This window comes from Nocardia colli (genome assembly GCF_008704205.1).
Classification (GTDB): Bacteria; Actinomycetota; Actinomycetes; order Mycobacteriales; family Mycobacteriaceae; genus Nocardia; species Nocardia colli.
On the sequence record NZ_VXLC01000025.1, the window covers coordinates 1 to 57,671 of the forward strand.

Here is a 57,671-nt window from a genome sequence, read left to right on the forward strand (position 1 = left end):
GATGCCGGCTACCGCTAGCCAGGCCAGTACGCCGGCTCCGGAGCGGAAGCCCATGAGCAGGGCGACGAGTACGACGACCACGATCGAGATCAAGTTGGCGATGAGCGAGGTCAGGACGTGCGCCCACAGCACCGATGATCTGGCGATCGGCATGGATTGGAAGCGTTCGAAGATGCCGCCCTTCATGTCCAGGAAGAGCCGAAACGCGGTGTAGGAGATGCCCGATGCGATAGTGATGAGCAGGATGCCGGGCAGCAGGTAGTTCACGTAGGAATCCGAGCCGGTGTTGATCGCACCGCCGAAGACGTAGACGAACAGCAGCATGAAGGCGATCGGCATGATCGTGGTCGTGATGATGGTGTCCACGCTGCGCGTGATGTGACGCAGGGATCGGCCGAGCAACGTGGCGGTGTCGCCGAAGAAATGCGTGGTCATGTTTGTTCCTTGGTCAGGGCTTCGTCGCCGACGAGGGACAGGAAGACGTCTTCGAGAGTTGGCTGCTTCTCGACGTATTCGACCTTGGCGGGTGGAAGGAGTTGTTTGAGCTCGGCGAGGGTGCCGTTGACGATGATCCGGCCCTTGTGCAGGATGGCGATCCGGTCGGCGAGTTGTTCGGCCTCGTCCAGGTATTGGGTGGTGAGCAGAACCGTTGTGCCGTGCCCGGCGAGGTCCTTGACCGCCTGCCACACTTCGAGGCGCGCCTGCGGGTCGAGACCTGTTGTCGGCTCGTCCAGGAAGATGATCGGCGGGTCGCCGATGAGGCTCATGGCGATGTCGAGGCGGCGGCGCATGCCGCCGGAATACGTCGAGACCTTACGGGTCGCCGCGTCGGCCAAAGAGAAACGTGCGAGCAGGTTGTCGGCGATCGCGCGCGGGTTGTCGAGGTGGCGCAGCTTGGCGACCAGCACGAGATTCTCTCGGCCGCTGAGGATTTCGTCTACGGCCGCGAATTGACCGGTGAGACTGAATGATTCGCGCACGTTCGCCGCCTCGGTGGCGACGTCGAAGCCGTTGACGACCGCGGTGCCCGCATCGGCTTTGAGGAGCGTGGACAGGATGCGGATGACGGTGGTCTTGCCGGCGCCGTTCGAGCCGAGCAAGGCGAAGATACTGCCGCGCTCCACCTCGAAGTCCACGCCCCGCAACACATTCAGGTCCTTGTAGGACTTTTCCAGGCCCTGTACGCGGATCGGTGGAGCTTGCCGTGTCGTCATCGCACGTACCCGCTTTCGTTGTCCGCAGCCGTGTCGTCGACCGGAACCGCGCTGAGATCGGTGCGTTGAGCGTTCATGTGATCACCCTTTGGGTTGCTTGCTCAGTAACTATACGTATATGTATACGTGGACACTATAGGTATAGCTATACGTATATACAAGTGGCAGTTGTGTGGCAGTTAAGCGTTCGTGGTTAGGACATACACGAGCACGGCCGGTGATACTCAGCCGCAGGTCAGAGACCTATTGAGGATGTACTCGACGTGCGCGAGGTAGTCGAGCAGATCCCCGATTTCAGCCAGCGGCACGCCCGCCCCGGCCAGCGTGCGGACTTGCACCAACCGCCGCAGCTCGACAGGTCCGTAGCGGCGAGTGCCGGAGCCATCGCATTCCGGTTCATCGACCAGACCGCGCCGATGGTAGTCCCGCAGCGTAGCCACCGTGACACCGGCGAACGCCGCCGCCCGGTCGATCGTGAACCCATCTCGCACGGCATATGTTGTCCCGCAGCACTTCTCCGGAGTAAGCACTTGCCAAGTCGGCATCGGCGCTAACTTTCCGCTCCGGCGGCGCGCTCGATGGCGGTGGTCAGTCGTCGCTGTTCACGGCTGATCCACGACTCTTCCTGATAGTTCCGCGCGAACGCCTCGATGAACTCCACCGGATCCTGACCGACGACCTCGCGGATCGGGGTTCCGTCCGACGCGCTCTGCTCGAACAGGTCGAGCAGGTCCTCGAACAACGAGACGCCTCCCCCGTGCCCGAAGTAGTTCACGTACCGCTCGAACGCATCGACCGCCGAACGATACGGCGCGGGAAGCTGTTTCACCCGCGCCTTGTACTGCCACCAACGCCGCTTCTCGCCGAGGTCGCCGATCACCTTTTCGATGAACATGGTCACTTGCCTCCTTCATGAAGTTGTTCGAGCCGTTCCGCGAGGAATCTCCAGGTGCTCCAGAACTCGTCGAGGTATTCGCGTCCCTGCGCGTTGAGGGAATACACCTTGCGCGGCGGCCCCTTCTCCGACGGGATCTTCTCCACGTCGACCAGATCCTTCTTCTCGATCCGGACGAGCAGGGCGTAGATGGTGCCCTCGGCGATGTCGGCGAATCCCCGCTCGCGCAGCCACGCCGTGATCTCGTACCCGTACGCGGAGCGCACGGACAGGATCGCCAGGACGATGCCCTCCAACGTGCCCTTGAGCATCTCCGTCATCTGCTTGCCCACGGATCACCTCCCACTACTCAATGTCACTTACTACTAGTAGATAGTAACACTGAATAGTGGAGAGGCAAGGGGCCTGCGTGCGCAGGCACCGGCGAGCGAGTAAGCGCTTCCCCCGCATTGCGGATAGAACGGTTTCTCCAAGTCTCCCAACATGATTCGGCACAGATCGAAACCTCGGTGCGGCGGTAGGCAATCCCCCACTACCTTGGGCATGACGGCCCACACCGGCGCGGCGATGATGTGACTACCGAATGGAATGATCCCTGGGGGGATTCGATGGTTTCTTTCGCCGATTTGCGGGATGCAAAGCCGGATCTGTGGCAGGTGGCTGCCGATGATCTGCTGGCGGTGTCCAAACAGACCGAGCGGACCGCGGACAATATTCACGCCAACGGCATCAAGGCGCTCGAGGACAGCTGGCCGGACAAAACCGGCGACCGTGCCCGCGAGACCCTGGTCAAGGTCGCGAACCGGATGGTGAACGCGAGCATTCTGTCCCGCGGTGCGATGACCGCACTCGACGCGCTGCAGGATTCGATCGCCATCGCACAGCGCGAATTGACCGCTGCCGTGAATTACGCCACCGCACAAGAGTTCTCCGTTGCGGCGAACGGAACCCTGAGCATGCCGCCGGAGGGCGAGTTCAGCATCATCAAGTATCTGTCGATGCTGAGCACCCAGCGCATGATCGACGACGCGATCGAGGCGGCCACCCAGGCCGATCAGGCGTGCGTGGAGGCGATCGCCGCGGTCAACGTGGATCCGGACAATGTGACGCAGGAAGACGCGCAGCGCAGGCAGAGCGAGGCGGTGCGCAAGGCTTTGCAGGAGATGCGAAACCTGCTGCCGGACGGGTTGTCTCGATATCAGGTCGAGCAGTGGTGGAAGGCGCTCACGCCGGAACAACAGCAGCAGCTGATGCGGGCGGTGCCCGTCGAACTGCACAACCTGGCCGGGATTCCGGACGACGTGAAAAAGCAACTCTCCGATGACGGCCGCGGCTACGATCCGGTGAAAACGGTCAGTTGGGCGCTGGCCAACGCCGACAACCGCGACATCGACGTTTTCGGCAACAACTGCGCGAACTTCGCCTCGCATTCGCTGCGGCACGGCGGCCTGAAGGACAAAATGGACTTCTGGAGTTGGGGCACCCTGGACAGCGACAACTGGGGCACCTCGTTGGCGGGCGATGCGAATGTCCCCGGCATAGCAGGCAAAACGCACACCCAATCCTGGTATAACTCGGACGCGCAGCGACAGTTCTTCCTCGAGCACGGCGGCGCCGAGGTGCCCCCGTCGGCCGCGAAACCAGGTGACATCGTGTACTTCAATTACAACGACGGTCCGGGCGGTCATCCGGACGGCCAGAGCCATCACACGGCCGTGGTGACCGCGGTCCTGCCCGATGGCGAGGTGCTGTACACGCAGCACACGCCGGGTGCGGCGAACCAGAGTTTGAGCGACCGCCTGCCGATGGTCGAACAAGGCGAAGGGCGGCAGGGGATCACCATCGTCCGCCCGAAGGAAACATGGTGACCACGGCGCCGGCGCGCACCGCCGAGTGGTCGTCGGTTGCCCTCGGCGCGGTCGCACTCGCCGGATCGGTTGCCGCATACGGGGTTCGGCATGCTCGGCGCCAGGACTGGCAGGATCTGGTCGTCGGCACCCGCTGTCGCACGGTCCCGCCGCTGCCGGACGTCACGGCGCTGAACTGGCTCGGCATCGCGTCGAGCGTGGTCGCGATCGTGGCGTTCGCGTACTACTGCCGGGTGGTTGTTCGCGCACGCGGGACCTCGCTGCGCGTGGTGATCGGCGCGATGCTCGCCGTGGTGGCGGTCGGCTGCCTGGCAGTCGGGCTGTTGTTCGCGACGACCACTCCGACCGACGCGCACGACGGTTTGGACGGCAGCGGATTGCCCTGCGCCAGCGGGTAATACGCTCGGGGAGAGGGAGTTCCGATCATGACCGACGAGATCAATATCGCGCCGGGCGAGGTGAAACAGTCCGGCTCGACGATTTCGACCGAAGCAACCGAGGCACGGGCGGCACTGACGCCGATGTTCGACTCGGCGCAACCGGCCGCGGACGGCAACAAAGGTTTCGCGTCCGGTCCGGCGCTGGTCACCTATGCCAGCGGGCTGAAAGCCGAGATGGAGGGCACGATCACCGATCTCGAGACGACCGGGCAGAAGATCGTGGCCGCGGCAGAGACGTTGCAGGGCATGGACGCCGACAACGCCACCGGAATCAGCCGGGTCGCCACCGCGCTCAACGGGTTGGGCAAGCCCCCGCCGTGACTAGTGCCGGATCAGTTGGCGCAGTGCTGGATTCGGTCCGTCGGGCTGCGCGATCACGGCCGGGCGGGCGTGAACCTGTTCGACGGCTCGTCGACGTAGTTGCGCGCGGTCTTGTTTTCCATTGCAGGTCAATGGGATTCGCCGGGTGCGGACGAATCGGCTGGGCACCGATGCCGACGGCAGCTGCTGACTGAGGCAGGCGCGCAGGCGACGGAACAGCGCTTCCGGCTCGCAGTCGGTGTCGGCGGGTTGGATCCAGGCGACCATGGTGGTGTCGTCGTCGACGTCGACCGCGACCACCACGGCGGCCGCGACCCCGGGGTCCGCGAGTAGATGCTGCTCGATCTCCCCTGGCTCGATCCGCTGTCCGCGGATCGTCACCTGCTCGTCGACACTGCCGAGATACTCCAGCTCGCCGTCGACCACCCGTACCCGGTCGCCGGTGCGGTAGAGCCTCGGCACCGACGAACCTTCGGGCGCGGCGACGAATGCTCGCGCGGTCAGGTCGGGACGGTTCAGGTATCCGGCTGCCACGGGGACGCCGCCGATGTGCAGTTCCCCCTCCTCGCCTGGGCAGACCGGCAGTCCGTCGGCATCGAGAACGGTCAGCACGCAGTTGTCGATCGGCCGGCCGATGTACACCGCGTCGATGTCGGCCGGGTTGCTCGGACAGGTCCAGGCCGTCACGTCGATCGCGGCCTCGGCCGGACCGTACAGATTGTGCAGCGCGGCGGGCAGTGTCGCGACGAACTCCCTGGCCACGGGCGCCGGGAGCGGCTCACCGCCACAGAACACATGCCGCAGCGAGGTACACCGGGCCGCGTCCGGCCAGCGCAGGAACTCCCGCAGCATGGACGGCACGAAATGGCAGATGGTGATCTGATGCCGCACGACGGCCTGGGCGACCGCGACCGGGTCGCGGTGTTCCGCCGATGCCAGGAAGACGCAGCGCGCACCGGCGATCAGCGGTAACAGCAGCTCCCAGCCGGAGACGTCGACCGAGACCGGCGTCTTCTGCAAGATCCGGTCATCGGCATCGACCCCGTAGGTCTCGCGCATCCATTCCAGGCGATTGCCCAACGCGCGGACCGACACGACGACACCCTTCGGCGCGCCCGTGGATCCCGAAGTGAACAGCACGTAGGCGGGTTGATCGGCCGGCACCTCCGGCAACGGGTCGAGCTCGTCCGTATCGGACTCCCGGGGCAGATCCAGCGCCCGCAGCCCACATTCGACGACCAGTTCCCGACCGGCGCCGGTCACCAAAGCCACTGCGCAGTCGGAGATTTCGGTGACCTGACGCATCCGCGCGGTAGACGCGCTCGGATCGACCAGCAAGTAGGGCAACCCCGCCTTGAGCACCCCGAGCAACGCGACGAGCAGGGCGGCGCCGCGCGGCACCGCGATCGCGACCGTCCGCCCCCGCGGTGCGCTGGTGCGGAGCAGCCGGGCGACGCGATCCGAGCGCAGCTCCAACTCGCGATAGGTCAGTTCGCCGCAGCCGTCGGCGGCCGCGATCGCCCCCGGCGCCCGCGTCGCCGCCGCCCGGACCAGACCCGGAATGCCGTGCCGGAAACTCCGCTCAACGGTTCGGCCACGCAGCTCCAGCGCCGCCACCGAGTATTGCTCGTGCAACAAGACCTCCACGTTCCCACTCAGTCCCTCGATGATCACGGTAGGCCGCCGAATCCTCCGGGTGTACGGCCCTGACGCAACCTTTACGAGGTTGGAGACGCTGGTCACGTAATCGAAGCGCGTCTCGGTGCGGTCAGTCGATCAAGCGCAGCCAGGCCTCGGCGAGCGCGTCGTGACCGGCCGCGGTCGGGTGGACGCCGTCCGCGGACCAGTGTTCCGGTCCGGTGCCCGCGGCCAGTTCGGCGAACATGGCGTCGGCCGGAATCAGGTGGGCACCGTATTCTTCCGCGAGTTCGTGCACGGCCTCGATCTTCGGGTCGAGGTCGGCGCGCCACTCCTTGCGCTCCTGCGGTCCGACGAGCGCGGCGCCGGCCTCGACGACGCCGTCGATGGGCAGGAGGAACGGCTCGATCAGGATCAGCTGGGCGCCCGCCGCGGCGAGGGGTGCGAGCAGGCGGTCGTAACCCGCTCGGAATTCCGCCACGGGGATCTCGTGGCCGTCCGGGTCCAGTGTGTGCCAGCCCATGTCGTTGACGCCGACGAGGATCGAGACCACGTCCGGATGCGCGTCGAGTACATCTGTCTGCCAACGGGTTTCGAGATCCATCACCTTGTCGCCGGCGTTGGCGGTGTTCAGCCAGGTGACAGGACGGTCGGGGTGGCGAAAGCACCATTCGCCCGCGACCCGCACCGGGAACGCACAGCCGGTCCCGTCCTCGCCGACCGGTCGGCGGAGGTCGCTGATCGAATCACCGGTGAACATCACGGTGGTTCCTGAATGGAGGGTGATCGTCATTTCGGTACGTCCTGACTTCTTGGATTTCAGTGTGCGGTAGCGAGTTCCGAGTCGGACAGCGGGAGCGGACCACTGCGGAACAGCAGTGCGGCCAGCGCTGCGGCGCAGAGGAAGACTCCTGCGGCGATCCAGAACACGAGGTGGTAGCCGGCGAGGGTCGCCTCGGCGAGCGTCGCGGGCTGGGCCGCGGTCGTGGGATGGTCGGCGAGATAGTTCGCGATGACCGTCGTGGCGAGTGAACTGAACACCGCCGTCCCGAGCGATCCACCGATCTGCTGGGCGGTGGTCACCAGGGCGGCCGCTACGCCGGCGTCGTGCGGGTGCACTCCGCTGGTCGCGGCGTTCTGCACCGGGCCGAAGATCAAGCCGAATCCGACGCCCGTGACGAGCAGCGCGGGCAGCACGGCACCGGCGTAGCTGGAGTCGGTGTGGATGCCGGTGAGGATCGCCATGCCGATCGCGGCCAGCACGCAGCCGATCGGGACCAGCGGCCGAGGTCCGGTGCGCGGCAACAACACCGCGCCGGAGAAGACCGCGCCCACCATGACCGACACGATCATCGGGAGGAACGCGACGCCGGTCAGCAGCGGGCTGAATCCCAGCATGTTCTCCAGGTAGTAGGTGAGGAACAGGAAGACCGCGAACATTCCGATGCCGGAGATTCCGAGGGACAGATACGCCGCGCCGCGGACCCGGTCCAGGATCACCCGCAGCGGCAGCAGCGGATGTTCGGTGCGGAGTTCGATCAGCACGAAGGCAGCGACCAGCGCGACGCCGGCGAGGACCGAGCCGATCGTCCGGAAGTCGTTCCAGCCGTGCGTTTCTGCGGTGCCGAGGCCGTAGACGAGGCCGACGAGACCGAGCACCACCGTGACCGTGCCCGCGATGTCGGGCTTGGTCCGTTCCGGTCGATCACCGTCGCGCAGGAAGACGATCCCGCCGATGAACGCCACCGCCGCGATGATCAGGTTGACGTAGAGGCACCATCGCCACGAAAGGCTCTGGGTGAGAACGCCGCCCAGCAGCAGGCCGACCGCGCCGCCCGCCCCGGAGATCGCGCCGAAGATGCCGAACGCGCGGCCGCGTTCCTTCGCGTCGTCGGCGAACGTGACCGACAGCAGCGACAGCGCCGCCGGTGCGAGCATCGCGGCGAACGCGCCCTGGCCGATGCGGGCGATCAGCAGCATCGAGAAGTCCACGGCGGCACCGCCGAAGGCCGACGCGACGGCGAATCCGCCTACGCCGATGAGGAACAGCCGCTTGCGGCCGAAGAAGTCCGACAGCCGGCCGCCGAGCAGCAGGAGGCTGCCGAATGCGAGGGCGTAGCCGGTGAGCACCCATTGCCGGTAATCGGCGGGAAAGCCCAAGTCCTGCTGGGCACTTGGCAGTGCGATGTTCACGATGGTGGAGTCGAGGATGTCCATCAGCTGGGCGAGGCCGAGGACGACCAGGGCCATCCAGCGGTTCGGTATGCGGGGTCCGTCTTTCTGAGGTGCCGCTTCGGTCGATGAAGGGGCAGATGTGTCAGGGTTCATGGTGGTCTCTCATGTGGATATGGGCGTGACGATTCGGGCCGCCAACTCCCTTGGCGGCCTGCGATTTTCGGAGTGACTCCGGGTCAGTCGACGAGCAGCACGAGCTTTCCGCGCACCCGGCCCGCCTCGCCGACGCGGTGTGCTTCGGCGACCTCGCTCAGGGGGAAGGTGCGGCCGACGGGGAGGACGAACCGGCCGGATTCGATCAGTTCGCCGATCTGGTCGATCACGTACAGCGCGCGGCCCGCGTCTCCCCTGCTGAACCGCACACCGTACTGCTCGGCACCGGCGAAATCGGCGAGGGTGACCACATGCGTTGCGCCACCGGCCAGTTCGATGAGTTCGGGCAGGATCCCGCTGCCGGCTACGTCGAGCGCGAGATCGACGCCGTCCGGCGCGAGGGCACGAACCCGCTCCGCCATGCCCGCACCGTAGGCGACCGCCTCGGCACCGAGTGAGCGGAGGAAATCATGGGTTGCCGGACTTCCGGTGCCGATCACGCGGGCACCTCGAGCCACAGCGAGTTGGACCGCGGCGCTGCCGATGCTGCCGGAAGCGCCGCTGACGAGCAGCGTGCTGCCGCTTTCGACACCCAGCTGGTCGAGGGCACGTGCTGCCGTCTCGATCGCGGCCGGTAGCGCGGCCGCATCCGCGAAGCCGAGCGACCGCGGGATGGGGGCGTAGTAATCCAGCACGGCCAGTTCGGCTTGTGCGCCGCTGTCGGCGGAGACGCCGAACACGCGGTCGCCGAGGGCGACGTCGGTGACATCCGGACCGAGTTCGTCGACGATGCCCGCCGCTTCGTGGCCCAGGGTCTGCGGGAGTTCCTCGTCCATCAGGCCTTGGCGCTTCTTCCAGTCGCTCGCGTTGACGCCGGCGGCGCGCACGGCGATCCGGACCTGGCCGGGGCCCGGGTGCGGATCCGGAAGGTCGACGAGCTCGAGGACGTCGGGGTCGCCGAACCGGCTGAACTCGACTGCCTTCATGAGGTGCTCCGTTCCCGCCGCTGAGGGCGCTGGTGAGTGGGCACGTGGTGCGTGCCGAAGCTGACTCGCCAAGACTGCTACCCACCGCTCACACGGGGCGCACACCACGCTGACACGGGAACCGCCCTGATGTGAGGACCTGGGTGGGGGTGCGCGAAGATCGGGGGATGAACGGGGATGCGCGACTGCACGTCACGCTGCTGGGCGCCTTTCAGGTGTCTCGCGGCGAGGCAGCGCTGTCCGTTCCGGGAGCGCGGTTGCAGGGGCTGGTCGTTCGGCTGGCGCTCGCGGGCGGTCGGGTGGTCGAGCAGGGGGCGCTGGTCGACGCGATCTGGGCGGAGGATCTGCCGGCCGATCCCACGCATGCCTTGCAGGCGCTGGTTTCGCGGTTGCGGCGAATTCTCGGCTCGGCCGGGGACGTCGTGCAGGTCGCGGGTGGGTATCGGCTGGCCGTGGATGACGTGGACGCGGTGCGGTTCGAGCAGCTCGCCGCGGCCGGGCGTGAGCACCTACGCAGCGGCAACGTCGATGCGGCGGTGGCTGTGCTCGGCGAGGCGGTGCAGTTGTGGGGTGACCGGCCCGGTACCGAGCCCGCGGTCGTCGCTGCGGTTGCGCCCGCCGTCGCGACCCGGCTGGCGGCCGCCTCGGTCGAGGCAGTCGTAGACCTTGCCGAGGGCGAGCTGTCCCTGGGCCAGGCCGGCGTGGCCGCCGATCGGCTGACCGCATTGCTCGCCGAGCAGCCCGTCCACGAGCGCGCGGCCGCGCTGCTCATGGACGCGCTCGCCGCCCAAGGTCGCCAAGCCGAGGCGCTTGCCCGCTACGAGCGCGTCCGCGAATCCCTCGCCGACGTTCTCGGCACCGACCCCGGTGCTGCGCTGCGCGAACGCCACCTGAGTCTGCTGCGTGCGGATCAGCCTGCACCGCAAGTCAACTCGACCAACCTGCCCGCACCGTTGACCAGCTTCATCAGCCGCGACGACGACCTCGCCCGAATCGACACGCTCCTCGCCGCCGGCCGCCTGGTCACCGTGCTCGGTCCCGGCGGGGCAGGCAAGACCCGGCTCGCCGTCGAGTCCGCCCGCCGGCATCGCCACGAATACCGTGACGGCGCTTGGATGATCGACCTTTCCTCGGTCACCGAGCCGGCCAAGGTCGGCGCGGCTCTGCTCGCCGCGATCGGGTTGCGCGGCTCGGCGCTGTTCGAGGCCTCGGCCAAGCTGCGCGGTGACCCGATCGGCGAGCTGGATGTCTTGGCCGACCAACTGAGCGGCCGGGAGAGCCTGCTCGTTGTGGACAACTGTGAACACCTGATAGACGCTGTGGCCCAGCTTATTTCGGCGTTGTTGACCCGCTGCGCCGGGTTGCGGGTGCTCGCCACCAGCCGCGAGCCGCTGGCGATCGACGGCGAGGCGCTGGTCCCCCTCGGCCCGCTCACCGTGCCGCAGCCGGACGCGGACCTCGAGCAAGCCCGTGCTGTGGCATCGGTGCGCCTGTTCACCGAACGAGCGGCGGCCGTGCGTCCCGGATTCGCCGTCGACAACGGCAATCTCGACGACGTGCTGCGCATCGTCCGCGCCCTCGACGGCATGCCGCTCGCCCTCGAACTCGCCGCGGCCCGCCTGCGCACGCTCGCACTGGCCGACCTGACCGCCGGGCTCGCCGACCGATTCCGCCTGCTCACCACCGGCAGTCGCACCGCCCTCCCCCGCCACCGCACGCTCCGCGCAGTCATCGCGTGGAGCTGGGACCTCTTGAGCGAACCCGAACAGATTGCCGCCGAACGGATCTCAGTGCTTCCAGGCGGTATCACGCTCGCCTCGGCCGCTGCGGTCTGCGCCGATTCAGCGGCGCCTGCTGGACACAGAGCGGAGCAGATCTCGGCAGCCGGTACCCACGTCGGAGTGTCCGCCGATAACGTCCCCGAACTGCTCGCCGCCCTGGTCGATCGGTCGTTGCTGCAACTCGTGCCGGACACCGGGCGGTATCGGATGCTGGAGACGATTCGTGAATACGGGTTGGAACGCCTTGCGGAGCAAGGCATTCTGACCGACGTCAGGGATCTGACCGCTCACTACTCCGGTGAGCTGGTCGCCCGTAATGACCCGCTGCTACGTGGTCCCGAGCAACTAGACGCACTGCACGTGCTGCGAGCCGAATACGACAACGTGCTCGCTGCGCTGCGCCATCTCTGTGACCGTGGTGCTGCCGACGATGCGATCGGGCTGGCGGTGAACCTGACTTGGTACTGGCAGATGCTCGGCCAGCGCAACGATGCGGCCTACTGGTTGGGCGAGGCGCTCACGGTGCCGGCCGAGCGACCGAGTGTGCAGCGCGACATCGCCGAAGGGCTGTTGCTCACCACCGTCGCCACGCAGAGTGCGCTGGTCGTCGACGCGATCGAGGAGCGGCGCACGCAGCTCTGGGAACTCGCCGATCGGCTGCTGAGCCGGCCGGAACTGCCGGGCTTCGGCGGGGCGCTGATCACGGCCAGGTTGGCTTCCATGGCGGTGCACGAGGCGTCGCCGGCGATCATGCGGCGGCTGATCGACGGGCCGGACGTGTGGCTGGCCGGGTTGGCCCGCATGTTCCGGTCCCATCTCGCCGAGAACGCCGGGCATCTCGACCAGGTTCGCGACGACGTGAGCGCCGAACTGGATTGCTTCGCGCAGGCCGGGGACCGCTGGGGGTTGGCGACGGCGCTGCCGATGCGCGTTTTGCTGCGGCAGTACGACGGCGATCTGGACGGTGCGCTGGCCGATCTGACCGAGGCCAAACGGCTCGCCCGCGAATTCGGGTCGCTCAGCCTCAGCGACGAGATCTTCATCGATCTGCGCTGGATCGATCTGCACGTGCGGCTCGACGAGACCGCGGCGGCAATCGAGATGATCACCGCGACCCGGGAACGGGTGCAGCGCAGGACATCACCGGAGCTGGTGATGCTGCTCGACGTGCGCGAGGCCGACTTGTCGCTGCGCGTCGGCGACCTCGATCGGGCACGTGAGCTGATCGAGGCGGCCGAGGGCACGTTGTCCGAGCGGCATCCGTTCAGCGGCGATCAAGGGCGGGCGGTGATCGGCTCGGTGCGGGGCGCGCTCTGTCTCGAGCTCGGCGACGGACCTGGTGCCGATGAGGTGTTGCGCCAGGCCTATGCCGCGGCCGTCGACAGTCGGGACATGCCGATCGTGGCAACGGTTGCGGTGACTGTGGCCGGGCTCGCCGCGCTGTACGAGCGGTTCGCGGACGTGGCCGCGATACTCGGCGCGGCGGCTCGGCTGCGGGGCGCGCACGACCGGACCGATCCGCAGGTTCGGATACTGCGTGGACAGTGCCGGACCGCGTTGGGCGACAAGGGCTTTGATGATGCGTACGAGCTCGGCTGGCAATTGGACACACAGGCGGCCTTGACCCGAGTCGATCCGGCGCGACTACAGATCGCGCACGAAACCCACCCGGACACACCGGTCCGGCGATAGCACCCGGCGAATACTGCTGCCGCATTAACGATTCAGCCATTCCATGCGGCTACCGGCGGACATGCCTAGTGCGCGGACCTGCTCGGCGTGACCGCGAAGTGATGCCAGGTGTCGTACATCCATTGCTGGTAGGCGGCCGGGTCCCAGCCAAGAGTCCGGGTCATCAGGATGTAGGTCTCGGCTTGGCCGAGCAGGCCGACGGTGGCGATGACCCAGTCCAGGTCGACGCCGGGATCAAGGAGTCCGTCGGCGTGTAGCTGCTGCCAGATGTGGGTGATGTTGGCGTGGGTGGCGTCCCGGCCCGCGGTGGCCGCGGCGGCGATGAGCGGTTCGCTGGCTTCGGCTTGGACGGCGACCGCGATGAGCGGGGCGGCCCGTTCCATCAATCCGCGAGCGCCTTCGGCATACGCGCGGATTCGTTCCTCGAGGGTCGGCGCGGTGGCCGCGCGGACGTGCCAATCACGGTGCGCCACACCGACTTCGGCGGTATCACCGACGATCGCCACATCGATCGCCCGGTTGAGCAGATCAGCCTTGGTGCCGAACCTCAGATACACCGTGCGGGCACCGACCCCCGCGGCGGCGGCCACGTCCGCGAGGGTGGTCGCGACATAGCCGTCCGTCAGGAATAGCCGGACCGCCGCATCCAGGATCTTCTGCTCGGTCTCGGCCTTGCGCGCCTCCCGCAACGGAGATTGCTTCTTGACACCACCACTCACTAGATGCACCCTTACTACATCAATGCAGTATTACTGCATTTAAGCACTGTCACTGCAAAGGATACGTCATGGTCCCCACCCTGGCCGGAGTGCATCACCTCAAACTGCCCGTGTCGAACCTCGCCAGATCGATCGAGTGGTATCGGACGCGACTCGGTTACGAGGTCGAGGTCGAGTTCCACGAGCAGGGCGTACTGATGGGCGTAGGCCTCCACCACCCCGCAGGCGGCCCGATGTTCGGATTGCGACTGGACCCCGAAAAGGCCGCAGCAGCGGCCGGATTCGACTACTTCTCCATCGGCGTGCCGGACAAGGCATCGATCATCGAGCTCGCCGAACACCTCAGCGCACTCGGCGAGCAGCACGCCGGCGTGCACTTCGCGAGCATCGGCTGGATCCTGCCCGAACTGCACGACCCCGACGGTCACGAGGTCCGTTTCTACACCATCGCGCACCACACCGACGTCGACCCGGCACACCCGTTGATCATCGATGACGCCCGCAAAACCAGTGCGGCCCGGGAACATTCGCAGTGACGCGCGGACTCACCAACCGTTGTGGCGGGTCCACACCGCGTCGATTACGGGCGTGGTGCTCGCGTCGTTGATCACGTGGTAGCGGTGGTGTTGGGCGGCGGTGGCGCAGGCGTGGTTGGGGAGGATGCGGAGGCGGGTGCCGATGGGGAGGTCGGGGGTAAGGTGGGTGGTGCCGGGGCGGGGGGTGAGGATGCCGTGTTCTTGGCTGGCTCCGGTCATGATGAGATCTGGAATGGGTTGGCCGGCAAGGGTTGTCACGAGACCGTAGCCCTGGTCTACAGGCTGGTTCTGGGTGCCGCGGTCGCGGGAGGTGGCCATCCAGCCGCCGTCGGTGATGATCCAGTTCTTGGCGGGTTGGTGTCCGATGACGGTGACGGCTACGGAGAGGGCGAGGTCGTCGGGGGTGCAGATGCCGAGGCCGGCCATGACGAGGTCGAAGAAGACGTAGTTGCCTGCTCGGACCTCGGTGACTCCGGCGAGGTCCAGGGCGCTGTGCGCGGTGGGTGTCGATCCGACACTGACCACCGGACAGGGCAGTCCCGCTATGCCGAGGACGTGTGCCGCGCCGACCGTTGCGTCGCGCTCGTTTTCGGCGGCTTTCCGCAACGCGTCAGGGGTGTAAGCGAAGTAGGACTCGCCGGCGTGGCCGAGGACACCGGCGAGATTGTCGACCAGGATCTGGGCGATCTCGACCAACGCGGGATCGCTGGGCGCGACACCGCCGCGGTGACCATCGCAGTCGATCTCGATCAAGGCGGGGATCCGAACGCCATGCTCGCGACTGAACCCGGTGACGGCTTCCGCTTGAGCTGAACTGTCGAGCAGGACAGTGAGATCCACGCCACGGGCGATGAGCGCGGCGACGCGAGGCAGTTTGTGCGGGTCGATGCCGACGGCGTAGAGGATGTCGCGGTAGCCGGCGTCGGCGAAGTACTCGGCCTCGCCGAGGGTGGAGACGGTGATGGGTCCGGGTTCGTCGGCATGCACGCGGCGGGCCACGTCGATGGATTTGCTGGTCTTCACATGGAGGCGCAGGGGAACACCAAGCGTGTCCAGATGGTGTTGCAGCCGTTGGATATTGCGGTCGAGACGAGTGGCGTCGACGACGACGAAAGGGGTGTCGGGGGTGTCCAGCGTGATCACGGGTTTCCTAATAGTTCGCTGTCCTTCTTGAACGTAGCCAGGTCGTTGTAGAGACCGGTCCGGGAGATGCCGAGGCGTTTGGCCACCCGCGCGGGCGCGCCACGCAGCGCGAAAACGCCCGCATCGTGCAGTGCGCGAACGAGTTCCAGCCGTTGCTCACGTCCGAGCGCCGACGCGGGCACTGCGTGCGCACGTTCGGCACGCTCGATCAGCGAGTCGATTACCTGGTCCAGCTCCCCCGAGAAATCCGTCGCCGGCACAGGCGATTCCGCGCTCACGGACAACCCCAGCAGATCCGACAGCACCCCCGTCGCTCGGTTGATCGCCGAGAGATCGATGTTGATGCACAGCGCGCCGATCAGCGACCCGTCTGCGTCACGCAGCGGCAGGGTCGTGCACTTCAACAGCCGCCCGTCTTGCGCACGCGTGACGTAACCGACCTCGTTGCTCGCGTCCGCCCCCGCCGCCAGAACCCGCAGCCCGATCTCACTCATCGCATCCCCGACTACACGCCCGGTGACCGCGCCGGCGACAGCAGCCACCGATCGCTCCGGATCGCGATAGTCGTGCAAGACCACCTCGCAGCTGCGCCCGAAGGTGGCGGCGATCCCCTCGACCAGTGGCTTCAAGGCACCGAACACCGCGTCCGCAGTACCGGTCACTGCTTCGCCGCCGAGGAACCGGAGCTGCCGATCCGTGCCGCAACTATCAAGACCACCGCGATCATCCCGACTGCTCCTTAACAAAGTGTCAATTCCTGGACAAATTGTCACACAGCGGGCAGGGGCAGCGCCACTCGGTGGATCAGGACTGCGCGACTCAGGACCTGGGCCGCCCATAGCCCGCGCTCGAGGTCAGGATCAACCCGCGATGCTGGACTCGATGTCGATCAGTCGCCGCAACATCGACAGCTGATGCGGATAGTCGCCGTCGAGTTTGACCAGCAGGCTGGTGATTCCAGCAGCGCGATAGTGCGTCAATCGCTCGGCGATCCGCGCGGGCGTCCCGATGAGGTTGGTCAGCTCGCCGAGTTCACGCGGGACTTCGCGGCGCGCAGCGGCTTTGTCGCCGGACTGCCAGAGTTCGACCACCCGCTCGACGGCCGTGCCGAAACCGAGGCGGGTGAAGGCGTCGTTGTAGAAGTTCCGGCCGCCGACGCCCATGGCTCCGATCGTGAACGCATATCCCGCAGCGTGTTTGCCGATCGCCTCGGCCGCAGCCTGGTCGTCCTCGGTGATCTCGACGGCGACCGGCGCGACCAGGTCGAGATCGGACAGCGCGCGCCCGGCCCGAATCGCGCCCTCGCGCAACGGATCCAGGAAAACCTCGGCCGCCTCGGGAATGAACGCGTTCCCGAGCCAACCGTCGGCCAGTTCACCGGTCAGTCGCAGATTTCGCGGACCCATCGCCGCGTTGTAGATCGGGACGTGGGCCGGCTTCACCATCGGTTGCAACGCCCGCCCAGGCCCATCCGGCAACGGCAGCGGATAGATCTCGCCGGCATGCTCGAGCCGTTCGCCGCGACCGACCGTCCGGATGATCTCGATCGTCTCGCGCGTGGTCTGCACCGGCTGCCGAAACCGAACGCCGTGCCACCCTTCCATGACCCGCGGCCCGGACACACCGATGCCGAGATCGAACCGCCCACCGGACAGCTCGTGCAGGCTCAACGCCGACGTCGCCAACAGCGCGGGCGTACGCGACCCGAGCTGAACTACGAACGTCCCCAACCGGATCGACGAGGTTTTCGCCGCCAGGTAAGCCAGCCCGGTGAGCGCGTCATAGCTCCACACCTCCGCCACCCACAGCGCCGAAACACCCGCCGCCTCCGCCGCGACGGCGAACTCCACCGCGCCGGGCAGCCGTGGCTCGATCAGAACACCGATACGCATCGCGCCTCCTCGGGCATAGTGGCAATAGCGTATAGAGAGATCGGATCGCGGCAGCAGGGAAGGGTGCGGATGCGCTATCGAGACTGTCCCACTATCGAAGTGGCGGAACGGATTCCATGCGACCCGGACACCGCGTGGGCGCTGATCACCGACATCGGACTGCCGGTGCGGAGCTCGCCGGAGCTGACGTCCGTGCAATGGGAGGGAACATCGAACCGGGTCGAGCCGGGCGCGCGGTTCCGCGGTCGCAACGATCACCCCGCCCTCGGATCCTGGGAAACCGTCTGTGAAGTCGTCGAAGTGGAACCGCAGCGTCGCTGGGTCTGGCGAGTACTCGGCCCGGACAACGGCACCAGCGCCACCTGGGCGTTCGAGATCGACCCCGCGCGCGAAGGCGTCATCGTCCGCCAGTGGGCGCGCATGGGCCCAGCCCCGTCCGGCCTGACCCCGGCGATCACCGCGAAACCGGAACTCGAAGGGCGAATCATCGCCCGGCGACTGGAGGAATGGGCGGACGGCATGCGCGCCAACCTCGCCTGGCTGCGCACCGAGGTGGACAGCGAAGCCCACCCTTGACCGAGACGACGATCGAAGACGCCGTCGGGCGTTTCGACAATCAGGCGCCGGAATGGGGTGTTGTGCCCGCTCCCTGATCTCGGATACGGGACAGCGGGTTGGGCCACCAGATCTTCGGGCCGATGAGGCGGAAAAGTGCTGGTATCACGACGGTTCGGACGAGGAAGGTGTCCAGGAGAATGCCCAGGCCGACGATGATGCCCAGCTGGGTGAGGATGATCAGCGGGAGGACACCGAGAACGCAGAAGACGGCGGCCAAAACGATTCCGGCGCTGGTGATGACGGCCCCGGTGGCGGAGACGGCACGGACGATGCCCTGTGTGCTGCCGTGGTCGGGTGTTTCTTCGCGGGCCCGGCTGACCAGGAAGATGGTGTAGTCGACGCCGAGGGCCACCAGGAAGAGGAAGGCGTACAACGGAGCGCTGGTGTCCAAGGCGGGAAAACCGAAGAGGTGCAGGCCGATCCAGGCGCCGAGGCCGAGCGCGGCCAGCGCGCTGAGCACCGAGACACCCACCAGCAGCACGGCGGCGGGGACGGCGCGCAACAGGGCGAGCAGGATGATCAGGACAACGGCCAGGATCATCGGAATCACCACGCGCTGATCGTGTTCGGCGGCTCTCCTGGTGTCCAGGCCCTCCGCGTCACCGCCGCCGACGAGTGCGCCGGGTATCGAGGCCAATTCGCCGCGCATCGACTCGATCGTGGAAAACGCTTCCGGGGAACCGGGTTCGGCGTTCAGCACGACCGACCACCGCGCCAGTCCGGACGGCGCGGTGCCGGTGGGCGTCACCTGCGTGACACCGGGCAACGCGCGCAACGCCTGTTCGACTCCGGCGGCCGAATCACCTCTGGCCAGAACGATTGTCGGGTTGGCCGCACCGGCCGGGAAATGCGCGGCGAGCGTGTCGAAGCCTTCGACGGATTCGGCGCGGACCCGGAACTGATCGGTCTGCGACAACCCGACGTCGGTGCCGATCAATCCGGCCGCGAACCCGCCGAGCACCACCAGCGTGCCGCAGGCCACGAGCACCGGCCTGCGCACCACCCCCGCGGCGATCGCGTGCCACATTCCCTGCTCGGCCGCGATCCGCTCGTCCGCCTGCGGCACGAACGGCCAGAAGACATTCCGCCCGAACAACGCCAGCGCGGCGGGCAGTGCCACGAGCACGAACACCACCGCGACGACCAGACCTGCGGCCGCGCCCACACCGAGACTCCGGGTATTGGGCAGCGAAGCGAGCAGCAAGGTGAGCAACGCGGCGACCACCGTGACGTTGCTCGCCAGGATCGCCGGTCCGGCATGCCGGACCGCGTGCCGCAACGCGGTGCGGTGATCGGTATTACGGTGCAATTCGTCGCGATAGCGGGAGACCAGCAGCAGCGCATAGTTCGTCCCCGCGCCGAACACGAGCACGCTGGTGATCCCCGAGGTCGACCCGTCGAACGCGAGCCCGGTCAGCCGAGCCAAACCGGTGCCGACCGTGGCGGCAACCCGATCGGCGGATCCGACCACCAGCAACGGCACCAGCCACAACACCGGCGACCGATAAGTCACGATCAGCAGCAACGCGACGACCGCGGCGGTCACCGCGAGCAGCGTGATGTTGGCGCCGGCGAACGAATCCGCGATGTCCCCACCGAACGCGGGCCCACCGGTCACCTGAATACGCAGATCCGCCGGCTGCCCGGCCTTTACCGTGTCCCGCAGCTCGTTGATGCGGTCGGTCAGGGCGAATCCACTCAACTTCGCGTCGACCGGCAACCGCCCGATCGCCGCCTTCCGATCAGGCGACATGGCCAGATCTCCGAGCTTCGAGCGCAGCCCGGTCAGATCGTCGACCCTCAATTCGGCGGCATCGGTGCGCGTCACCACAACCACCGCAGGTGCCGTGCCGGCATCCGGGAACTGCGTCAGCAGCTCTTTCACCTGCGCCGATTCCGCACTACCCGGCAGCGAATTCGGCGCCTCCCCCGCGGCGTCGTTCCCCCCGATCCCGCCGATCAACCCCGCCGAAACGGCGGCAAGCAGCACGAGCAGCAACCAGGACTTACGAGCGGTGACCACGGCCGCGAACCGATCCCACATGCGCATCACCACACCATCGCAGACCCGCGCGCGCCGCGCGCGTTGTCACCGCACCCGCGTGGGCATCATCACCGCAACTAATCGTCGGCGAAGACCGGCGGGAACGTCACCGGCAAGGTGGCCAGCGCACGGTGAAAAGGCCCCGGCCGCCAGACCAATTGGGCTGCGGGGACGGATAGTTCGAGGTCGGGTAGGACATCCAGTAGCTGGTCCACCGCCTCCTGGGCGACCAGGTAGGCGGCGGAGCGGGCCGGGCAGGCGTGCGGGCCTGCGCTCCAGGCCAGGTGGGAGCGGTTGCCGGTGCGGTCGTCGGCGCGGATCGCGGGGTCGTTGTTGGCGGCGGACATGCTGATCACGACCGGCTGGTGGGCGGGCAGCCACACCTCGTCGATCAGGACGGGCTGGCGCGGGTAGGTGATGCAGAAGTTGGCCATCGGCGGGTCGGTGAACAGCACCTCGTCGAGCGCGTCGCGGGTGGACAGGCTGCCGCCGAGCAGATCGCCGCCGAACCGGTCGTCGTCGAGGATGAGCAGCAGGGCGTTGAGGATGAGGTTTTGCAGCGGTTCGATTCCGGCGCCGTAGAGCACCACCAGCTGGTGGACCAGTTCCAGATCGTCGAGACCCACCTGATGGGTGAGCAGGCGGGTGGTGACGTCCTCGCCCGGCGCGGCCCGCTTGTGCTCGACCAGGTCCATCAGCGCCGCGGTGAGCAGCTGATTGCCCTCGGCCGCATTGTCGCCCTCGAAGATCGCGACCATGCCGCGGGCGATCCGCTCGCCGATGTCGGCCGGGCAGCCGAGCATGCCGTTGACCACCCCGAACGCCAGCGGCTGCGCGAATTCACGCACCAGGTCGGCTTTTCCGGCCCGGCGGAATCGGCCGATCAGCGCCGTGGCCAGATCGGTGACGGTGCTGCGCAGTTCGCTCAGATCGATGCCGTTGATGGCCGCGGTGTTCGCCAGCCGATACCGCGCGTGCTCGGCTCCGGCGCTGCGCAACGCATTCGGCCGCCACTCGAGCAGCGGCAGCACGGCGGAATCGGCCGGAACGGAGTGCTGCCAGTGGCGGGGATCGGCCGGAAAATGCTCCGGGTCGTGCAGGATGCGCAAGGCGGTGTGATAGCCGATCACCAGCGTGGCGGGCACCTCCGGCGCGAGTTCCACCGGCGCGAGCGAGCCGTATTCGGCGCGCATCGCGGCGTAGGCCCGGTGCGGGTCGGCCGCGAATTCGGGGCGGTGCAAGGGAACTCGATCGCCGGCCGGACACACCGGCGATCCGTGGTGCGGTGACGATCGCGGCGCGTGGGCACTGGTTGATGGCGTGGTCACAGTCCGGGCCTTCCGGCGAGGAAACGTAGGCGGGGAACGCACAGCGGACGAACCGCTGCCCAGCGACCATGCCGGGCGTGACCGGTGACGGCATCGGCATACGCATCGGTACCTCACCTACGCACCGCAATTGGCGTTACGTTCCGCGACGCCCCGGCTGACGACCCGGCGCGCGCATGGATTCCGCGCGCATCCGATCACGCAGCGGACGCGGCGCCAGCTCGCCGATCTCCGCGCGGGAACCGATCGCCAGCTTCTGCAACACGGACGCGACCTGCGCGTCGACGGTTCGCGTCGAAATGCCCCGGCGGACCGCGATCGCGCTGTTGGTCCAGCCCGCCGCGGCCAGGATCGCGACTTCCCCTTCGGCGGGCGAGAGCGACGTCCACACGTCCTCCGCTCTGGGCCGATACAGCGACAGCGAGCCGAGGGCGAACGATTGCAGTTCGCCGCGCTCCGGCCGGAGCCCGAGCCCCTGCTTTTCGGCTGCCGCGTAAGCGGTTTCGCCGAGTACCACGCGCGCTGCGGTGACCGCCTTCACCGTCTCCGCCGAGAACGGTCCCAGCCTGCTGACGTCCATATTCGTCTCGGCGAGAAGCACTTTCGTGCCACCGGCGAGCTGCGCGATCTCCGTGGCCGCGGCGACCAAGCGCGGCCGGTCCGCCTTGGCCTGCTGGGCCTGCTCGATGAGTCGCGCCAGCGCCCAGGTCCGGAACTGCACCGCCCACAGCTCGCCCCACCGGTCTCGAATCTTGGTCAGGTGGGTCAGCGCCGAACGGCCGAGCGTCAGTGCCTCGCTCGATTGATCGGCGCGGACGAGCGCGACGGTCCGGGCTAGTCGGGCCCACGAGTGCACCCAGGAGGCGCCCGATCCCTCCACCCGCGCAAGGAAACTCGCGGTCATCGCGTCGGCTTGCTCGACGGTGCCGAGCAGACCGGACGCGAGCGCGCCGAAGAGTTCGGCCATCACCGAACCGCCGACATCGTTGTCCCGGCGGTACTTCTCCGCGGCCCGGCTCAACACGATGATCGAGCGCGGGTCGCTGCGGGCGATCAAAAGCTCGACGCCCCAGGCGAACTCGACGGCCGCGGTCAGGCCCAGATCGGTGTCCGCCGAAGCACGCCAATCGTCCAGGTCCGCGCCCTCGCCGAGGCACGTCCGCACGCATTCGTCGAGCATCGCCTCGGCTTCCGCGAGCGTCCCTTGACACAGCGCGATCCACACCACCAAAGCTGTTGTCTCGAGCTGATTCCCGGTCGGCTCGGGCGCGAGCAGCCGGGTCGCCTGCAGCGTCCTGGCGGACCAGAGCCGGATCTCGCGGAACGAGCAACCGAGGAACGGCAACCGGATCGCCAGCAGACCGCGGCAGATGTCGAGGCCGACGGCGGCCTGCCCCGGCTCGGCCAGGCTGCGGTCGATCGCCGTCAGGATGTTGTCCCACGCCGCACGCGCCCAGTCGAGGTACTGCAATTCGGCCGCGCCGAACCAATTCGTCGCCGCGTCGACCACCTTGTCGCGGTAGTACTGGCGATGTCTGCGTTCCAGTCGCGCCCGTTCGTCCAGCCCGTCCCGCGACCGCAGTTCGAGTCGTTGCTGCGCGAACACGCGGATGCTCTCCAGCAGCGAATACCGGACCGTGGTCGCCGTGAGGTGTGCCGAGACCAGCGATTGATCCACCAGGCGATCGAGCAGATCCGGAATCGCGCTGCGGGGCAACCGAATCGGCCCGTCACCAGCCGGATCGGAGCAGACGAACTCGATCGCCTCCCGCTCGGCCCCGACATCGAGCGCCGCGCCGTCCGGGACATCCTCTGGATTGATGTCGTAACCGGCCGCGAACACCGCCATCCGCTCGAACAGGATCCGCTCCTGCTCATCGCACAGCTCGTAGGACCACGAGATGACGTCGCGCACCCCGCGATGCCGCGCGTCCGCGCCCACCCTGGGACCGTCCGACCAGCGCAACCGCTGGTCATCGGGCGCCTCGCCACTGAGTTCGCGCAGAATCATCGGCAGCGGCTCGCGCACCAAACGGGCCGCGGCGAGCCGGATGAACAACGGATGGTTGTTCACGTGGCGGCAGATCTCCGCCATGATCTCCGCCTGATCCGGATGGATGACCGATCGGCCGATCAGCTCCGACCGCTGCTGGAACAGCGCGATACCGTGCTCGCGGGACAACGGCGGCACCGGAACCCGGTGCTCGTCGATCCAGCCGATCGCCTCCCGGCTCGTCGCGACGATGGTCAGGTTCGGCAATTCGGCGGTCAGCTGGTTGACCACGGTGCCGACACCGTCGAGCACATGCTCGCAGTTGTCCAGCACCAGCACCACCTGTTCGCCGGGGCCGGCCAGGGCATCGACGATCGCCTCCCACGCCGAGCGACCGGAGAAGTCGATCTCCAGCACCGCGTGCGCGATCTCCTCCGCGACCGCGGTCGCGTCGGCGCCGGCGGCAAGGCGGGCCAGCCTGGCCCAATGCGCCTCGACGCCCGTGCTGCGCTGAAACCGGGCGACAGCCTCCGAGGCCAGCCGGGTTTTGCCGATTCCGCCTGGCCCCAGCAGGGTGACCAAGCGTGGTGTGCACAGCAGCAATGTGATGATCTGGTCCAGTTCCGGCTGTCTTCCGACGAACGCATCCGGAGCGGAACGCATGCCGGGCCCCTCGGAGCGGTCTCGAGCACCCATGGCCAGGGACCTTAGCCTGCCTACGTACCTATCCGCCTACTGATGCGTGAATGCGACCCGGCAGCCAACCTCGAACCAGCGGTCCGGTTCTCGCCGCGACTTCGCGGTGCCGCCAGAGGGATGAGGAGAAGTCGGCATGTTGTGCTGCGCGTTGCTCTCCGGGTTGGTGCTGGTCGTCGGGCCGCGCCTGGCGATAGTGCTCAGACGGGGGCGTCGTCCTGATGATCCGGCGACACGACAGCGGCCGGCCGAAACTTCGGCCTACCCCGAGTTGCTCGACGCCCGCCTCGAACCCGCGTTGCATCGGAAAGCACTGTGACCCTGGATATCTCGACCACGCCGAGTGCCGCGCGCCGGGTGCGCGGGCCGATCACCAGCCGAGCTTGGCGTCGGACATTGGCGGTGTCGCTGTCGGGGTGGGTGGTGCTCGCGGTCGGGCCGTCGCTGCTCGAGCTGTCCGCGCCGTGGCGGGCGTTCGCGGCCGGGCTGGCGGTTCCCGGGGCCGGGTTGCTGTATGCGATGCCGGCGCCGCACCACCATCATGTCGGTGGCGCCGGCTTCACCGCTGTGCACGTCGTCGTGCTGGCCATGGTGATCGTGGCGCTCGGTTGGGCGCTGCGGGATCGTCGTGTCGTCGCGTCCGTGGTGGTGGTTGCCGCGGTGGCTGCCGTCGGCTGGACCACGCTGAGTGCACCGGTCGCACTTGTCGCGGCCGCGCATATCGCCGGATTTCTCCTCGTCGCGGCGGCGACCGGGTGGGCGTTCATGTTCCGTGCCATCGCCCGTTCGGACCATGTCACAGTCCCGGCCATCGTCGTCGGCGCGGCGACGGCCGGCGCTCTGCTGACGAATTCGCATGGCGCCCAATCTTTTCCGCTGGCCTGGGTATCGTGGGCCGCGCCTGCCCTCGCTATCGGGGTGACGCTCGGCATCGTGCTGCGCGAACAGCTGCGACACCGCAGCGCCCAGCGCGTCGGGCAAGAACGGGAACGCTATCTCGAACAGCGCCGCGCGACGTTGCACTGCCCGATCCTCACCGCTCCCATCCCCCTCAGACGTCAGGCCTTGCCGCTGGTCAGCGAAGCGAGCCCCGATCAGCTTCGGCTGCACCGGCATCTGACCAGGCTGGCCCTGCAACCGGTGGACAGCTGGACGGGTTTCGACCGCGAGGGCCCAGGTCCGTTGCAGCAGTATCGATATCAACTCAACGCGGTCGGCTGGGGACTGTCGATGTTCGGCTATGCCCACACCCCGGCCTATTGGGGTGCTCCGCACCAAGCGCAACTGAACCTCTTCACACGCATGCAGGACGCACAGGTCTGGGGTTATTGGTATCAGCAGAACCTGTTGGGCAACTGGGACTTTCGGCATCGGCGCGCCGACCCGATCGACGTGCCGCAGAACATCATGTTCACCGGATACCTCAACCTCCAGCTCGCCATGTTCCGGCAGGCGACCGGTGACGCCAGGTTCGATCAGCCGAGATCGTTGCGGTTCCAGCGATCGCCGGAGCAGATCTACACCTACGACCACCCTGCGATCAACGACATCGTGCTGCGGAACTTCGGCACCGACCTGTGTCTGTGGGCGTGCGAGCCGGTGCCGGTCGGCCGGGGTCGCCGAAACGGTCTGGTATTTCCCTACTGCAATGCCGTCGCGACCGCCGGTGTCGCCGTGCTCGACGCGTTGAACGGAACCCGGCATGCCGTCGACATCGCGGCCCGGCTGCGGGATCGGCTGGACACCGAGTTCACCGCGGGCGACGGTGACATCATCGCGTTCCTCGTCTCCGGCCTCGGACTGTCCGCCCGCGCCTTCCGCGGTCCCGCCTCGACGGCCGCGATCGCCGGGTTCGTCAGCCCGCTACTCCCGGATCTGGCTTGGCGGGCTTGGGAAATCCTGCGCGACGAATGGCTCGACAGCGGCCGATACCTGGTCCCGGCCTCGGCCGGAAAGGAATCACCGACGGCGGGCGACTGGGGCTCCGGCGCGCCGACCAACGCCGAACCCCTCGCCGCGGCACTGCTGCTCGCGCAGGAATGCGGCGAGACCGAGTGGTGGGACACCTTGTGGACGGAGGCGACCCGGCAATTGCAGTTCTCCCCCGATCAGCCGCAGCCGGGCGTGTGGGCGTTCGAACGAGCGTCCGTGCACGCCAACGGCATGCTGGGGTTGGGTGGGCTGGGCCGCGCGCACGCGTTGACCGACATGATGACGGTGCCGAGGCCGCAACAGTGGGCGCGCGGCCCGCGCATTCGGGCCGTGCCCTATCCCGCGGTGCTGGTCGCCAAGGCGGTCACCGACGGTGCGGGCCTGGACGCGGTCCTTCGCGCGGGACTCCAGCCGCAACGGTGCACGGTTCGGCTGGATCAGCTTGCGCCACACCGTGATTACCAGTTACTCGGTGCGGTCGAGGCGAGTGTCCGGGCCGACGAATACGGTCGAGCGGACCTGACCGTCGACGTCGGCGAGCGCACCGTGCTCACCGTCCGTCCGAGCTGAACCACTCGCCACCCGATTCGCGCCGCCGCGTTCGAGTCCGCCGAATTGCGCGGCCAGCACCAGCAGGACCCCGGCGAATTGCAGCACGGTCAGGCTTTCGGCCGCGAACACCCAGCCCAGCGCCACCGCGACCACCGGGCCGAGCAGCATGAGCCGGGACGCGGTCGTCGGCTCGACGCCGCGGTAGAGACCGCCGAAGAACAGCGCGAACGCCAGCGCGGTCGCCGGGATCGACAACCACGCGGTCGCGGCGAGCTGGCTGAGCGTCAGGCTCGGCGGTCCGCCCTCGAACACGCCGGCCAGCGGCACCAGAATCAGTCCACCGGCGAGCATCTGCCAGGCGACCGCGCTCAGCGGGTGCGCCGACGGCGGCACTCCCCAGCGCCGGGTGAGCACCATGCCGGTGGCCGAGAGCAGGGCGAGGGCGGCGGCCGCCACGATGCCGGTCGTGTCCGTCCATATCCCGCCGCGCAGCACGAGCAGCCCGACGCCGATCAAACCGAGTACCGGCGCGGTGAACTGTCTTGCGCCGAGCCGCCGGCCGAACGCGAGCACCACCAGCGGAACGACGACGCATTGCGCTGCGGCGATGGTCGACACCACGCCGCCGGGGAGCCGGTGCGCGGCAATGGCCTGACAACCGAAGAAGGCGGCGAAGTTCAGCACACCGAGGATGACCATCCGTAGCCACCACACGCCGTGCGGCAGCGCGGGACGGAAGGCGATCAATACCGAACCGGCCGGCAATACCCGGAATACCGCGTTCCACAACGGAGTAGCGGGCAGGTGCTCGATCGCGAGAAATGCGGTGCCGAAAAGCACCGGACCTGCCGCGGTCGACAACAGCGCGCCGGAATCGGGCGAACGGAAAACACGCAGATAATCCAAGGCGAGCCCTCATCGAATTTCGCTACCAGCGGTGTTTCAACGCTCAAATGACGTGTCCAGCAGCGACGCGGCCAAAGGTACTCGCGCGCATGCCATTCGCTCAATAGGTAATTCGTCGGGCTCGATAGGTAAATAGTTAGGTAGGTCTGCAAAAGTACCTAGACGCAATCAGCGTTAAAACAACTTTGCCATAGACTCCGACGGTTGCACCACATTCGCTTTGTTGTGGACAATTGCCGATTCCACGTCAACCATGTCCGGCTGGGCGTTCGATGTCGCCACCGGACATCGATGCAACGAGGAGTCCGACACCGGCCAAGGCGAGGACCAGCGCCAGCAGGTGCAGGCCGATGAGGAGGGCGAGCGCCGCCAAGAACAGTGCTCGGCGGCCGAAGGCCCGGAGTAGACGCGCGACATCGGCAGACGACTCCTCTGCGGTCGGCAGCAGTCCGTCCGGGTTTGTGGCAGGGCGGGTCACCACGACACCTCCGTATCAACGATCTCGCGTCCTTGCGTGCGGAAACAGCACGCCAGATACCAAGATTCGCCGATCGGTCCACCTCGGCACAATGCGCAATCCACGCATGCAGCCTAAGCCAGCGACATAGGCTCACCGGGTGCACTACGACCTGGTCGACCTGCGGCTGTTTCTCGACATCGTCACGGAGGGATCCATCACGGCGGGCGCACGCCGGATGCACCTGAGCCTGCCCTCGGCCAGCGCTCGGGTGCGCGCGCTGGAAAACCAGGCGGGCCTCCCCCTGCTGATCCGCGGTCGGCGCGGCGTACGACCCACCCCCGCGGGCGCCACCTTGGCGCGTCACGCACGCGAGGTGCTGCGGCAAACGGCCCGACTCGACAGCGCCCTCGCCGGATACACGCATTCACCCGTCGCCTCGCTGACCCTGCTCGGCGGCGGCGGCGCGATGCACCGGATCATTCCGCAGGCGCTGATCTCGTTTCTGCGCGCCGAACCCGGCATCGATGTCGTTGTCGCCGAACGTCGTACACCCCGGATGGTGCGGATGCTCACCGACGGCGAGGCCGACCTCGGCGTCCTGATCGACAACGAGGCCGGCGACTGCGGACTGGAGGTCGAGCCGCTCTGCGACGGCTCGCTCGTGGTAATCGGCCAGGCCGGCGGAATCCTCACCGGGCGAACCACTTTGACCTACCGCGAGGTCGCCGAACATCCGCTGGTCGGCCTGGACACCGGTTCCTCACTGCAACAATGGATCGAGCAGAACATCGGCACCCACGGCGGCCCGCATTCGCGCTACCGCACCCGCGTCGCGAACCTGACCACGGTGATCACCCTGGTGGCCGCAGGCGTCGGTCTGGCCATCGTGCCCCGCAATGCGGTGATCGCCGACGAATCCGTTGCGGTATGCGAACTTTCGGACCCCTGGTCACGCCGCCACCACCTGCTGGCCTGGGGCGCCGAAGCCAAAGCCTCATCACCCGCCCTCACCGCCCTCGCCCACCACATCCGCCAGGCTGCCGCCGACTGACCGGACCAGCGCGGGAGATCGGCTACGCGAGCGCGGCTGTGGGTTCCGGTGGGATCCAGCGGTGGGCGCGGGAGGCTGCGGAGGAGACGCCGAAATCGGGTTTGAGTTCTTCCGGGATGGCGTATTGCATGACGCGGCCGCGGGTGAGCGAGCTGAGCTCGAACCAGGTGGTGAGGTGGCCTAGGCGGTCCAGGGCCCACTCGCCCAAAGGTGAACTGTCCTCGATGGTTTCGAGTACGCCGAGCAGAGCCGGGGCGGCTTTGACGGCGGTGTCCCAAGCGGTGCGCGGCACCGCTAGCCAGTCGGCGCAGGTGTCGCCGATGAGGTAGCGGATGAGGGCGCCGACCACCGGGTCGAAGAAGGTGCCGGGGACGACCTCCTCGTAGAGGTCGATGAGCTGGCGGGTGAGATTCACTCCTTCCGCGCTCGGCCCCATGTGGCGAGTCAGGTAGTTGTCGAGGAATTCGCGCGCGGAGGTCAGGTCCGTCGGGGCGTGTGCCTGGTCGACGCCGAGCATCGCGCCGACCACCCGCCAGGCGTAGAAGTAGGCCTCGGCGCCGTCCACGCTCATGTGGATGTTCAACCGGTGCAGGCTGTCGAGAACCAGCATGGAGAACAGCATCTGGCCGCCGATCATGTCCTCCTGGCAGATCGGCGTCCCCCATTCGGCTGTGTCCCAGCGGTTTTCCCGGGAGAGGTGGTGGCGGATGGCGGCGTGCAGCAACCGCACCTTCTGCACGGCGGGCACGAAACGGCTCCCGGCCTCGAAGGCGTCGGGCTGCATGAGATACACGGTGAACTGTCCGGTCTCGGCCATGCGTTTGGACGGATACTCCAGGGAATGGGTGGCGGACAGCAGTTTCGCCACCGGCGGCACGACGTAACACGCGGGCATGGCGGCGAAGGACAGCGCGGTGGAGATGTGCACGTTGTTGTCGATGAAGAACAGCCTGGCCTTCTCCATCTCGTCCCAGTCCACCCAGGCGGGCGGGGCGGCGGTCGTGTGCAGATACTCGCGGGCGACCTCGGGCAGGTCGTCGGGCAGCGGCGAACCGGCGGTGGATACGTAACGCATCAGGGTGTTGAACTTGCCCACCTCCCCGCGTTCGAACAATGTGGCCACGGTGGCATCGGCGAGTTCGTCACCGTGCAGTCGCAGCGCGTCCATCGACTCTTGCGTATAGCTCATCGAAACTCCTTGCCTCGGTGGCGAATCAGTAGCGACGCGTGGTGGCCGCGTGGGCCAGCTCGGTCAGCGCGCGAGCGGCGGGCGCGGGCACGTCGGCCAGGGCGTCCGTGGCTTCCTCGACCCGGGCGGTGATCATCTGCTCGATCCGGTCGGGCGCGCCGACCTCGGTCATCAGGTCACGCAATTCGCACAGGTCCGCATCGTCGGGTTCGGCGAGGTCGAGTAGCCGGATCAGCCGTGCCCGCTGCAAACTGTCGACGGTTCGCCAGGTTTCGGCGAGCAGGGCGGTGGGGCGGCGGGCCCGGAAATCGTCGAGATTCGCCTTGCCCGTGTGGGCTCGGTCGCCGAAGAGGCCGAGCAGGTCGTCACGGAGCTGGAATGCCTCGCCCAACGGTAAGCCGTACGCGGAGAACGCTTTCCGCAACCGGCCATCCGCACCGCCCAGCGCGCCGCCGATGAGCAAGGGTTGTTCGACGGTGTACTTGGCCGTCTTGTAGCGCACCACCTTCAACGACTCGTGCACATCGGGAACCGCTCCGGTGCACAGTATTTCGAGACACTCGCCGGCGATCAGCTCCCGGGCCAGCACCGCCCACAGCGGTCGGGCCCGGGACAGGTAGGCCGCGGGCAGTCCGCTGGTCACGAACAGTTGACCGGCCAGCGCCATCAGCAGATCCCCGACCAACATGGCCAGAGCCTTACCGGTCTGCTCGAACTCGCGTGCGCGCAATGCATGCAAAGCGGTTTGGGCGGTAGGCAATCCGTGCCGCAGCGGGCTGTCGTCGATGATGTCGTCGTGCACGCTCGCCGCCGCGTGCACCAATTCCAGTGCCGCCGCGGCGCGGACGAAGGCGTCGCTGTCCGGTTGTCCGGAAGCGCGCCAACCCCAATAGCAGAAGGCCGCCCGTAACCGCTTCCCCTGCCCGCTGGCCAGCACGAGCTGATCGGCCACCGGACGTAGTCGCGGGTCGATGTCGAGCAGTTGGTCGCGTTCCCGTCCGACGAACTCCTCGAGGATGCCGTCGACGCGAGCCTTGAAAGCGCAGGCGTCGTACCGCTCAGTCCGCACCGGAACCGGACTTACGCGCGACGACCCGCTGCGCGAGGAGTTCCATGTGCGCCTGCGGCACAAGCGCATTCCGGTCCAGCGCCAGCCGACCGCGGGCCTTCAGGTCGGTTTCCGCCGCGCCGGCCAGACCCGGCAGATCCGATCGGCGTAGTAGCCCGAACGCCCGATCGAGCACCGGGCCGATCCGGCTCAGCGCCAGATCCGCCAGCCCGGCGGCTAGGAGTACCGCGTCCTCGCCCCGGGTTGCCCGCTGATTCGACCTCTGCGACATGCGATCACGCTCCTGTCCCCACCGATCGACATCCGATGCCGCGACCCGGAAACGCTCGACAGGCCCGGTGCAGTCAGTGTGGCAGCGGCGGCGCGCGGACGCGCCGAAAGTTCGCAGGACAACCGGTTGTCCTCTCGAATGTCGGCCGCGCGCATGGCCTTCCGTGTTAATCCAGGTCGGTGAGGCGGCGTACCCGGTCGTTGAGGTACCGCTGTTCGGGGACGCTCGCGGCGAGTTGGGCGGCCCGCCGATAGCTTTCGGTGGCGCCGGGCAGGTCGCCGATCATTTCCAGCAGGTGCGCACGCACCGCGTGAGTTCGGTGGTGGCGGCGCATAGCCGGGTTGTCGAGCAAGGGTGCGATCAGGTCCAGACCCTCCTTCGGGCCGACCGACATGCTGAGGGCGACGGCCCGGTTGAGCGTCACCATCGGGCCGGGCGCGACGCGGTCGAGCATGGTGTACAGGATGCTGATCTGCTGCCAGTCGGTGCTCTCCCAAGTAGGCGACTCCGCGTGCACTGCCGCGATCGCCGCGTGCAACTGGAACCGGCCGACATGGCCGCGGGGCAGGACTCGCTCCAGGATCGCGACGCCCTCCGCGATCAAGTCACTGTCCCACCGGGAGCGGTCCTGTTCGGCCAGCGGGACCAGATTGCCGTTCGAGGTGCGCGTCGCCGCGCGCGAGTGGGTGAGCAGCATCAGCGCGAGCGCACCCGCTACCTCGTCGTGATCCGTTATCGCACAATGCAATTGGCGGGTCAGCCGGATCGCCTCGCCGGTCAGGCTCCAATCCACCAGCGCGCCACCGGCAGAGCGGGTATGCCCCTCGGTGAACAGCAGGTGGCACACGTCGAGGACGGATGCGATGCGCGCGGGCAGTTCCGCTCGGCTCGGTAGCTCGAATGCCGCGCCGGCCGCCCGCAAGGTCGACCGGGCCCGGGTCAGCCGTTGCGTCATGGTGCGTGGCGGAACGAGGTAGGCGGCGGCGATCTGGTCGGTGCTCAGGCCACCGACGGCGTGCAAGGTCAACGCGACCTGAGAGGGGCGACTCAGACTCGGGTGGCAGCACAGCACGAACATCTGCAACATGTCGTCGTCGGCCGTGGCCTGATCCGCCGACGGCGCGAGAGCCGAGTCGCCGGGCTCTGCGGCGGCCACCGCTTCTTCGCGCCCCGCGCGCGCCCGGTCGGCCCGCACCCGGTCGATCAGTCGCCGCGACGCCACGGTGATCAGCCACCCGCGCGGATTGGCGGGCACCCCGTCGCGCTGCCACTGGGTCGCCGCCGCCTCCGCCGCTTCCTGCGCGGCGTCCTCACAGTCGCCCAGGTCGCCGTGTCTGCGCAGCAGGGCGGCGAGGACGTGCGGCGACTCCTGCCGCCACACGTCCTCCACCACCCGGTCGCTCACTGGTCGTCGCCGCCCTGCCACATCGCGGGCCGCAGTTCGACGGTCTCCCCCGGGCCGGCGAACTGCGCGGTGATCTCCTCGGCGCGGGCGTGGCTCTCCACATCGATCAGGAAGAATCCGGCCAGATGCTCCTTGGCCTCGGAGTACGGCCCGTCGGTAACCAGCGGTTTCCCATCACCCCACCGGTACAGCCGGGACGACTCGGGGGCGCCGAGAGCCTCCCCGCCCACCAACTCACCCTTCTCCTGCATCTCACCGAGCAACTTCTCGAAATCGGAGTTCAGCCGATCCCGCTTTTCCTGTGGCATCGCCTGGACCTCGGGCAGATAGTCGCCCGTCGGATGACCCCAGGGTTGCGGGTTGGAGTGAATCAGGATCACGTACTTCATCACGACTCCTTCGCGTTCACGGATGCGCCCAGCCGACCCATCCTTACCCGAAACGTCGGAGCCGAGGCGGCGATGTCTACATCGCGGTCTCGACGATCAGTTCGTGCGAGCCGCGTATCCCGCGGGAAGTTCGAATCGACCCTTGTCACGTTCGTTGATCGACTCGACGGCCACGGCCTGATCAGCAAGACCATTGATCCGGAGGATCGTCGTCGGCGGCAGATCCAGCTCGCCGAGGCAGGGACGGGAGCGCTGCGCCCTGGCATACGCACAGCCGCCCACCTGAACGACAGCGAGTCCTCCTGCAGCGGAACAGCATCCGAGAGAGAGATGCCATGCGTTACCACGTCACGAACTCGCGTTGACTTGTTGAACACACTGACATACTTTGTTCAATATGCCTCTCACTACCGCGCTGGAGGTCGTCGTAGGTGTCGACCTGCACGGCAAAGTTTGCGTAATCACCGGCGCGTCTTCCGGATTGGGCCGGGAATCGGCGCGGGCGTTCGCTGCGGCGGGGGCGCATGTCGTGCTGGCCGCCCGGAACGCCGAAGTGCTTGCCGCGGTTCAGGTTTGGATCGATGCGGAGGTGCCCGGTGCGCGGACCACCACGGTCGCACTGGATTTGACCTCGCTGGACAGCGTGCGGGTCGCGGCGGCCACGATCGCCGAACTCGCCCCGCGGATCCATGTGCTGATGAACAACGCCGGGGTCATGTTCACGCCGTTCGGCCGGACGGTAGACGGCTTCGAAACCCAGTTCGGCACAAATCATCTCGGCCACTTCGAACTCACCCGGCTACTGGTCCCCCAGCTGGTCGCCGCGAACGGTGCGCGAGTGGTCATCCTGTCCTCCGACGGCCACCGGATCAGCGACGTCGACCTGGCCGACCTCAACTGGCACGACCGCGAATACGACAAGTTCCGGGCTTACGGCGCCTCGAAGACCGCCAACGTGCTGCACATGGTCGAGCTGGACCGGCGACTGCGTGACCGCGGCGTGCGGGCCTACGCCGTGCATCCGGGCATGGTGGCGACGTCGCTGGCCAAGCACATGACCGCCGAGGACCTCACCACGATGCGCGGCTATCTGCCGCGCCGGGCCCGGCGCGCCACCGAGCAAACCCCCGAAACCGATGCGCGCCCGAAGATCTCGACGCCCGAACAGGGCGCCGCCACCCAGGTGTGGGCGGCCGTCAGCCCGGAGCTCACCGACATCGGTTCGGTGTATCTCGCGAACTGCGAAATCCGCAGCAACGCTGCGCCGTACGCGCTGGACGAGGCCAATGCGGCTGCCCTGTGGGACGTTTCCGAGAAGCTCTGCGCTCAGGAAGGCTGACCGACCAGCGGTTCAACTACCGGCGAAACCCGCGACGATGTGCTCGGAAACGAAGCGGCGTACCGCCCGAGGGTTGTCCAGATTCACCTGCATCGGCGGCAGCAGTTCGAAGCTGAGCAGCATCCGCACGATCCACTCGCCGACGGTGGCCGGATCGACACCGTCACGGATCTCGCCGCGCTCCTTTGCCTCACGCACCAGCGGTTTCCACAAGTCCATGGACCGCGCCAGCAGATCGTCGCCACTGTTGCGCAGCAACAACAGCAGTACCGATTCGTTGCTAGTCCCCGGCGCGATCGTGTCGGCGCGTTGCCGATGCGCACAGATCAGCACCGCCGCAGCCGCCACCTGGTCGGCGAGGGTCTGGTGTTGCCGCACCTCGGTGACCAGCGCTTCGATGAACGCCGACGTCACATAGTCCAGCGCTGATTTGATCGCCGCGTCTCGATTACCGAAGGCGTTGTACACGGTGCCGCGGGACACACCGGCCGCCTCGGCGACCGCGGTGAGATTGAACTGCCTGGGACCCAACCGCTGCAACGTCGCCGTAGTAGCGCGCATAAGCGCAGGTGACACCGTCCGACCCGACTGGCCCACCGCCTCGCCCATTTTCACGACTCTATCGATAGCAGTTGAATCGGAGCAACTCGTCGCGGGCTCCGCGGAAACCGAGTTGCCAGGGGCCGCGTCGGTGGGGTTGGCTGGAAGTCCCATGGCGCACATAGATATCGCGGATCTCGACTACTTCCTCCCGGACGGGCGACAGCTGCTCGACGGGGTCGGCTTCCGGATCGGCGAGGGGGTCAAGGCGGCGCTGATCGGGCCGAACGGCACCGGGAAGACGACATTGCTCGGGCTCATCGCCGGCGATCTCACGCCCGATGGCGGCTCGGTGACCCGGTCCGGGAGTCTGGGTGTGATGCGGCAGTTCGTCGGGCAGGTCGACGACGAGACCACCGTGCGTGACCTGCTGATCGGGGTGGCCGCGCCCGCGGTTCGTGCGGCCGCGATCGCACTCGACGCGGCCGAGAACGCGTTGATCGAGCAGGACGAGCAGTCGACTCAGCTCGCGTACGCGCACGCGCTGACGGACTGGGTCGACGTCGGCGGATACGACGCCGAAACGTTCTGGGATCGGGTGACGACGGCCGCCCTCGGCGTTCCGTTCGACAAAGCCAAGTGGCGGTCGGTGCGCACGCTCAGCGGCGGCGAGCAGAAGCGGGTCGTGCTGGAGGCGTTGTTCGCCGGGCCGGACGAGTTGCTGCTGCTCGACGAGCCGGACAACTATCTGGACGTGCCCGGCAAACAGTGGCTGGAGCGGACGATCGCCGAGTCGGACAAGTCGGTGCTGTTCGTCAGTCACGATCGCGAGCTGATCGCGAACGCGGCCACCCGGATCGTCACCCTCGAACCCGGGGTCAGCGGCGCGACGTCCTGGATTCACGGTGGCGGCTTCGCCGGATATCAGCAGGCGCGCGAGGATCGCAATTCGCGCTTGGCCGAATTGCGCAGGCGCTGGGACGAAGACCACGCCAAGTTGCGTGCGCTGGTGCTGCGGTTGCGGGAGAAGGCCAAGTTCAACGACGGTGTCGCGGCGCGGTATCACGCCGCGCAGACCAGGTTGGCCAAGTTCGAGGCGGCCGGGCCGCCGGAGGCTATTCCGTTGCGGCAGAACGTATCCGTGCGGTTGCGCGGCGGCCGGACCGGACGGCGATCACTGGTCTGCACGCAGCTCGAACTCACCGGATTGATGCGCCCGTTCGACGCGGAGATCTGGTTCGGCGATCGCGTTGCGGTGTTGGGCGCCAACGGATCCGGCAAGTCACACTTCCTCCGGCTGCTGGCCGCGGGCGGCACCGATCCGGAGAACGAACACCGGCCGATCCAGGACATCGACCTCGCGCCGGTGCCGCACACCGGCACCGCGGTGCTCGGCGCTCGAGTTCGCCCCGGTTATTTCGCGCAGACCCACTCGCGACCGGACCTGTCCGGGCGAACGCTGCTGGAGATCCTGCATCTCGGCAACGAACACCGCGACGGCATGGGCCGTGAGGCGGCCACCCGGGTGCTCGACCGCTACGGCCTGGCCCGCGCCGCCGAGCAGCGCTACGACGAACTCTCCGGCGGCCAGCAGGCCCGGCTGCAAATCCTGCTGCTCGAACTGTCCGGCGTCACCATGTTGCTGCTCGACGAGCCCACCGACAACCTCGACCTGCACTCCGCCGACGCGCTCGAGCAGGGCATCGCCGAATTCGCCGGGACCGTCGTCGCCGTCACCCACGACCGCTGGTTCGCCCGCGAATTCGACCGATTCCTGGTCTTCGGTTCCGACGGCACCGTCTACGAACGCGATACTCCGGTTTGGGACGAGACGCGGGTAAATCGCACGCGCTGAAGGCTTTTCGGGGCGCCTACTTCTTGACCTCGTAGCGCAGCAGCGCCAGGCCGTTGTCGAATGCGGTGGCCTCGGCCAGTTTCAGCTCGCGCGGGTCCTCGAAAACGCGGGCACCCTTGCCGCGGGCGACCGGGCACACGCGCATCTGGACTTCGTCGACCAGGCCTGCGTCGAACAGAGAGCGCACGAGGGTCAAGCTCCCCCACACCCAGATGTCCTTGCCGCTCTGCTGCTTCAGCTCACGAATGGTGGCAGCCGGGTCGCGAGTGACGGTCGCGGCCGGAAAGTCGCCCCAGGGAGCATCCTCGAGCGTCGTCGACGCGACGAACTTGGTCAGCCCGTTGACCTTCTCGCCATACTCGCCCTGATCCTTGGCATAGGGCCAGTAGTCCTTGGACTGGGCATAGGTGTTCGCACCGATAATCATCGTGTCGACCGAATCGATGAACCCCATCACACTCGCCTGATACACCTGATCCGACTTCTCGGAGAACGGCTCCGCCGTGACGAAACTGAGCCCGCCATCCTCCTCCGCAACAATATTGTCGACGGTCACCCACTGCTGGACGATGAGCTTGCGCATAGCGGTCTTCCTCCTCAGTCGCGCGGCCCATTCTGGCCGCTCTACCCCTAGGACGGAGCCGCCCACACGTTCTCGACATCCAGACCCAAATTAATTTCAGCCGGAGTTGTACTGCTTGATGGACATAGTCCCTCCTTCGTCGCGGCGCTGGTTCAGCTACCAATCAGCAATCAGCACCACGGGGAGGTCGTTCAATTGACGAATCCGAGGAACCGATCCGAGTCGCCTGTGCACTTTGTCAGGGCCGGACGCTACATCCACTCGGTGAGGCGGACGATGATTCCGTTGGGGTCGCGCATTTGGAAGTATCGTTCGCCTGAGCTGCCTTCCCATTTGGAGAAGACGGGTGGTGTGATGATTTCGACCCCTGCTTGCCGGAGTCGGGAGTACTCGGCGTCGACGTCGTCGATGACCAGTACGATGATCATGCCCTTGTTCAAGGGGCCGGCGACGGATTCCGGGACGAAGTCGGGGGCGCCGACGCGCAGGAATGCGATATGGAGGTCGGCTTCGGCGGAAAAGACTACGGCCAGGCCATCATCGGAGATGGTGTCGGTGAAGCCGAGGTGTTTGATCAGGAAATCGGCCGAGACATCGGGATCCGGGACATTGACCATGATTGCGCCGCCGAGGACGTTCAAACGTACCGCCTCCCTTTCGCCGGGTCAGGTTGCGGGCAATTTGCTTGAGTGATCCTAACCCGCCAACTCCGGCCCACTCAGTGGCCTGCGCCACTCGCGCAGCGCGGTCGGGACCCTTATTTGAGTAATCGGCGGATCACGGCTGCGGCGGCGTCGATGTCGTCGGGTTCACCGGTGATGAGTTCACGGAAGTAGAAGGACTCGCCGATCCGGACGATCGCGTAGGCCAGGGTGTGGGCGTCGATGTCGTCGGGTTCGCCGACATCCTCGCGGATCAGTTGCGCGATCGAGGCCACGAAGCGTCGCTGAATGACACCGTCGCGGGAGGTCAGCACCTGTAAAGCGGTGTCGGTGTGCTGCGCGACGAAGGTCCGCATGGCCGGATATCCGGCGGACAGATACAGGCAGCGTCGCACTATTTCGGCGACGCCGGCCGCACCCTGCCCACCGCACTCGCGGCGGATCTCCGCGAACCCCGCGGTCGCGATCACCCAGATGACTTCGCCGAGGATCTGCGTCCGATCGCCGTAGCGCCGGTACAGCGTCGAACGGCCGATACCGGCGGCCGTCGCCAGCGCTCTGGCGTCGATCCAACCGTCGCGGAGAAACATCTCGACTGCGGCGCGCAGCACCGGATCGGTCGACGTCAACTGGGGAATTGGGGAATCTGGCGGCGCGGGCGTCATCGATTCTAGTGTGGCATGGGACACCATTGATCGAGTGTCCCAGCCCTGGCCGATCATCCGAGCCAGGGCGATTCGCATTGACTTGCACAGGAGAATGTCGATGTCCAAGCGACCCGTATTCATGGCCATCCTGATCACCCTCGCGGGCACCGTCGCCGCGCCGGTCGCCGCCGCGGAACCGGAGGCGACCTCGTCCGACTATCCGTCCTACGTCGCGCTCGGCGATTCCTACACGTCGGGATCGTTCCTCCCGTTCGTGGCCCCGCTGTGCGCCAGGGCCGACCGCAACTACCCCCGCCTGGTCGCGGCCGCGATCAAACCCAAGTCCTTCACCGACGCCAGTTGTGCCGGCGCGACTACGAAGGCCCTCACCGATCCCCAGGTGGCCACCGGCAATCCACCACAGTTCGACGCACTGAAACCGGACACCGCACTGGTCACCCTAGGCATCGGCGGCAACGACATTCCGGCCTTCGACGTCGTGTTCAACTGCGGCGTGCGGGACGCGGCGGTCCCGCACGGCTCCCCCTGCAATGACTTCTACACCAGAGGCGGCACCGACACGCTGGCCGAGCAGGTCCGCGACGTCGCCCCCAAAGTCGGTGCGGCACTTGACGGTATCCACCGGCGATCACCGAAGGCCAAGGTGCTGCTCGTCGGCTATCCGGTGGTGCTGCCGGAAACCGGCCCCGGCTGCTGGCCGATCGTCCCGATCTCCGACGGCGACGTCCCCTTCCTGCGGGACACGATAAAACTGCTCAACCAGGTCCTCACCGAGCAAGCAGCCCGCCACAACGCCACCTACGTGGACACTTACACCAGCAGCATCGGCCACGACATGTGCCAGGCCCCGGGCACGAAGTGGCTCGAAGGCCCTATCCCCACCGACCTCGCCGCCCCGCTGCATCCCAACGGTCACGGCGCTCAGAACCAAGCCCGTCAGGTACTCGCCGAACTGCGCCGCTAGTCGACCCGATACCTGAATAGACACGCCTGCAACCAGATTCGGCTCTCCCCCAGCACCGGGGGACGACACCTCTGTCGTCGAAGAACTGCCGCGCGGACCGTCGTCCGAGAGGGTGGCGAGCCAACGGCGACCGCGGCGCCCTGCTCGGGCGAACCCTGCTCGTCATCCCCGCCTTCAGCCGCGCCTGGCAGTGGCCCGAGCAGGGCGCCGCGGTCGCCGCAAGCCACCACCCTGATCGCTTGGCCATCGAGCAGTCGCGCCAAAGAGGTTGCTGCACTGATTCGTTCAGCGGCGACACTGCGTGCCCCCTACCCTGCGCAGGCTCACCCGCACGGGTGAATCCGATGTTCCAGGGTCGAGACCGCACGCGGCACGCCGATCAGCAAGGCGGCCAGCACGGTGCGGTCGGCAGTGCAGCCGAGATGAGCAATGAAATCGGGACTTTCGCCGGAGTAGATGCGGGCGGCGAGGCCGAGTGCGGCGGCAGCGAGGGCTCCTCGCTGGAGGACGACACCCGCATCGGCTTGCACTATTCGATACCAGCGGGCTCCGGCGGCGGCGATGCCCGCGCGGAAATCGCCGACCGGCAGGAGAGCGGCAGCGGCCTCACCGACGATGGGGTGGTATCGGATGGAATCATCAACGCCACGGGCGATTTCGATGAGCGCGTGTTCGGCGGGATCGTAGCGGTACAGGCCGGATGCGAGCCCGTCGACCCGGGCGGCGAGGCAGTACAGTGCCGCTCCCCGGCCGAACCCCATCCAGCGGTCGGCGACCGCACCGACCAGACCGGCCAACCGGTTCATCTCGATGGCGCGAGGGTAGAACCCGTCAGCGGGTGACGATCGGCTCTCGATGCCCGCGTCGATGGCTACCGGTATCCGCGGGAGTGCGACCGTGCGCCCGGCCTCCACCGGATATGGCGGCGGTTCCGCCGCCAGGTTGTCCGGCGCTGTCACGGATGCCGCGTGCAACGCCGCCATCGCCGGCAACTTGTCCGTGATCGCCGGTGTGCGCTCACTGGCAGCGGCCGGAGCCGACCCGATCAGCTCCGCGGTGCTCTCAGCCCCGGTGTCCTCCCCGACGAACATCATGGCCAGCGCGGCCTCTGCGCGCGGATCGAGATCGAGCAGGGCATTCACCGACTCGTCGGCGAAGTGCAGGCGGGTGTCCACGGCGGTGGCCAGGCGCGCGGCCACCGCCTCGGCCTGAGCGGCGAGCACGCCGATTTCCTGTGTCTGCAAGCGGTATCCGAACTCACCGTATTTGAATCCGTTGCGCCAGAATCGAGTTGCGAGCACGACCAGCGCGGCGGGCAGGATCTCCGGCGGATCGGGCACCAGCGCGGACAGCGCGCCACGGTGATCGCCCGGTCGCAACAGCTCGAGGCAGTGATGCGCCGAATCATAGTGATAAAGACCGGTTTCCGGACCGCCAACGGCGACATAGGCAGTCAGCGGATACAGCGCACCGCCGGACGGAGCGGACCGTCCGTGCTGGATGTTGACCGCGCCGGGCACCGGCATGCCGTCGTGGTCCAGCACCGGCGTCCACAGCACCCGGGTGACGCCGCACAGCTCGAGCAGCAGTGCACCGATCGACGCGGTGGCGGGTTCCTCCTCGTCCCAAGGCAAGTTCACTCGCTCGGCCTCGGGGTAATGCTTATACCGCGCGGGAGCGACGTTCCAGTCGATCGGACCGTTCGCGGGCCTGCGGCTGCGATCCAGGAATGTCGTGAGCAATGAACCGATCTCGGCGCTCATCGACCGCCTCCTCAGGGGAACGGATGCGGATACGGATTGACCTCATCTGCCGCGAGGTCACGGTCGGCGTAGCCGAGAATTCTTGGTGCTCTGCGGATTCGCGGCAGTCCGTGCACCCGGCGGTTCCGGTGGCCGAAGGTCATCGGCAGCGTGCCGGGCACGAGGACCTTCGCACAGGCGAACCCGCCCGCACGATGTTCCGGCGAGGTCTCGTCGACCACAAGCACATCGAGACCGCTCGCCACGTAGCGGTCGGCGAGCTGCCGCAGATCCTCAGTGAGATCGGTATATTCGGGCCACGAGTCGCCGGATATCGATTCGAGCGGGCCGTCGATAGGCAGAAAACCCAAGCGCGCAAAGGCCTCCGGGTGGCCGTAGAGGATGCTGTGGTCGTCCATGTCGGCGACTTTGTTGTCGTCGGCGACCAGCCGGCCGGCGGCTTCGCGATCGTAGCGGGCGACGAATCCCTCCAGCATGGCGACCATTTCCTGCACGCCGCTCAGCAACGCCTGCTCGGCGAACACATGCGCCGCCGCCCCGCACAAGACCCGCGGCCTGCCGTCGTCGGGCGTCCGATCGACGGCCATCAGCCAATACGCCGGCACCTTCGCCTCGGTCGTGCAGTCGAAAGCCATTACCTCGTAGCCGAATTCATGCGCGACGAGATCCGCGAGCAGCGGAATCCGCCGATCCACCGCAGAATTCAGGTCCACCCGCGGTGCGGGTAGCCGGGCATACCAGGTGAGCAGGAAGGCATCCCGCTCGGTGACCTCCAGCAACCCGTGCAGGGCAGCCTCCGCGAGCGAACTCCCGACGGCGCAGCCGTTCGACGTCTCGTAGGCGAAACGCCCGCCGTGCACGCCGTAGTAGGCCAGGCACTGCGGCACCAGCACCGGTTCGGCCCTGGCGAACGAGTACGCCCACAACCAGGGAATTTCCAGGTCCGGGTGGTAGCGATGGAACGGGAAGCCGGGAGCGTTGTATCCCTCGTCGGAGTACAGGCCGAAGCTGCGCGGATCGATGGCTCGGTCCGCGACGGCGGAGTACGCGGCACGAACCGCCGTGCCCGCGCCGCGAGGACGTTGTCCGCCAAGGCGTTCCAGCGCCTCGGCGACCGCGGCGGCCTTGGTCGCGTCGACCTCGAAGCCGCGCCCGTAACCGTGGCTGCTCGCGGGCGCCTGCTCGGATTCGAGTGCCGCCTTGGACATCGGGCAGGTCGCGGTGGTCCAGGTGGTGATCGCGCGAACCATCCCGGTGTCCGCGTCGACGTAAATACGTTGCAGCTCAGGTAGATCCGCGGTGAGGTCGCGAGTCCGCAGCCGCCGCGGGTGTGGCTTCGGCGTCGGCGCGAGCAAGGTCCGCGCGAAGTCGGAGCTGCTGCCGGGCGGCTCCGCGCAATCCGGGCACAGCGGGTCGGCCATGATCGGGTGGGCGCTGATGGCCGCGGTTTGCAGGTCCAGGCTCCACTGGGTGGCATCCGATGTGCCGGCCACCAACCGCTCCACTTCAGCGACCGCGAGCGCCGCGGCGGCCGCCGCCGTGGTCTCCAACAGCAACGGCGAGGGACGACGCAGCAGTGCCGCGCCGAACTTCTCGGTCAACGCCGCACGCTGGGGCGCGTCTGCCCGATTGTGTTCGCGGCGGCGGTGCGCGCAGGTCGGACAGCCCGGCTTGCCGGGCAGGCGACCCGGTCCGACGAGCACCCGAGTGTGGTTCAGCCGCAACGGAACCCAGGGCATGTCAACCATCGGCAGCGCAGTGTCCTCGCCATCGTCGGCGACGACCAGCGCGGCGCAGGATTGCCGGTCGCCGGTGGCGCGGTTACCCGCTGCGGTCAGCGCCGCTCTGACCGCAGCGGCGAGCAGTCCTTCGCCGGACACGGCGACCTCATACCCCATCGAGCACCACCCGGACCGCATGCACGAGCGTGACGTCGCTGTCGAGCAGCAAGGCGACGGGCGCGAAACCACACTCGGACAAGGCTTTGGCGAGCAGACCGGGATCCTCGGACGTCGCCACGGTCGCGGCGGAGCAGCTACTCGGATGGCCCTGCCAGGCCACCAGCGCGCGTTCCAGGCCGGCCCGAATGGCGTCCGGTGCGGTGGCCGCGCAACTCACCACCTCGTCGCCGTGCTCGGTCCGCACAACGTAGGCCGGTACGCCAAGGATGTCGCCGAGGTCCGCCACGGACGTCCGGCACCCCGCCAGATCCAGCTGGTGCAGGAGCCGAATCCCTGCCTCGTCGAGCGGCATTCGACCCGTGTCCAGAGCGGGCCGCACCATCCACACCGCCCGGCGCTCGACGAGCAATGATTCGCACTGCTGGCGCAGCCCCCACGCGATGGCATCCGCCTGCGTGAGTCCCGCGGCGACGCCGACGAGCGATGCGCCATCCAGCGCGAATGATGTTGACAGAGTGCGCGTTTCCCCAGTCACCAGATCGATGCCAGTGGTCGTCTCCGCCGCGTCCACGCTGAGCCACGCGTAAACGGCCAGTGCCCGCAGCACCGTGCGGGTGCGAGCAACGCGCTGGTCCGGCCCCCACCCGACAACTTCCGCGAGAGCGTCTTCGGCCGGTATCACCGCGGCCGGATCGGAGACCACGGCACGGCAGAGCGCCAGCGGGAACTGCGTCAAGTTACCCTCGTCGAGAACGCTGAGGACGCCGGTGTACTGATCGACGAGACCGCCGGCCCGGGCGAGCAGATCATCCGGTGTCGCCGCGATCGAACCATCCGCCGCTCGTGGATCACGTTCGGCGGCAGCGTGAATCGGCGCAACGCTGTGCGTGGTCAGGTCCAGGGTCCGCAGATCCAGCCGAGCCACGCGAGGTCCGCTCGGTGCCGGTAGCGCGGCCAGTCCGGTGCGATATCGGAAGGACCCGAGGACCAGGTGCGCGGCCAGCACGGCGGGCACCGGTCCGCTGATCCAGCGATTCGACCCCGAAGCCCCGGCGGCTTTACGGTTGGCCCGCAGTCGTTTCCAGCACGCCGCACTGTCGGCCGGAGCGCCGACCTCGGAAATCCACGCTTCGTCGATCTCGATCAACATCTGCCCGAGCGATACGCCATCCGGACAGGCGTCGGCAAAGGTGGCCAACTCGTTTGCGGCACTGGCGATTTGCAGAACGACATCAGTGTCGCACAAGTCCGCCGTCGACAGCGCCGCGACGCTGCGCACCCGCTGCCGATCGTCTCGCCGCGCGGCTTCGGTGGCCCGCGCCAGCCCCGGGCCGATCTGCTCGGTCGCCACAACGCGAACATCGGCCCAACCCGATCGCACGCCGGCCGCGACCACGGCGGTGACGACGGCTTCCGTCCCCGTTGCGCCGAACACCGTCACCCGGCCCTCGCGATGCCGTTCGAACCGGTGCTCGGGCGAGTCGATCGCGCACGCGAGGAAGGCGATCTCGCGGGCGTAGATGCCCTGGTCGGCCACCGAGAGCCGATGCGGAAGGTCGGCCTGCGCGTCGGTCAGGAATCCGTGCTCGTGCAGCGCGGTCACCATGCCCTCGACCGTGGCCCGCTGCTCGGCGGGCAACGCCGCGGTCAGCTCGTCCAGGGTCAGTTCACCGTTCAGATACGGCTCGAGCCGGCTGAGCCAGTCGAACGCCCGAGCTCCGCGCAGCGTGCGCGCGCCCCGGTCGCCGAACAGGTACACCCCGTCGGGGCAGGGCACATAGCGCACAGCCGGATCCAAACGTGGACGCATGCCGGACTCCTCTCGCCTCGTCCAGCACGATCACACGCGCGACGGTCCGGCCGACAGGGCACGAATTCCCGAACCGGCCGGGAATCTTCCCAGCCGGACCGGGCCACCGCCCGGCCGCGGCGGGGACATCTGCCCTGTCGACCGGGACGACGCGACGCGCATATTCGACATTCCTGCTCAACCCATTCCAGGAGAGGACCGGCGCATGCCTACCATTTCGGCGAAACTCGCCCTCGAATTGCTGAATCTCGAGCCAGAAGACCTGACCATGGCCGAGGACCGCTCGGCCCCGTCGGGCCTGATCCCGCCGTGCGACTGCAGCGGTTGTTGCACCTGCGGATACTGCGTCTGCAACTGCGGCAACCGGGACGGCGGAATTCTGATCGACGAGCTCGAAGGATAACCACCCGTCGAAAGGGCTTCCCGGCAACCGGTTTCGACCGATTCCCGGGGAGCTGCCGGGGCCCCGAAAATCGGGGGCAGGCTGGCCGATCCGGTGGACGGACCGCGGGGATGTGTCCGCGAGTGCCGATATGCGACTGTGGCGCAAGCTATTTCGGCAATTGCCAGGAGGGGGCGTCTTGTCCACGATCGAGGGAAACACGGCGGAGGACCGGTTACGCGAAGCGCTGTCCAAACCGATGTTCAATACGGTACTGAAGGCGTGGGTCGGCGACGGCACCACCGACTACGAGGTCTATCTGCGCACCGGCGAGCTGTTGTCGTTGCAGACGGAGGTCGGCCGGCTCACCGACTCCGATGAACTGATGTTCCAGATCGTGCATCAGGCTCAGGAGGTCTGGCTCAAGTTGCTGGCCCACGAACTCGCCGGGGTGGTCGGCGAATTGGACCTGGACGAGCTGTGGGAGGTGTCCGCGCGGCTGGACCGGACGATCCGGATCGCCGAATGCCTGGCCCGGGAGCTGCGCGTCCTGGAGACCATGACGCCGGAGACCTACCAGATCATCCGGCGCAGCCTCGGTAACGGCAGCGGCCAGGAATCCCCCGGTTACAACGCGGTCCTCACCGCCGCCGAACAGGTCGGCGCGGCACTGGAGCGGCTGCTCGACCGCCGCGGCGTCCGCATCGCGGAGGTCTACGCGACCGCACAGCCCGCGCTCGAGCGAATCTGCGAACTGCTGCTCGACCTCGACGAGCGGTTCCAGCTGTGGCTCGTCACCCATTTCATGCTGGTGCGCCGGACGATCGGCATCGGCCACGGGGTGAACGCCCTGGACGGGGTGCCGACCAGGGTACTGACCGGGCGGATGACCAAGCCGCTGTTCCGCACGCTGTGGCAGGTCAGAACCGAGCTGACCGAAAACTGGAGTCGCGCAGGCGGATACGCGCCGGGCGCGGCGAGGCGGTCGCGGACCCGATGAACGCGCCGACCCCGCTCCGATCGCTGCGCGCGGAGTTCCCGGTGCTCGAGACCTGCGTCTACCTGAACAGCAACTCGACAGGCGCGCTGCCCCGCGGCGTGCAGCAGGTGCTCGATCGCTACTGGGACACGATGCGCGCCTGGCGTGACGACGCGTGGGGCGGTTGGCTCGACGAACTCGCCGCCTATATTCGCACCCTGTCCGAATTCCTCGGGGCCCCAACGGGAACGGTGGTCACCGACACCAATCTGACCACCTTGCTCGGCCGGCTCGCCACCTGTTTCGACTTCCGCGGCGAGCGCACCCAGGTGCTCACCACCGACAGTGAATTCCCCACCGTGCCGTTCCTGTGGCAGGGCTTCGCCAGATACGGCGCCGAACGGGTGGTGGTCGACTTCGACACCGACGCAGTGGTTTCCGCTATCGACGAGCGCACCTTGCTGGTCTGCGTCGCGCACGGCACCTACACCACCGGTGCGCTACTCGACCTCGAACGCATCGTCGAGCGCGCGCACGAGATGGGCGCGCTGGTCATCGCGGACACCTTCCAAACCGTCGGCGTAGTACCGCTGGACGTGCGGGCGCTCGGTATTGATTTCGTCCTCGGCGGCGCGGGCAAATGGATGTGCGGGGCACACACCGCATTCCTCTACGCGCGCAAGGAACTCCTGCCGACGCTGCGCCCCGCGGCCACCGGATGGTTCGCCGGCCGAGACCCACTGTCCTTCCGCCCGGCCGAGGACTGGGCACCAGACGCGCAGCGCCTGGCCGGCGGCACACCGATCCCGCTCACCGCCATGATCTCCCGGGTCGGCCTCGAACTGCTTGCCGCAGTCGGCACACAATCGATCCGCGAGCATTCGCTGCGCTGCACCGATCGCATCCTGACCCGGGCCGCCGACGCGGGCATCCCGGTCCGCACCCCGCGAGCGGTGCGGCAGCGCGGCGGCGTCGTCTGCCTGGCTTTTCCGGGCGACGAGACGGTGCGCAAGCGGTTGGCCGCGCGCGGCCTGGTCTGTAGCTGGCGCGAGGGCATGCGGGTGGCCCCGCACGCGTACAACACCCTCGACGAGGTCGACGCGTTCATGGACGCGGTGATCGCCGAGCGAACAGCATTGCGCGGATGAACCCGCTCGTCATCTCGCCCCGGGCCTTGATGAGCCTGCTCTTCAACGCAGACAAGGCAATCGACGTCGTGCGCACCGCGTGGGAAATGGGCATCCTCGACGCGCTGGAAGCCGGGCCCGTCACCCTCGGCGCGCTGTGCGCTCGATTCGAGCTGGTCCCGGCCCGCCTGTACAAGCTCCTCGACTGCCTCGAATGCCTCGGCCTCGTCACCAGAACCTCCGCGGACGAACTGCACGGCAACGCATTTCAGTCGCGCGAGGGCGCGTGCGCCGCCGTGGCCGATGTCCTAGGCCCGGCCTCGCTCGAACGGGACCGCGACGGCTACCCGTGGCGAACGCTGTACGGCAGACTGCCCGACGTGCTCCGCGGCGAGCACAGCATGCCACCGGAAGCATTCACCTGGCCGCTCGACAACGCCGACCAGGTCGCGGGCTTCGAGCAGAGCATGGCAGCCGGAATCGGCCCCATCGCCGAGGCTTTCCGCACCCACACCGCGCTGTGGCACACGGACGGCGAACTGCGGCTGCTCGATGTGGGCGGCGGTGACGGCACGCTGGCGGTAAGCCTGCTGCACGACAACCCCGGATTGCACGTCGACGTCTACAACCTTCCAGCCCTGCGCCCCCTCGTGGACCGGACCCGGGCAGAGTCGGACCACCGCGACCGGCTCGGCTTCGTCGGCGGCGACTTCCTCGCCGAGCCGCTCCCGTCCGGATACGACGTCCTGTCCTTCGTGCGGGTACTGCACGATTGGCCACGGCAGCAGGCCCGCGAACTTCTGACCAACGCCTACCGCGCTCTCCCGCCGGGCGGGCGAGTCCTCATCTGCGAGGAATTCCGGGACGCCGAGCGGCTCGCCCGGCAGTTCTTCTGGTCGTATTTCCTGATCGGCGTCGACACCTGCGCCAGCATGCTGCGCGCGGTGACCGACTATCTCGAATTGCTCGGTGACGTCGGTTTCCGCGACGTCGAGGTGCTCCCCGGACCGTTCGAGATCGTGGTCGCCACCAAGCCGGATCCGGAGCCGGTCCGTTGAGTGACAACAGATCTCGACGGCGCACCGGTGCGGCTGGTCGACTTGGCGGTATGCAGACTTTCGACCACATCTTCGTCGGCGGCGGCCATAACGCGCTGGTCGCGGCGGCCTATCTCAGCAGAGCCGGATACGAGGTCCTCGTCATCGATCGCAACGATCGGGTCGGCGGATTCGTCCGCAGCGCCGAGTTGGCGCCGGGGGTGACCTACGACCCGTTCTCCTCCGCGGTCCCCCTGTTCGTCAGTGGTCCCGCCTGGCGCGACCTCGGGCAGGACCTGCAGAAGCAGGGCTTGGAGATCCTGCAACCCGAATTCCCGACAGGTGTGTCGATGGAAGACGGCACCACCGCGGTGTTCCCCCGCGATCCCGTGGCGCTGGCCGAAGAGGCCGAACGGCTGCATCCGGGCGACAGCTCGGCGGTCGCCGAGATCGTCTCGGCGCTTGGCCCCGCGACGGGCGACGCCTTCGGGCTGATGAGCCAGGACCTGACCGCGGATGCGGCCCGAGCCACCCTGGCCCGGTTGGTCAGCGACGGCAAGGGCTGGTCCGAGATCGCCGAAACCGCGGTGGACAGCGCGCGCTCGGCCGTGTCGGAGGTCGAATCTCCGGCCATGCGAAGCCTTCTCGGCTCCTGGCCGGCGCACGTGAGTCACGGGCCGGACGACGCGGGCGGCGCGTTCTGGACGACGATCTTCCCGCTCGGCTTCACCGCGGCCGGCAATCCGATTCCGCAGGGCGGCATCGGCAAACTCGCCGAGGCGCTCGGCGGCATCATCACCGACAACGGCGGTGTCGTGCAGACCGGCGCCACCGTCACCCGGATCCGGGTCGCCGACGGGCGCGCGGTCGGCGTTCAACTGTCCGACGGCAGCGGGTACCGGGCCCGCAACAGCGTCGTCGCCTCGGTGAATCCCGACCAGCTCTACGAGTGGTTGCTCGCGGAAGCCGATGTGCCCGAACGCATTCTGGCGCAGGCCCGCCGATACCGCTACGGCACCGGGCTGTTCCAGCTGCACCTCGCCACCTCGGCGCCGATTCCCTGGACGGACAAGCGGTTCGAGCGGATCGGCCAGCCGTTCCTCACCGATTCCCTCGACGGACTGTCGCTGCATGTCGCGCAGGCGCGGGCCGGCCTGCTGCCCGCGTGGCCGACGATGACCGTCGACTGCCCGACCGCACACGATCCGACCCGGGCCCCGGCCGGTACCAGTGTGTTGCGCGTCCAGGTCACCGATGTGCCCACCCGGCCGCGCGGCGACGCGGCGGGATTGATCACCACCGACGGCACCTGGAACACCGATGTGGTGAACCGTTTCGCCGATCGGGTGCTCGAGGTCGTCGAACGGCATGTCCCCGGCTTGACCTCGACGATCGTCAACCGGGCGATCGTCACCCCCGTCACGCTCGCCGCGTTCAACCCCAACAGCGGTCCGGGCGACCCCTACGGCGGCGCCCAGGATCTCGCCCAGAGCTTCGCGCTGCGTCCGATCGCCGCCGCCCCGGGGCACCGCACCTTCATACCCAATCTCTACGTACTCGGCGCGGGCACCTGGCCCGGCGCGGGCGTCTCCGGGAACTCCGGCTACATCGTCGCTCAGTATCTGCTCGACCCCTGACCGGATCGCGCGTGCGGCACCTGCGCCATCGCCGCCTCGGCCATGGCGCAGATCGTCAGGCTCGGATTCACGCCGACGTTCGCCGGCACCGCCGAGCCGTCGCACACGAGCAGGTTCGGGTAGCCGAAAACCCGGTGATATCGGTCGATCACACCGTGCTCGGCGTCCGCGCCGATCACCGCGCCGCCCAGGAAATGCGCGGTCATCGGCGCAGAGCCGAGGGTCTCGCCGAGCGCGGCCAGCGGACGGCCACGCATTCTGGCCGCAGCCAGCCGAGCCACCCGACGAGCGACGTCCACGGCGGATTCCCCTCCTGCGCCGGAGCCGGTGGACTCCGTGCGCAGCCGCCCCGGACCGAACCCGCGGCGCAGCCGCAGCGAGACATCGGTTCCCCGCATCACCGTGAAGATCACGGTGCGCCGCGACCACTTCCCCCGGATCAGCACCTGCGCCAGATATCCCGGGTAACGCCACAGGAATTCGCCCCAGCGGCCCGGCACTGAGCGAGCGGACGTGGCGGGCCCGTAGGCCAGCGCGAGCAAGCCACCACCGTCGCCGTAGGTGTTGTTGGTGATGTGGGTGTGGCCGTCGAGGAAGATGCTCGAGGTGATGGCGATATCGCTGCGATAGTCGGCCGTGGCACCGGTGGACGCCGCCGGAATCGATTCGTCGTTGGTACGCACCATTTCACCGAGCCGGGCCGATAAGCCGGGCAGCGATCCCTTGCGTTTGCACGCGCTCAGCAGTTCGTTCGTGCCGAGCGCACCTGCCGCGACAACGACACCGCCGGCGGTGAATTCGCGCGATCGCCGCCGCCAGGAGCCGGGCTTGCGGGCACGCACCCGATAGCCGCCCGCCGGAATCGGAACGATATCGACCACCTTCAGGTCGGGAGTTATTGTGGCGCCGGCCTTTTCCGCCAGCCACAGATAATTCTTCGGCAGCGTGTTCTTCGCGCCGTAGCGGCAGCCGAGCATGCACTGCCCGCAATGCACGCAGCCGGTCCGCGCCGGCCCGGCACCACCGAAGTAGGGGTCGGGCACGGTCTCGCCCGGCGCCCCGAGAAACACCGCGACCGGCGTATTCCGATATCCCTGTGGCACACCGAGATCCGCGGCCAGCTCCCGCATCAGGGCGTCGACCGGCCGCTCCCCCGCGTACGGCCGCACGCCGAACATCCGCGACGCCGTCTCGAAGTGCGGCGCCAATTCCGCCCGCCAATCGGCCAGTTCGCCCCACTGCGGATGCCGGTAGAAATCGTCGCTCTGCGGTCGATACATCGTATTCGCGTACACGAGGCTGCCGCCGCCGACGCCGACCCCGGCCAGCACCGTCGCATGCCGATACGGCGCCAGCCGCAGGATTCCGCGCAATCCCAGCATCGGCAACCACACGAATCGCCGCAGCTGCCCGGCCCGTTCGGCGAACTCGTGATCCGCGAAACGCCGGCCCTGTTCGAGTATGCCGACCCGATATCCCTTCTGCGACAACCGCAGCGCGCACACGCTCGCGCCGAACCCGCTGCCGACCACGAGCCAGTCGAAGTCGAATCCCGCTGGAGCGGATAGGGAATCAGCCACGTCACGTCCTTCGGGTCACCCTCTTCCCGCCGAACACTATGGTGCGCGGCGGGGACCGGACAGCACCCGAAGCGACGTTCGATTGACACTTTCCGACGGATCGCGAAATCTAGCCGACCAGTTCGGGAACCGCGGCGGCAGCATCGCCACGGCTGCGATACTCCTGCGGCGGATACCCTTTCCAGCGCCGGAAGGCCCGGATGAACGAGGCCGACTCCGAATAGCCGAGGCGCATGGCCACCTGCTCGGTGGTCATATCGGTCCGGTCCAGCAGGCCGAGCGCCAGGGTCTGTCGCACCTCGTCCAGCAGCGCCCGGAACGACACGCCCTCGTCGTTCAGCCGCCGCGAAAGCGTGCGCGGGCTCATGAACAGTTCCGCGGCGACCTGCACCTGATCCGGAATCTCACCGGGATCGCGCACCAGCAGTTCCCGCACCGCACCCGCGATGCCGATCCGGGCCTGACGGTCGTCGAGCAGATCCCGGCACAACTGCACATACGCCTGCCTGGCCCATTCGTTGGCCTGCGGCAAGGGGGCGTCGAGATAGGCGGCGTCGAAGGCGAACTCGTTGACCGGTGCGGCGAACATCGGCTCCACACCGAACATTTCGAGATAGCGAGTGGTGTCGGCCGGTCCGGGATGACGGAATCGGACCCGGGTGGCCGGGACACCGACGGTGAACAACTCGCGGCCGATCGTCTGAATACCGGTCAGCACCCGCTCGGTCAGGAACGCCCGCACGTCCTCGGGCATCTCGTGATCGTCGAGCACCAACCGCGCCTCGCCACCGGATTCCTCGAACGACAACTCGCCGAACGCGAAGGCCAGCCCGACGTAGCGCAGCGCCACCTCCACCGCCTCCCGCAGCGTGCGGCTGCTCAGCAAGGCCAGACCCCACGGCCCGTACATGGAGATGTGATACCGGCCGCCGGCCACGACACCCAACCCCGGCTCGGCGCCGAACCGAGCCAGCAGATTCCGCACCACCATCACCTCTTGGCGCGCGGTGACCTCGGCATTCGGATCGTCCACCGATTCCGGTCGCAGACCGGTGCCCGCCAGGCACTCCACCGGGGCCATCCCCCGCTCCTGCGCCAACCGCGTCACGATGTGGACGCTGGAGGTGTTGCGCAGCAGATCCCAGTCGAACATTCGCGTAGTCCTCATCGACTTGCCAACCAGCCACCCACCCGATTTGGCGAAACGTAGCAAGCACGCCGACCTCAGCTGGGCAGAACGACAAAAGCATTGTGCCACCCCATGTCTGAGACACACACCCAGATGCTCGAACCGAGCCGCGGACCACCCATCGTCATTCCTTTGCCAAATGTTAGCTGTGATTCTAATCATACTAGCAGAACGCTAGTAAATAGCGGGAAGGCTCGCTACCTTCGGTACCGCAAGTCATTTCCAGTAAGCAGTCCCGAAGGAAGGTAAGAACCTTGATCCCACTCGTCCTAGACACCGGAAGCGCCGCGCTGTCCGGGCTCCTCAACACGATCGGAGCCCTGTTCGGCGGAATCGGAAACACCCTGTGGACCGGATCTTTCGGTCGCTGATCTGAGCCAGGGCCGGCCTCGTATCCCCCTGCGCGAGGTCGGCCCGTTCAGCAGATCGCTCCGCCATCGAGGCGACTCGACCTCGCGATGTGAAAGCCGAAAGATTATGCGACGGAACCGGATTCGCCAGACCTTCACCGGCGGTTGCGCGCTGGCGGCGATGTTGCTGACGATTGCCGCGCCGGCCCGCGCCGAGGTCGTCGATCCGGTCATGAACCCCGATGCGCCGCTGACCGATTCGGCCGCACCCGACGGATCGCACCTCACCGGGCGCACCGTGGTCGACGCGAACCACCTGAGCCTGACGGTTTACTCCGCCGCCATGGACCGGCCGATCACCGTCGAGGTACAGCGCCCGGCCGACCCGTCCGAACCCCGGCCCGTGCTCTATCTGCTCAACGGCGCCGACGGCGGTGTCGGCGGCGCGAATTGGGACCACAAGGCACCGCAGGGCTTGCAGTTCCTCGCAACCAAGGACATCAACGTGGTGCAGCCGATCGGTGGCGAGTTCAGTTACTACACCGACTGGCAGGCCCCGGATCCCGTTCTGGGCGTGAACAAATGGAAGACCTTTCTCACCGAGGAACTACCACCGCTGATCGATAGCGCACTGAACGCCAACGGGCGAAACGCCATTGCGGGACTTTCCACCTCGGGCACGTCGGTTCTGCAACTACCGATCGCCGCACCGGGCCTGTATCAATCCGTGGCGGCCTACAGCGGCTGTGCGCAGATCAGCGATCCCCTCGGCTACGCATTCGTCCAGACGACCGTCGACGCCGGCCACGGCCAGGTCGCGAACATGTATGGACCGCAAGCGGACCCGATGTGGGCCGCGAACGATCCCTACGTACACGCCGACCAGCTGCGCGGCCTCGACCTGTTCGTGTCCAGCGGCTCCGGACTCCCCGGCCCCAACGACACCCTCGACGGTCCGTTCAGCCTGCCCGGCGTCGGCGGCCTGGCCAACCAGCTCACCGTCGGCGGCGTCATCGAGGCCGCGACGAACTATTGCACGCACAACCTGCAGTCCCGCCTGAACTCCCTCGGCATTCCCGCGACGTACGACTTCACGCCCACCGGAACCCATTCCTGGGGTTACTGGTACGACGCACTGGTTCGCTCCTGGCCCGTGCTGGCGCACGGCGTCGGGTTGCCCGGATAACGCGCGATCGGCTGCGACCCACGGCGGCTGCGGGGGCGAGCGGCGAATAGGGCAAAATTCCGGCTATGGATGATCCGACCACACCGCGCTCGCGCAAGCCGCGGGACCGCGCGCGTACCGAATCGGACCTGTTCGATGCCGTCGAGCGATTGCTCGAACGCGACGGTGTGCTGGCCGGATTGAATTTGAACGAGGTGGCCGCCGAAGCGAAGGTCAACCGCGGGCAGATCTATCAGATGTACGGCAGCAGGCAGGAATTGCTGCGGGCCACCATGACCCACCGGTTCACCGAGCTGGCCCCGCAGTTTCCCGGGCATTGGGATCTCCCGTTCATCGAACGCCGACGCCGGCTCATGCAGGCCGCGCTGACCGGCAAATGGATGTCCTTCGCCGCCCTGCTGGCCCTCGACGGCGACGACAAACTCGCGCTGTTCACCGAACCCGACGAGCAGCGTGCGGCATTGCAGCGGGACAAGGCCTACGGGGCGCTGCCGGAAGAGGTCGATGCCGAAGCACTCAACGTGCTGACCGCCGCGACCGTCGCCGGGTATGTGATCTTCCGCGATATGGTCGCGCGCGATATCGGCGTTCCGGTCGCCGAACTCGACGAGCGGATCACCGCGGCTTACGAATACCTGCTCGAGCGCGTCACCAAGAACGACTGAACCCGGGCGCGGCTACCGCGGCCCGTTGTCCGAGAAGAACTGCCACAGCGCGGGTGTCATGGTTTTGCCAGGATATTCGTGTCCCATGCCCTTGAATATCCATTGGTCGACGGTGATCCGGTCGCCGACCCGGTAATGCGAGACGGTCCGGGCGTATTCGCCGTCGCCACCGGGGTAGGTCCGCACCGAGTCGGGCGCGGGCGGCGCGATCGCATCGATCACGGCCGGAATCAGATCGAGTCTTCCCGCGCGTGCCGAGGCGTTGGCGTGCCGCCATTCGTTGACCACCAAGCGCTGGAACAACGGCACCGATACCGGATCCTTTTCGCCGGTGACCACGGTGACCGGCATCCGCCGCACGCCTTGATCGATCATCTTCGCCGCGGCGATCATCCCTAACGCGTCCAGGCCGGTGTCGGCCGGAAATCCGGCGCTGATCCCGAGGGCGGCGAACCGGTTCGGATACACCGAACCCACGACGGCGGTCATCGCCCCGCCGGCGGAATGTCCGGCCAGATAGACCTTTTTCGGGTCGGCCTGCAATGAATCGACAACCTGACCGGTAATCCCGGCGATGGTGGCCGCCTCCCCTTTCGCTCCCCACTGCTGAGTCGGGTCGTACCAATTCCAGCACTCGTCGGAATTCGCCGACTTCGGCTGCTGCGGGAAGGCAACGGCGAAACCCTTGGCCGCGGCCAGATCGGGGAACCCCGTCGACAGCGCGCTCTGGACCCGCTCGGCATCGGTTGGGTCGCTGCCGCTGAACCAGCAACCGTGCAGCCACACGACGACCGGGCTGCCGGGCGCGAGTCCAGGCGGCGTGTAGAGCAGATACCGCCGAGCCTGCCCGCCGCTGCCATAGTCATGCCAGGTCAGATCGGCCGCGGAAACCGCAACGGCCGCCGCGGCAGCGGGCTCGGCCGCGACCGGTCCTGCGGGAACGAGCAGCAGCGCCGTCGCGAGGGCGGCGCGACCGAGAAGGCCGCGTGCGAGAAGACTTCGGGCAACGAGCGGCATCGGCGTTCCTCTCCGGAGACGCCGCACCGGCGCGCGAATCGACTCCGTGTCCCAAATGTCCATTACTAGCATTACGCTAGAAACATTTATAGCACGGATACCTTCTCTCGCGATCGCGGCAATGGTCATGAACAGCTCGCTTTCCGCTTCGGCCGACCAGGCACGAGATCAGCCAGACCCTCGAGGGTCGTCATGATCGAATCCGCACAGCAACTCCCCGGCAGGCTGATTGCTCACGCACGCTCAGCGATCTCGGCGATCGAAGGCATCGGCCGCCCCCGCCTGCGCGTTAGCCGAAGACCGCACGCTTGGCTCCGGATATCAATCCCGTGGCGAATCGGGTCGAGACCTACTGGGTCACCGGACCTTACGGTCGAGTGGCGAGCCTGGGTCACGCCATGCCGGGCGGACAGCACAGCCCGGGGGCGCCCGCCGCGCCGCATCGCACATCTGTCAAGGAGGACCGGGTGCCATACCCTCGCACACTCGCTCGAGCTGTCTGCACCATCGCCGCGGTGACCTCGCTGTCCATCGCGGCCGCCGGATTGCCCACGGCCACGGCCGAACCCGATTTCGCGCCGCAGCCGCCGGATCCGAGCTATGTGCTGCAACAGGTCTGGAATCTCATCGGCGGCGGCAGCGGCATGGTCCGCGACGTGCTGGCGCCGGGCATGCTCGACTATTTCGTCAAGGCCGGGATCCTCACCAACCTGGGGCATTTCACCGACGCGTTCGCGGATCTGACCAAGCCGGAAACCTTCACCGCTCCCGATTCCCAGCAGCGACTGGTGGTCGCGGCGCAGCGGGTCTGGGACGCCGTCACCCATCTGCCGCCCTTCAGCGCCGGATTTCCCCCGCATCCGGACTACTTACCGGACTGGAACAGCAACGGGCACTTCGGCATCGACGACACCGCAGGACAGGTGATCATCGCGCCGGATTCCGACACGATGGTCGACGACAACTACGACGATCCGCGCTTTCAGGAGGCCGCCTTCCGGCTTCCTTGCCTGAACCCCGACGGCAGCGTCTTCTACGAAACCACCGCGGGCAGTTGCGCACCCGGCGACTCGGGCGCCGA

Annotated in this window: 52 protein-coding genes (1 of these 52 running past the window's edge); 19 read left to right on the forward strand and 33 right to left on the reverse strand. The window is 67.5% G+C overall.

All coding sequences use genetic code 11. From position 1 onward, the window contains the following. From F3087_RS36655 to F3087_RS36675, 5 genes are all read right to left on the reverse strand, one after another. Window positions 1–435: ABC transporter permease (locus F3087_RS36655; protein ID WP_191094322.1), on the reverse strand; the 435-nt coding region annotated here is incomplete at its 3' end. Continuing rightward, window positions 432–1,214 carry an ABC transporter ATP-binding protein gene (locus F3087_RS36660; RefSeq protein ID WP_150406728.1) on the reverse strand — a complete coding sequence of 261 codons (783 nt, stop codon included), beginning with the start codon at window positions 1,212–1,214 and terminating at the stop codon, window positions 432–434. The genes F3087_RS36655 and F3087_RS36660, both read right to left, overlap by 4 nt. 224 nt (window positions 1,215–1,438) lie before the next feature. Then, window positions 1,439–1,759 (reverse strand): MerR family transcriptional regulator, encoded by a 321-nt coding sequence (locus F3087_RS36665; RefSeq protein ID WP_150406729.1) that lies wholly within the window; start codon window positions 1,757–1,759, stop codon window positions 1,439–1,441. Window positions 1,760–1,764: 5 nt separating this feature from the next. Beyond that, window positions 1,765–2,109 (reverse strand): DUF1048 domain-containing protein, encoded by a 345-nt coding sequence (locus tag F3087_RS36670; RefSeq protein ID WP_150406839.1) that lies wholly within the window; start codon window positions 2,107–2,109, stop codon window positions 1,765–1,767. 2 nt (window positions 2,110–2,111) lie between these two features. Next, window positions 2,112–2,441, reverse strand: coding sequence for a PadR family transcriptional regulator (locus tag F3087_RS36675; RefSeq protein ID WP_150406730.1), 330 nt, complete (start codon window positions 2,439–2,441; stop codon window positions 2,112–2,114). 324 nt (window positions 2,442–2,765) lie between these two features. Between F3087_RS36675 and F3087_RS36680 the strand changes: the two genes are divergently transcribed. From F3087_RS36680 to F3087_RS36690, 3 genes are read left to right on the forward strand one after another with little or no spacing between them, the layout of a single operon-like run. Then, the gene (locus F3087_RS36680; protein ID WP_191094323.1) at window positions 2,766–3,977 is read left to right on the forward strand and encodes an amidase domain-containing protein; all 1,212 of its coding nucleotides are present in this window, start codon (window positions 2,766–2,768) and stop codon (window positions 3,975–3,977) included. Continuing rightward, complete coding sequence (locus F3087_RS36685) at window positions 3,974–4,375, forward strand: hypothetical protein (protein WP_150406732.1); 402 nt, start codon at window positions 3,974–3,976, stop codon at window positions 4,373–4,375. The genes F3087_RS36680 and F3087_RS36685 overlap by 4 nt, the downstream gene beginning before the upstream one ends. A 27-nt stretch (window positions 4,376–4,402) precedes the next feature. Next, window positions 4,403–4,738: a hypothetical protein gene (locus F3087_RS36690; protein WP_150406733.1), complete on the forward strand. Its 336-nt coding sequence runs from the start codon at window positions 4,403–4,405 to the stop codon at window positions 4,736–4,738. Here F3087_RS36690 and F3087_RS36695 read toward each other — a convergent pair whose 3' ends face one another. The 4 genes from F3087_RS36695 to F3087_RS36710 all read right to left on the reverse strand — a co-directional run bounded on the left by F3087_RS36695 (window position 4,739) and on the right by F3087_RS36710 (window position 9,690). Beyond that, window positions 4,739–6,412: an amino acid adenylation domain-containing protein gene (locus F3087_RS36695; protein WP_191094324.1), complete on the reverse strand. Its 1,674-nt coding sequence runs from the start codon at window positions 6,410–6,412 to the stop codon at window positions 4,739–4,741. A 94-nt stretch (window positions 6,413–6,506) separates the two neighbouring features. Continuing rightward, window positions 6,507–7,169 (reverse strand): GDSL-type esterase/lipase family protein, encoded by a 663-nt coding sequence (locus F3087_RS36700; protein WP_150406735.1) that lies wholly within the window; start codon window positions 7,167–7,169, stop codon window positions 6,507–6,509. Between the two features lie 26 nt (window positions 7,170–7,195). Continuing rightward, window positions 7,196–8,626 (reverse strand): MFS transporter, encoded by a 1,431-nt coding sequence (locus F3087_RS36705; RefSeq protein ID WP_223885624.1) that lies wholly within the window; start codon window positions 8,624–8,626, stop codon window positions 7,196–7,198. Between the two features lie 161 nt (window positions 8,627–8,787). Then, complete coding sequence (locus tag F3087_RS36710; RefSeq protein ID WP_150406737.1) at window positions 8,788–9,690, reverse strand: NADP-dependent oxidoreductase; 903 nt, start codon at window positions 9,688–9,690, stop codon at window positions 8,788–8,790. Between the two features lie 167 nt (window positions 9,691–9,857). On the opposite strand from F3087_RS36710, the gene F3087_RS36715 reads away from it, so the two are divergent. Beyond that, on the forward strand, window positions 9,858–13,163 hold the full coding sequence (locus tag F3087_RS36715; protein WP_150406738.1) for a BTAD domain-containing putative transcriptional regulator: 3,306 nt from the start codon (window positions 9,858–9,860) through the stop codon (window positions 13,161–13,163). A 65-nt stretch (window positions 13,164–13,228) separates the two neighbouring features. Here the strand turns inward: F3087_RS36715 and F3087_RS36720 are convergent, their stop codons facing one another. Next, window positions 13,229–13,882 (reverse strand): TetR/AcrR family transcriptional regulator, encoded by a 654-nt coding sequence (locus tag F3087_RS36720; protein WP_191094325.1) that lies wholly within the window; start codon window positions 13,880–13,882, stop codon window positions 13,229–13,231. Window positions 13,883–13,950: 68 nt separating this feature from the next. Between F3087_RS36720 and F3087_RS36725 the strand changes: the two genes are divergently transcribed. After that, window positions 13,951–14,418 (forward strand): VOC family protein, encoded by a 468-nt coding sequence (locus tag F3087_RS36725; protein WP_150406740.1) that lies wholly within the window; start codon window positions 13,951–13,953, stop codon window positions 14,416–14,418. 9 nt (window positions 14,419–14,427) lie between these two features. Here the strand turns inward: F3087_RS36725 and F3087_RS36730 are convergent, their stop codons facing one another. The 3 genes from F3087_RS36730 to F3087_RS36740 form a co-directional block, all read right to left on the reverse strand. Beyond that, entirely contained in the window at window positions 14,428–15,561 is a 1,134-nt protein-coding gene (locus F3087_RS36730; protein ID WP_150406741.1) for a DSD1 family PLP-dependent enzyme, read from the reverse strand. Further along, window positions 15,558–16,223, reverse strand: a complete 666-nt coding sequence (locus F3087_RS36735; RefSeq protein ID WP_223885625.1) for a helix-turn-helix transcriptional regulator — start codon at window positions 16,221–16,223, stop codon at window positions 15,558–15,560. Before F3087_RS36735 ends, F3087_RS36730 begins: the two co-directional genes overlap by 4 nt. Window positions 16,224–16,421: 198 nt before the next feature. Continuing rightward, window positions 16,422–17,453, reverse strand: a complete 1,032-nt coding sequence (locus F3087_RS36740; protein WP_150406743.1) for an LLM class flavin-dependent oxidoreductase — start codon at window positions 17,451–17,453, stop codon at window positions 16,422–16,424. Between the two features lie 99 nt (window positions 17,454–17,552). Here F3087_RS36740 and F3087_RS36745 point away from each other — a divergent pair, with 99 nt between their 5' ends. Beyond that, window positions 17,553–18,029, forward strand: a complete 477-nt coding sequence (locus F3087_RS36745; RefSeq protein ID WP_317983952.1) for an SRPBCC family protein — start codon at window positions 17,553–17,555, stop codon at window positions 18,027–18,029. A 40-nt stretch (window positions 18,030–18,069) separates the two neighbouring features. Here F3087_RS36745 and F3087_RS36750 read toward each other — a convergent pair whose 3' ends face one another. From F3087_RS36750 to F3087_RS36760, 3 genes are all read right to left on the reverse strand, one after another. Further along, window positions 18,070–20,121, reverse strand: a complete 2,052-nt coding sequence (locus tag F3087_RS36750; protein WP_150406745.1) for an MMPL family transporter — start codon at window positions 20,119–20,121, stop codon at window positions 18,070–18,072. 71 nt (window positions 20,122–20,192) lie between these two features. Then, window positions 20,193–21,443, reverse strand: coding sequence for a cytochrome P450 family protein (locus F3087_RS36755; RefSeq protein WP_150406746.1), 1,251 nt, complete (start codon window positions 21,441–21,443; stop codon window positions 20,193–20,195). A 136-nt stretch (window positions 21,444–21,579) separates the two neighbouring features. Further along, a complete protein-coding gene (locus F3087_RS36760; RefSeq protein ID WP_191094326.1) occupies window positions 21,580–24,099 on the reverse strand; it encodes an ATP-binding protein in 2,520 nt (839 codons plus the stop codon). Window positions 24,100–24,447: 348 nt separating this feature from the next. Here F3087_RS36760 and F3087_RS36765 point away from each other — a divergent pair, with 348 nt between their 5' ends. Beyond that, a complete protein-coding gene (locus tag F3087_RS36765; protein WP_150406748.1) occupies window positions 24,448–26,634 on the forward strand; it encodes a linalool dehydratase/isomerase domain-containing protein in 2,187 nt (728 codons plus the stop codon). On the opposite strand, the gene F3087_RS36770 is transcribed toward F3087_RS36765, so the two are convergent. Together F3087_RS36770 and F3087_RS36775 are read right to left on the reverse strand one after the other, a co-directional pair. After that, window positions 26,530–27,522, reverse strand: coding sequence for an EamA family transporter (locus F3087_RS36770; protein WP_150406749.1), 993 nt, complete (start codon window positions 27,520–27,522; stop codon window positions 26,530–26,532). The genes F3087_RS36765 and F3087_RS36770 overlap by 105 nt on opposite strands. A 247-nt stretch (window positions 27,523–27,769) precedes the next feature. Then, a complete protein-coding gene (locus F3087_RS36775) occupies window positions 27,770–28,000 on the reverse strand; it encodes a hypothetical protein (protein WP_191094327.1) in 231 nt (76 codons plus the stop codon). A gap of 139 nt (window positions 28,001–28,139) precedes the next feature. Between F3087_RS36775 and F3087_RS36780 the strand changes: the two genes are divergently transcribed. Next, a complete protein-coding gene (locus tag F3087_RS36780) occupies window positions 28,140–29,033 on the forward strand; it encodes a LysR family transcriptional regulator (RefSeq protein WP_150406750.1) in 894 nt (297 codons plus the stop codon). 22 nt (window positions 29,034–29,055) lie between these two features. Here the strand turns inward: F3087_RS36780 and F3087_RS36785 are convergent, their stop codons facing one another. From F3087_RS36785 to F3087_RS36805, 5 genes are all read right to left on the reverse strand, one after another. After that, on the reverse strand, window positions 29,056–30,222 hold the full coding sequence (locus F3087_RS36785) for an oxygenase MpaB family protein (protein ID WP_150406751.1): 1,167 nt from the start codon (window positions 30,220–30,222) through the stop codon (window positions 29,056–29,058). A gap of 25 nt (window positions 30,223–30,247) precedes the next feature. Further along, the gene (locus tag F3087_RS36790; protein WP_150406752.1) at window positions 30,248–31,291 is read right to left on the reverse strand and encodes a polyprenyl synthetase family protein; all 1,044 of its coding nucleotides are present in this window, start codon (window positions 31,289–31,291) and stop codon (window positions 30,248–30,250) included. Then, window positions 31,281–31,562 (reverse strand): polyprenyl synthetase, encoded by a 282-nt coding sequence (locus tag F3087_RS36795; protein WP_150406753.1) that lies wholly within the window; start codon window positions 31,560–31,562, stop codon window positions 31,281–31,283. Before F3087_RS36795 ends, F3087_RS36790 begins: the two co-directional genes overlap by 11 nt. Window positions 31,563–31,728: 166 nt before the next feature. Continuing rightward, window positions 31,729–32,967: an RNA polymerase sigma factor gene (locus tag F3087_RS36800; RefSeq protein WP_150406754.1), complete on the reverse strand. Its 1,239-nt coding sequence runs from the start codon at window positions 32,965–32,967 to the stop codon at window positions 31,729–31,731. Continuing rightward, entirely contained in the window at window positions 32,964–33,356 is a 393-nt protein-coding gene (locus F3087_RS36805) for a YciI family protein (RefSeq protein ID WP_150406755.1), read from the reverse strand. Before F3087_RS36805 ends, F3087_RS36800 begins: the two co-directional genes overlap by 4 nt. A gap of 397 nt (window positions 33,357–33,753) precedes the next feature. Between F3087_RS36805 and F3087_RS36810 the strand changes: the two genes are divergently transcribed. Next, window positions 33,754–34,695: an SDR family NAD(P)-dependent oxidoreductase gene (locus tag F3087_RS36810; protein WP_150406756.1), complete on the forward strand. Its 942-nt coding sequence runs from the start codon at window positions 33,754–33,756 to the stop codon at window positions 34,693–34,695. Between the two features lie 12 nt (window positions 34,696–34,707). Here the strand turns inward: F3087_RS36810 and F3087_RS36815 are convergent, their stop codons facing one another. Further along, window positions 34,708–35,256 carry a TetR/AcrR family transcriptional regulator gene (locus tag F3087_RS36815; RefSeq protein ID WP_223885627.1) on the reverse strand — a complete coding sequence of 183 codons (549 nt, stop codon included), beginning with the start codon at window positions 35,254–35,256 and terminating at the stop codon, window positions 34,708–34,710. Window positions 35,257–35,407: 151 nt separating this feature from the next. On the opposite strand from F3087_RS36815, the gene F3087_RS36820 reads away from it, so the two are divergent. Next, entirely contained in the window at window positions 35,408–37,090 is a 1,683-nt protein-coding gene (locus tag F3087_RS36820; RefSeq protein WP_150406758.1) for an ABC-F family ATP-binding cassette domain-containing protein, read from the forward strand. A gap of 16 nt (window positions 37,091–37,106) precedes the next feature. Here the strand turns inward: F3087_RS36820 and F3087_RS36825 are convergent, their stop codons facing one another. The 3 genes from F3087_RS36825 to F3087_RS36835 form a co-directional block, all read right to left on the reverse strand. Then, window positions 37,107–37,673, reverse strand: a complete 567-nt coding sequence (locus tag F3087_RS36825; RefSeq protein ID WP_150406759.1) for a dihydrofolate reductase family protein — start codon at window positions 37,671–37,673, stop codon at window positions 37,107–37,109. Window positions 37,674–37,924: 251 nt separating this feature from the next. Continuing rightward, complete coding sequence (locus F3087_RS36830; protein ID WP_223885628.1) at window positions 37,925–38,314, reverse strand: VOC family protein; 390 nt, start codon at window positions 38,312–38,314, stop codon at window positions 37,925–37,927. A gap of 116 nt (window positions 38,315–38,430) precedes the next feature. Then, window positions 38,431–38,964 carry a QsdR family transcriptional regulator gene (locus F3087_RS36835; RefSeq protein WP_150406760.1) on the reverse strand — a complete coding sequence of 178 codons (534 nt, stop codon included), beginning with the start codon at window positions 38,962–38,964 and terminating at the stop codon, window positions 38,431–38,433. A gap of 136 nt (window positions 38,965–39,100) precedes the next feature. On the opposite strand from F3087_RS36835, the gene F3087_RS36840 reads away from it, so the two are divergent. Then, window positions 39,101–39,967, forward strand: coding sequence for an SGNH/GDSL hydrolase family protein (locus tag F3087_RS36840; protein ID WP_223885629.1), 867 nt, complete (start codon window positions 39,101–39,103; stop codon window positions 39,965–39,967). Between the two features lie 323 nt (window positions 39,968–40,290). Here the strand turns inward: F3087_RS36840 and F3087_RS36850 are convergent, their stop codons facing one another. From F3087_RS36850 to F3087_RS36860, 3 genes are read right to left on the reverse strand one after another with little or no spacing between them, the layout of a single operon-like run. Then, entirely contained in the window at window positions 40,291–41,730 is a 1,440-nt protein-coding gene (locus tag F3087_RS36850; RefSeq protein WP_150406762.1) for a SagB family peptide dehydrogenase, read from the reverse strand. Between the two features lie 11 nt (window positions 41,731–41,741). Continuing rightward, on the reverse strand, window positions 41,742–43,628 hold the full coding sequence (locus F3087_RS36855; protein WP_191094328.1) for a TOMM precursor leader peptide-binding protein: 1,887 nt from the start codon (window positions 43,626–43,628) through the stop codon (window positions 41,742–41,744). After that, window positions 43,618–45,441, reverse strand: coding sequence for a hypothetical protein (locus tag F3087_RS36860; protein ID WP_150406764.1), 1,824 nt, complete (start codon window positions 45,439–45,441; stop codon window positions 43,618–43,620). Before F3087_RS36860 ends, F3087_RS36855 begins: the two co-directional genes overlap by 11 nt. 205 nt (window positions 45,442–45,646) lie before the next feature. Between F3087_RS36860 and F3087_RS36865 the strand changes: the two genes are divergently transcribed. The 5 genes from F3087_RS36865 (at window position 45,647) to F3087_RS36885 (ending at window position 50,603) form a co-directional block, all read left to right on the forward strand. Beyond that, window positions 45,647–45,844, forward strand: coding sequence for a hypothetical protein (locus tag F3087_RS36865; RefSeq protein WP_150406765.1), 198 nt, complete (start codon window positions 45,647–45,649; stop codon window positions 45,842–45,844). 178 nt (window positions 45,845–46,022) lie between these two features. After that, window positions 46,023–46,823 (forward strand): tryptophan 2,3-dioxygenase family protein, encoded by an 801-nt coding sequence (locus F3087_RS36870; protein WP_150406766.1) that lies wholly within the window; start codon window positions 46,023–46,025, stop codon window positions 46,821–46,823. After that, window positions 46,820–47,950 (forward strand): aminotransferase class V-fold PLP-dependent enzyme, encoded by a 1,131-nt coding sequence (locus F3087_RS36875; RefSeq protein WP_150406767.1) that lies wholly within the window; start codon window positions 46,820–46,822, stop codon window positions 47,948–47,950. Before F3087_RS36870 ends, F3087_RS36875 begins: the two co-directional genes overlap by 4 nt. After that, window positions 47,947–48,987 (forward strand): methyltransferase, encoded by a 1,041-nt coding sequence (locus tag F3087_RS36880; RefSeq protein WP_150406768.1) that lies wholly within the window; start codon window positions 47,947–47,949, stop codon window positions 48,985–48,987. The genes F3087_RS36875 and F3087_RS36880 overlap by 4 nt, the downstream gene beginning before the upstream one ends. A gap of 50 nt (window positions 48,988–49,037) precedes the next feature. Then, window positions 49,038–50,603 carry a phytoene desaturase family protein gene (locus F3087_RS36885; RefSeq protein WP_150406769.1) on the forward strand — a complete coding sequence of 522 codons (1,566 nt, stop codon included), beginning with the start codon at window positions 49,038–49,040 and terminating at the stop codon, window positions 50,601–50,603. Here the strand turns inward: F3087_RS36885 and F3087_RS36890 are convergent. Then, a complete protein-coding gene (locus F3087_RS36890) occupies window positions 50,582–52,183 on the reverse strand; it encodes an FAD-dependent oxidoreductase (RefSeq protein WP_150406770.1) in 1,602 nt (533 codons plus the stop codon). The genes F3087_RS36885 and F3087_RS36890 overlap by 22 nt on opposite strands. Before the next feature lie 109 nt (window positions 52,184–52,292). After that, window positions 52,293–53,336 carry an AraC family transcriptional regulator gene (locus F3087_RS36895; RefSeq protein WP_150406771.1) on the reverse strand — a complete coding sequence of 348 codons (1,044 nt, stop codon included), beginning with the start codon at window positions 53,334–53,336 and terminating at the stop codon, window positions 52,293–52,295. Window positions 53,337–53,849: 513 nt separating this feature from the next. Here F3087_RS36895 and F3087_RS36900 point away from each other — a divergent pair. Further along, window positions 53,850–54,908, forward strand: a complete 1,059-nt coding sequence (locus F3087_RS36900) for an alpha/beta hydrolase (RefSeq protein ID WP_396897605.1) — start codon at window positions 53,850–53,852, stop codon at window positions 54,906–54,908. 65 nt (window positions 54,909–54,973) lie between these two features. Continuing rightward, on the forward strand, window positions 54,974–55,573 hold the full coding sequence (locus F3087_RS36905) for a TetR/AcrR family transcriptional regulator (RefSeq protein WP_150406772.1): 600 nt from the start codon (window positions 54,974–54,976) through the stop codon (window positions 55,571–55,573). 12 nt (window positions 55,574–55,585) lie between these two features. Here F3087_RS36905 and F3087_RS36910 read toward each other — a convergent pair whose 3' ends face one another. Beyond that, window positions 55,586–56,590, reverse strand: coding sequence for an extracellular catalytic domain type 1 short-chain-length polyhydroxyalkanoate depolymerase (locus F3087_RS36910; protein ID WP_191094329.1), 1,005 nt, complete (start codon window positions 56,588–56,590; stop codon window positions 55,586–55,588). A 467-nt stretch (window positions 56,591–57,057) separates the two neighbouring features. On the opposite strand from F3087_RS36910, the gene F3087_RS36915 reads away from it, so the two are divergent. Continuing rightward, window positions 57,058–57,671, forward strand: the beginning of a protein-coding gene (locus F3087_RS36915) for a hypothetical protein (protein WP_150406774.1). The gene runs 1,132 nt beyond the window's last position; 614 of the gene's 1,746 nt are visible here — the first part of the coding sequence; it begins with the start codon at window positions 57,058–57,060; its stop codon lies off the right edge, out of view.

Bases quoted from the DNA above. Each gene is read 5' to 3' on its own strand.
- F3087_RS36660 (WP_150406728.1), bottom strand. From the start codon at position 1,214: ATGACGACACGGCAAGCTCCACCGATCCGCGTACAGGGCCTGGAAAAG.
- F3087_RS36665 (WP_150406729.1), bottom strand. From the start codon at position 1,759: ATGCCGACTTGGCAAGTGCTTACTCCGGAGAAGTGCTGCGGGACAACA.
- F3087_RS36670 (WP_150406839.1), bottom strand. From the start codon at position 2,109: ATGTTCATCGAAAAGGTGATCGGCGACCTCGGCGAGAAGCGGCGTTGG.
- F3087_RS36690 (WP_150406733.1), top strand. From the start codon at position 4,403: ATGACCGACGAGATCAATATCGCGCCGGGCGAGGTGAAACAGTCCGGC.
- F3087_RS36700 (WP_150406735.1), bottom strand. From the start codon at position 7,169: ATGACGATCACCCTCCATTCAGGAACCACCGTGATGTTCACCGGTGAT.
- F3087_RS36705 (WP_223885624.1), bottom strand. From the start codon at position 8,626: ATGGCCCTGGTCGTCCTCGGCCTCGCCCAGCTGATGGACATCCTCGAC.
- F3087_RS36710 (WP_150406737.1), bottom strand. From the start codon at position 9,690: ATGAAGGCAGTCGAGTTCAGCCGGTTCGGCGACCCCGACGTCCTCGAG.
- F3087_RS36715 (WP_150406738.1), top strand. From the start codon at position 9,858: ATGAACGGGGATGCGCGACTGCACGTCACGCTGCTGGGCGCCTTTCAG.
- F3087_RS36725 (WP_150406740.1), top strand. From the start codon at position 13,951: ATGGTCCCCACCCTGGCCGGAGTGCATCACCTCAAACTGCCCGTGTCG.
- F3087_RS36740 (WP_150406743.1), bottom strand. From the start codon at position 17,453: ATGCGTATCGGTGTTCTGATCGAGCCACGGCTGCCCGGCGCGGTGGAG.
- F3087_RS36750 (WP_150406745.1), bottom strand. From the start codon at position 20,121: ATGCGCATGTGGGATCGGTTCGCGGCCGTGGTCACCGCTCGTAAGTCC.
- F3087_RS36760 (WP_191094326.1), bottom strand. From the start codon at position 24,099: ATGCGTTCCGCTCCGGATGCGTTCGTCGGAAGACAGCCGGAACTGGAC.
- F3087_RS36785 (WP_150406751.1), bottom strand. From the start codon at position 30,222: ATGAGCTATACGCAAGAGTCGATGGACGCGCTGCGACTGCACGGTGAC.
- F3087_RS36795 (WP_150406753.1), bottom strand. From the start codon at position 31,562: ATGTCGCAGAGGTCGAATCAGCGGGCAACCCGGGGCGAGGACGCGGTA.
- F3087_RS36805 (WP_150406755.1), bottom strand. From the start codon at position 33,356: ATGAAGTACGTGATCCTGATTCACTCCAACCCGCAACCCTGGGGTCAT.
- F3087_RS36810 (WP_150406756.1), top strand. From the start codon at position 33,754: ATGCCTCTCACTACCGCGCTGGAGGTCGTCGTAGGTGTCGACCTGCAC.
- F3087_RS36815 (WP_223885627.1), bottom strand. From the start codon at position 35,256: ATGCGCGCTACTACGGCGACGTTGCAGCGGTTGGGTCCCAGGCAGTTC.
- F3087_RS36820 (WP_150406758.1), top strand. From the start codon at position 35,408: ATGGCGCACATAGATATCGCGGATCTCGACTACTTCCTCCCGGACGGG.
- F3087_RS36825 (WP_150406759.1), bottom strand. From the start codon at position 37,673: ATGCGCAAGCTCATCGTCCAGCAGTGGGTGACCGTCGACAATATTGTT.
- F3087_RS36840 (WP_223885629.1), top strand. From the start codon at position 39,101: ATGTCCAAGCGACCCGTATTCATGGCCATCCTGATCACCCTCGCGGGC.
- F3087_RS36850 (WP_150406762.1), bottom strand. From the start codon at position 41,730: ATGAGCGCCGAGATCGGTTCATTGCTCACGACATTCCTGGATCGCAGC.
- F3087_RS36855 (WP_191094328.1), bottom strand. From the start codon at position 43,628: ATGGGGTATGAGGTCGCCGTGTCCGGCGAAGGACTGCTCGCCGCTGCG.
- F3087_RS36860 (WP_150406764.1), bottom strand. From the start codon at position 45,441: ATGCGTCCACGTTTGGATCCGGCTGTGCGCTATGTGCCCTGCCCCGAC.
- F3087_RS36865 (WP_150406765.1), top strand. From the start codon at position 45,647: ATGCCTACCATTTCGGCGAAACTCGCCCTCGAATTGCTGAATCTCGAG.
- F3087_RS36875 (WP_150406767.1), top strand. From the start codon at position 46,820: ATGAACGCGCCGACCCCGCTCCGATCGCTGCGCGCGGAGTTCCCGGTG.
- F3087_RS36880 (WP_150406768.1), top strand. From the start codon at position 47,947: ATGAACCCGCTCGTCATCTCGCCCCGGGCCTTGATGAGCCTGCTCTTC.
- F3087_RS36885 (WP_150406769.1), top strand. From the start codon at position 49,038: ATGCAGACTTTCGACCACATCTTCGTCGGCGGCGGCCATAACGCGCTG.
- F3087_RS36895 (WP_150406771.1), bottom strand. From the start codon at position 53,336: ATGTTCGACTGGGATCTGCTGCGCAACACCTCCAGCGTCCACATCGTG.
- F3087_RS36900 (WP_396897605.1), top strand. From the start codon at position 53,850: ATGCGACGGAACCGGATTCGCCAGACCTTCACCGGCGGTTGCGCGCTG.
- F3087_RS36905 (WP_150406772.1), top strand. From the start codon at position 54,974: ATGGATGATCCGACCACACCGCGCTCGCGCAAGCCGCGGGACCGCGCG.
- F3087_RS36910 (WP_191094329.1), bottom strand. From the start codon at position 56,590: ATGCCGCTCGTTGCCCGAAGTCTTCTCGCACGCGGCCTTCTCGGTCGC.